Source organism: Pseudomonas petroselini (assembly GCF_045037875.1).
GTDB lineage: Bacteria > Pseudomonadota > Gammaproteobacteria > Pseudomonadales > Pseudomonadaceae > Aquipseudomonas > Aquipseudomonas petroselini.
The window spans coordinates 173,015-229,739 of the sequence record NZ_CP173614.1; the positions used below are offsets into that span (position 1 = coordinate 173,015).

The window sequence follows — 56,725 nt, forward strand, 5'->3', positions numbered from 1 at the left end:
GCACGCTGGCAGCACATTTGATCAAGGACACCCGCGCGGCTTAGCCCGCTATCGGGAGCAAGCCCCCTCCCACATTCGACCGCCTTCCCAATGGATGTCCGCGGTTAAATGTGGGAGCGGCTTGCTCGCGAAGAGGCTCTGAAGAGCACTACATCCCGTGCTGCTTCATCAACCGCGCGTAACTGCCATCAGCCTTCATCTTGACAATCTCTCGGTCAAAGGCAGCGACGATCTGCTCATGCTCCGGGTGTTTCAGGCTGACCAGGATATGCAGGCTGTTTTCGCTCAACGGCTGGGGTAAAAACTCCACCGCATTGCGCACCCGCGCCGATTCACGGGACAGGTAATAGCGCGCCACATATTCATCCTCCAACGTCAGCCGCACCCGCTGCGCCGCGAGCATGCGCACCGCCATGGCGAAGTTATGCACAGGGACTTTCTGTAGCTGAGGGTCCCCATCGAACGCCGCCGAATAGGCATACCCGCGCACCACGGCGATGGGGTAGTCGTGCAGTTGCGCGAGGTTCTGGAATTCGATGGGATCGTCGCGGCGCTTGATGAAGCGCACGCGGTTGAGCAGGTATTCGCCGGAGAACTGCCCCAGCTGTGTGCGGGCATCGTCATACCAGGCGTTGACCAGCACGTCATAGCGCCCATCGCCCACGCCCATCAGCGCACGGGCCCACGGCACCTGTTCAAAATCACTCGCATAGCCCGCACGGGCCAGGGCGGTGCTGACGATGTCCGTGGCCAGCCCGCCGTTGATCAGGGTGGAATCGGTAAACGGTGGCCAGGCATCCGCCACAAGGCGCAGGCGCTGTGCGAACGCAGGTGTCGCCAGCAACAACACTCCAATCAAAGCAACGGCACGAGAGAATCGCGGCATGCTCAAAATCCTTGACAGGCAGGCGGTGGCCTTAGCCCAGGCGGGGCCCGAGGTTCTAACAGTAGCTCAGATTACACAAAGAAGCCGACGGCAAACGCACTCAATGATGGCAATTTGATTTCACTCACAAAAATAGCTCACTTAGACAGCATTGCCGGCTGCGCTTACTATCCGGAACAGACATTGATAAGAGAACACGCCATGACAGTTGAATGGGTCTGCAAGCATCACGACGACTTGGGCAAGGAGCAGCTTTACGCCATCTTGCGCTTGCGCAACGAGGTCTTTGTCGTGGAGCAAAAATGCCTTTACCAGGATCTTGACGGGCAGGACTTGTCGGGCGACACCCACCACCTGATGGCCTGGCAGGATGATCAACTCGTGGCGTACCTGCGCCTGCTGGACCCGGAGTCCCAGGGCGGCGATGTGGTGATCGGCCGAGTGATTGTGGCGCCCGTGGCGCGCGGCACCGGGCTGGGGCATCGGATGATGGAAGAGACGCTAGAGCGGATTGCCGATATATGGCCGCAGACGCCGATGTTTCTGTCAGCCCAGGCGCATTTGCAGGGGTATTACGGGCGGTATGGGTTTGTGGTGGCGGGTGAGGAATACCTTGAGGATGATATTCCCCATATAGGGATGCGCCGCGCCTGAGGGCCTCTTCGCAGGCAAGCCAGCGCCCACATTCGAGAGTATTCACCGATCAAAGGTGGGAGTGGGCTTGCCCGCGATAGCGCCAGTTCACACACCGCCGAACTTCAGGGATACCCCAGCACCTGCTTCACCGAAGCCAGATTCGCCTCGATCCACCGCCGATCAATCGCTCCCCAGCTGCGAATCCGATAGTGCCCGGCGTGGTTGCGGGCGCCGTCCTCCTGTTCGAACTCACACACGATATCCAAGTCGGCCAATGCCGCAATCGTATCCTGGGCCGTACGCCGAGGCATGCCCGTGGCGTCGGTCAGCGCCGGGACGCTGCTCGCCTGGCCGCTGTCGATCAGGTACGCCACATACAGGCGACGGTAGAAGCTGCTCTTGGTCTTGCTCACATCCATGGTCGGTCGCCTTGTGTGGTCAGGGTTTGCCCTGCAGGTCGCGGTACGTGAGGTAGACCCGCAGGTCGAATTCCACCTGATGGTAGCCCGGCATCATGTACTCACAGAGTTTGTAGAACGCCTTGTTGTGGTCCGACTCCTTGAAGTGCGCCAGTTCGTGCACCACGATCATGCGCAGGAACTCGGGCGCGGCCTCCTTGAACAGCGCCGCAATGCGGATCTCTTTCTTGGATTTAAGATTGCCGCCCTGCACCCGCGAAATCGTCGTGTGCAGGCCGAGGGCGCGGTGGGTCAGGTCCAGGCGGTTATCAAACAGCACTTTGTCGATGGCCGGCGCGTTGCGCAGGTGCTCCTGCTTCAAGGCCAGGGCGTAGGCGTACAGGGCCTTGTCGCTCTGTACCGCGTGGCGCTCGGGGTAACGCTGTTCCAGGTAAGCGCCCAACTGATCCTTGGCGATCATCTGGCGCACTTGTTCTTGGAGGGCTGCGGGATAAGCCTGGAGGTATTTCAGCGCGGTCATGGGGCTCGGCAACAGGGTTCGGAGGGTCGCCAGTGTAACGAATTCAACGCACGCGGGCGCGTGACCAGTCCAGCACGTCCTCGGCCACCATCGGCTGCGCGGCCCACGGGCCCTGGATATACGCGCAACCATTGGCCTTGAGCCATTGGGCTTGCTCCGAGGTTTCCACACCTTCGGCGACCACGAGCACATCAAAATGCCCGCACAGCTCGATGATGCTGCGCGCCATCACCGCATCCCGTGCGGAGCCCGGCAGGCGGGCGATCAACTGCGGGTCGAGCTTGAGGGTGTCGAAGGCCAGGTCGCGCAGATGGGCCAGGGAACAGTTGCCCGAACCGAAGTCATCCAGGGCAATCCGCACACCGATCTGGCGCAATAACTTCAGCTGCTTGCCGGACTCTTCCAGGTTACTCGTCAGGCTGTCTTCGCTGATTTCCACCTCCAACTGGCGCCCATGCAACCCATGGCGCTCAAGCACCTGCTGCAGTTGGGCCGCCAGGTTGGGCATATTGAACTGATGGCTGCTCAAGCTCACGCTCAGCACCAGTTCCTGATCGAAGGTGGCTTGCCACGCCAGGCGCTGGGCGGCGACCTGTTGGTAAATCCAGCTACTCAGCTGGCTGATCAAGCGCGCCTCTTCCAGCAATGGCAAGAACAGCCCTGGCGGCACATCGCCGACACTCGGATGCTGCCAGCGCAACAGCGCCTCTACACCGCGCAAACGCCCGTCCGCCAGGGAAACCTGGGGCTGGTAGACCAGGGTGAAATCCTTGTTTTGAATCGCCGTGCGCACGCTGTCTTCCAGCATCAGGCGCGAACGGGCGCGGCCGTTCATTTCCTGGTCGTAATAGCGATATTGCTGACGGCCCGCACGCTTGGCTTCGTACATGGCGATGTCAGCCGCGCGCAGCAGGCCGTTCAAGTCCGAGCCGCAATCCGGGAACGTGGCGATGCCGATGCTGACGCCGAGCATCACATCCAGGCCATCCACCTGTTGGCAGATCGACACGCGTTCGATCAGTTTTTCCGCGATCTTCGCCGCTTGCTCGGGGAACTCCAGCTCTAAAAGCGCGGTGAATTCGTCACCGCCCATGCGCCCCAGAATGTCATAGGAGCGCAGGCAACTCTGTAACTGCTCCGAGACCCAGCGCAATACCCGGTCGCCGGCGTCATGGCCCAGGGAATCATTGACCCGTTTGAAGCCGTCAAGGTCCAGGTAGAGCAATACCAGCGATTGCTCTACCCGCTCGCTGCGCAGCAGGGTGTTCTCCACCGCCTGATAAAAACCACGCCGATTGAGCAGCCCGGTCAGCGGGTCAGTGACGGCCTGGAACTCCAGTTGTTGGTGCAGGTGGCGCACCTCGGACATGTCCAGCACCGTCACCACCATGGCCTTCTGTTCGGCCGGCAACGGTGCACAGGACAAGGCCACGGGCACCTGCTGGCCTCGGCCGGTGCGCAAAATCGCATCGTGCAGGCGCCAGGTTTTGCCGTCGCGGTAACCGGCATACATCTGCGACTCCAGCCACGCGGGCACATGGGGTTTCTGCAGGAAGCTCAAGAACTCTTGCCCCTGCAACTCATCCATCGTGGCATTGAGCAGGCGTGAAATCGCCGGGTTGGCGTACTCGATCACGCCCTCCTCACTCACCACCAGAATGCCTTCGGCGGCGTTGTCCAACACCGATGCATTAAAGGCGCGGGCAGACTCCAAATCATGACTCAGGCGCTGCAAGGCACGGCGATTGCGCTGGTGCTCCAGCAACGCCTGGACCTTGGGCTTGAGGATATGCGGGTCGAAGGGCTTGAACAGGTAATCGATGGCACCGCTGGCGTAGCCCTCCAGCACAGCGGCCGGGGATTGCGCATTGGCACTGAGGAAGATGATCGGCGTCATGCGGGTGCGCTGGTTGCCACGCATCAGGCGGGCCACCTCGAAGCCGTCCATGCCGGGCATTTTCACGTCCAGTAACACCAGGTCGACGTCATGCTTGAGCAGTAACTCCAGGGCTTCCACACCGGAACCGGCGGTGACCACTTGCCAGTCTTCGCGCTGTAAAAGTGCACGCATGCTGACCAGGTTTTCCGGATAGTCATCGACTACCAGTAAAACCGATCCGCCATCGCCTAGGTGTGGAGCGCAATCCATGCTACGTCTCTTCCTTGAAGGAGCTGCTCCGGTCACTTCTGGTATAAAACCCGGACAAATACTGAGGCCTCACTCTAGCCTCGGTTCCGGAAAATCAGAAGTGACCGCGGTGCCATCATCGCGCCAAAGTTCAGGAAGCCGACTAACGGTCAGGGTCTGGAGGCCACGGCGCATGGGAAACATGGCTTTTTGGCATTCCTTTGGCGCCAATAATTTGCCAGGGATTAATTAACAAGCGCAGGACTACCGCCTATAAAGAACCTGTCTGGCCCAAGGGCCATAGCCTATACCCCTCTGTAAAAAGGCCTACGCCATGATTGATCTTTCCACCTGGAACCTGAGCATTCCGGTCGGCTCCCCGCCCGCCACCATCGAGACCCCAAAGCTGATGAGCGGCTTCAAGGACCAGTATTTCCAGGCCGAAGGCAGCAACGTGCAATTCTGGACCCCCGTCACCGGCACCCGCACCGAAAATGCCGTGTACCCGCGCAGCGAATTGCGCGAGACCTACGCCGATGGGCGCCTGCGCAACTGGACCTACCCGGATGCGGACAACTTCCTGCGCGCCACCCTGACCGTCAATCAAGTGCCCTCTACCGGCAAAATCGTGATTGGGCAGATTCATGCGTACGACAGCCAGAAGCCGTTGATCAAGCTGGAATACCAATTCAAGGAAAAAACCCAGACCGGCAATATCGTCGCCAAGGTGCGCATGCGCCCGGATGACGGCGAAGGGCGGGTGATCACCGTGGCGTCGAATGTGCCGCTGGAGAAGAGCTTCACCTACGTGATCAACCTCAATAAGGCGGGGTTACTGAGTGTGTACGCCGCGGACGGTGAGTGGAATGAGCGCATTGGTGCGGCGTGGGGCGCCAAGCCGCTGTACTTCAAGGCGGGGGCGTATGTGCAGGACAACAGTGGGGACAGCAAGGAAGGCGCGCGGGTGACGTTTGCCAAGTTGGATATTGATCACGACTGAGCATCGCCTCGTCTCGTGTAGGCCATGTCCTAACACGCCCAGAGATCATTCGCATTTTTGAGCGCGCCAACGAACCCTGTGGGAGCCGGGCTTGCCCGCGATGACGGTGTATCAGCCGAACTATTCGCTGACTGGCACACCGCCATCGCGGGCAAGCCCGGCTCCCACAGGGGTTCTGTGTCCTACAGGGCCGTTGCGGCGAATCAGGTCGGCGCTTATAGTTCGCCCCGTCGCCGGCATTGAATGGCGATAGGGTTTCGCAGCCCTACCGAGTTAAAACCACAACCGTCAAAGCAGCCCCGGTATTCTTGCCGATGGCCGTCTTTGTTATGGCGGTTGTGCGTGGGAGACCTTCGGGTCTGCCGGGTCTTAACTCCTCGGTCTGCGAACCCGCGCACAGCTGCCACCCTATTTGTTTCGCAGCAAACGGTGGCCATTCTTCACTTGAGTTAAGGATTTGCCATGAAGAACCAACTACCGCCCCGCCGCTTCTACCCCTGCGCCGAAAACGCTACCGATAACCCCGTCCTCTTGATCGACAGCACCGCCCCATTGCTGGACCTCCACGCCTGCCTGCGAGAACGCCTTAACGCCGCCCTCGAACACCTCAACCTGATGGCCTGCTCCAGCCTGCCGGACTTCGCCGAGCGTGACCTGAACAATGTGGCCAATACGGCGCGCATTCTGGTGCAGGACGTCAGCGATGTGTTCCGCGTCATCGAACACCGTGGTTTCGATACCCTCAACGCCGCCTGACACAATCGCAGCCATAAAAAAGCCCGCATCGCTGCGGGCTTCTTTTAAACGTCCTAGGCTCAGTTCACCTTGGCGTTCAACTCACCTTTCAGGTAACGCTGGTACATCGCTTCCAACGAGATCGGCTTGATCTTCGAAGCGTTACCCGCAGTGCCGAACGCTTCGTAGCGTGCGATACACACATCGCGCATCGCGGTCACGGTAGCGCCGAAGAATTTACGCGGGTCGAACTCGCTCGGGTTGGTCGCCATCAAACGGCGCATCGCACCCGTGGACGCCAAACGCAAGTCGGTGTCGATGTTGACCTTGCGCACGCCGTACTTGATGCCTTCGACGATTTCTTCAACCGGTACGCCGTAGGTTTCTTTGATGTCGCCGCCGTACTGGTTGATGATCGCCAGCCACTCTTGCGGGACCGAGGAAGAACCGTGCATCACCAGGTGGGTGTTAGGGATGCGCTTGTGGATTTCCTTGATGCGGTCGATGGCCAGCACGTCGCCGGTAGGCGGCTTGGTGAACTTGTAGGCGCCGTGGCTGGTGCCGATGGCAATAGCCAGGGCATCAACTTGGGTCTTCTTCACGAAGTCAGCGGCTTCTTCCGGGTCGGTCAGCATCTGGCTGTGATCCAGCACGCCTTCGGCGCCGATGCCGTCTTCTTCGCCGGCCATGCCGGTTTCCAGGGAACCCAGGCAGCCCAGCTCACCTTCAACCGATACGCCGCAGGCGTGAGCCATGGCCACGGTTTGTTGGGTGACGCGGACGTTGTATTCGTAGTCGGTCGGGGTCTTGCCGTCTTCGCCGAGGGAGCCGTCCATCATGACCGAGCTGAAGCCCAGTTGGATGGAGCGCTGGCACACGTCAGGGCTGGTGCCGTGGTCCTGGTGCATGCACACCGGGATGTGTGGGAACTCTTCGATCGCAGCAAGGATCAGGTGACGCAGGAAGGGCGCGCCGGCGTATTTGCGCGCACCGGCCGAAGCCTGGACGATCACGGGGGAGTCGGTCTTGTCAGCGGCTTCCATGATGGCGCGCATCTGCTCAAGGTTGTTGACGTTAAAGGCTGGGACGCCGTAGCCGAACTCGGCTGCGTGGTCCAGCATTTGACGCATGCTGATAAGTGCCATTGTGTTGTCTCTCCCGGTCGAGGGTCGTTAATCGTGCAAGCCTGCCGTAGCGGCGGCTGCTATTCAAGTTATTGCGGGTCAGGGTTTGCATGCCTGGCCTGCTGAATCGTTATTGCTGATGAGGCTGACCCTAATTCCAGTCTGGAATCGAATCAATGTGGGAGGGGGCTTGCCCCCGATGGCTGCGGTTCACCCAACGAAGTCGGTGCCTGACACACCGCTATCGGGGGCAAGCCCCCTCCCACATTTGGATCTCATTAATTTCAAGACCCTGGTGTCTCTATTGGGCTTTACAGCCCCGCCCGATCAAATCATCGGTGGCGACCCAGTAAACCAGGCCTTCCTCACCTTTTGTGTGAAACGCCAGCTGATCGTTGGCATACAGCACACCCGAGGCGGCAACCTCCTGCTTGAGGCGATAAACCTGGTCGGAACCGCCGAGGCGTACATCCACCTCGCTACGAGCCTGGTTGGCAAAGCGCCAGTTGACCTCGGCCTTGCTGTCGCAGGTCCAGGTGGTCCATTTATCGGCAGGCTCTGCCTTGTTGAACATGTTCATGCTGCTGCAGCCGGCCAACAGGGCCAGGGCTGCCAGGGCGAAAACGCCTTTCATTGCCAATCCTCACAGGGCGACCAGGGGGCCGCCGCTGCTGTCGGTTAGTTGATCAGACCCATCAAGGGCAACCCTGTTCCTGACCGTTGGGCGCGGAGTCGTATTTCTCCAGCCGTTCGTTGCCGATGCGCTTGTTGATCACCGGCATGGTCTCGGCTTGCCAGTCCGCCTGGTAGCAGCTTTTTTTCTGCTGCGCCGCAGGCTTTCCAGCTTCCGGCTCTGCGTTTGGCGTGCTGCCGCAGCCCGCCAACAGGCCCGCTGCGGTCAACACTGCCAACGACTTGATCATGGGAATACTCCTTTTCCGGATCACGCGCCTTAACCTTTGGCCCGGGTTTCCAGCACTTCAACGGCCGGCAGGACTTTGCCTTCGACGAATTCAAGGAATGCGCCGCCACCGGTAGAAATGTAGGAGATCTGGTCAGCAACGCCATATTTATCGATGGCCGCGAGGGTGTCGCCGCCGCCGGCGATGGAGAATGCCGAGCTTTCGGCGATGGCCTTGGCCAGCACTTTGGTGCCGTTGCCGAACTGGTCGAACTCAAACACGCCGACCGGACCGTTCCACAGGATGGTCTGGGAAGCTTTCAGCAGTTCGGCGAAGTTGGCCGCGGTTTGCGGGCCGATATCCAGGATCATGTCGTCGTCAGCCACGTCAGCGATCAGCTTGACGGTGGCTTCGGCGCTTTCGGCAAATTCCTTGGCGACGACCACGTCCACCGGCAGCGGCACGCTGACTTTGGCGGCGATGGCACGAGCGGTGTCGAGCAGGTCCGGCTCGTACAGGGACTTACCCACCGGGTGACCGGCAGCGGCCAGGAAGGTGTTGGCAATGCCGCCGCCGACGATCAGCTGATTACAGATCTGGCTGAGGCTGTTGAGCACGTCCAGCTTGGTGGACACCTTGGAGCCAGCGACGATGGCGGCCATCGGTTGCGCCGGAGCGCCCAGAGCCTTGCCCAGTGCATCCAGTTCAGCGGCCAGCAGCGGGCCAGCAGCGGCAACCTTGGCGAACTTGGCCACGCCGTGGGTCGAACCCTCGGCGCGGTGAGCGGTGCCGAACGCGTCCATCACGAACACGTCGCACAGCGCAGCGTATTGCTGGGCCAGCTCGTCGTTGTTCTTTTTCTCGCCTTTGTTGAAGCGCACGTTTTCGAACAGCACGATGTCGCCGGCCTTCACGTCAACGCCACCCAGGTAGTCAGCCACCAGCGGCACGTCGCGGCCCAGGGCTTTGCTGAGGTACTCGGCTACCGGCTTGAGGCTGTTTTCGGCGGAGAACTCACCTTCGGTCGGACGACCCAGGTGGGAGCAGACCATCACGGCCGCGCCTTTTTCCAGGGCCAGCTTGATGGTCGGCAGCGAGGCCAGGATTCGCGCATCGCTGGTGACAACACCGTCCTTGACTGGGACGTTGAGGTCTTCGCGAATCAGTACGCGCTTACCTTGCAGATCGAGGTCGGTCATCTTCAACACGGTCATGGGTGGCAGTTCCTGAATTACTGTTGAGGTTGTTTAGAGGCGATATGCAGATAATGTTCCGCAACGTCGAGCATTCGGTTGGCAAAACCCCATTCGTTGTCGAACCAGGCCAGGATGTTCACCAGCCTCGGGCCGGAAACGCGGGTCTGGCTGGCATCGACAATGGCCGAATGCGGGTCATGGTTGAAATCACAACTGGCGTGGGGCAACTCGGTGTAGGCCAGCAAGCCTTTGAGCGGCCCGCTGGTGGCGGCGTCGCGCAGGATCCGGTTGACCTCCGTCGCATCGGTGTCGCTGACGGTTTGCATGGTGATGTCCAGGCAGGACACGTTCACCGTCGGCACCCGTACGGCTTTGGCCTGGATTCGCCCGGCAAGTTCCGGCAACAGTCGCTCGATACCGCGTGCCAGCCCGGTGGACACCGGAATCACTGACTGGAACGCCGAGCGCGTGCGGCGCAGGTCTTCGTGATGGTAGGCGTCGATCACCGGCTGGTCGTTCATCGCCGAGTGAATCGTGGTGATCGACACGTAGTCCAGCCCGATCGCCTGATCCAACAGGCGCAACAATGGCACGCTGCAGTTGGTGGTACAGGAGGCGTTGGACACCAGCAGCTCGTTGCCGGTCAGGCAATCCTGGTTGATGCCGTAGACGATGGTGGCGTCGACATCCGCCTCGCTTGCCATCGGCTGGGAAAACAGCACACGCGGTGCGCCAGCGTCGAGGAAACGCTGGCCATCGGCACGGGTGTGATAAGCACCGGAGCATTCCAACACCAGGTCGACGCCCAGCGCAGCCCAGTCGATGCCCTCGGGGGTGGCACTGCGCAGGACTTTCACGCAGTCGCCATTGATATGCAGACAATCGCCCTCGACCCGCACTTCGCCGGGGAACCGGCCGTGTGTGGAGTCAAAGCGTGTCAGGTATTCGATGCTGGCCATGTCGGCCAAATCGTTGATCGCGACAATTTCAAACCCGGCAGCCGCCCCTCGCTCGAACAGAGCACGCAAGACGCAACGACCAATGCGGCCGTAGCCGTTGAGTGCAACTTTGTAGGGACGCGGTTGGGGCATGGGGTTCTCGATTACCTTGGGTAATGGGGTGAATGTGCCACCGCCTTCGCGAGCAAGCCCGCTCCCACAGTTGAAATGCATTCCAAATGTGGGAGCGGGCTTGCTCGCGAAGGCGTCAGTACAGCCACCCCAATCTACAGCCTTAGTCTTCCAGCAGCTCTTCAGCCTGACCCAGGATATTTTCCAGGGTGAAGCCGAACTCTTCGAACAACGCTGGCGCCGGCGCCGACTCACCGTAGGTGGTCATGCCGATCACGCGGCCTTCCAGGCCCACGTACTTGTACCAGTAGTCGGCATGCGCCGCTTCGATGGCGATACGCGCGCTGACCTGCAACGGCAGCACCGATTGCTTGTAGCCGGCGTCCTGGGCTTCGAACACGCTGGTGCACGGCATGGACACAACACGCACGTTGCGGCCTTGGGCGGTCAGCTTGTCGTAGGCCTGGACGGTCAGGCCCACTTCGGAACCGGTGGAGATCAGGATCAGCTCCGGCTCGCCGATGCAGTCCTTGAGCACGTAGCCGCCACGGCTGATGTCGGCGATCTGTGCGTCGGTACGCACTTGGTGCTGCAGGTTCTGGCGCGAGAAGATCAGCGCCGAAGGGCCGTCCTTGCGTTCGATGGCGTGCTTCCAGGCCACGGCGGATTCGACCGCGTCGGCTGGGCGCCAGCAATCCAGGTTCGGCGTGGTACGCAGGCTGGTCAGTTGCTCGACCGGCTGGTGCGTCGGACCGTCTTCGCCGAGGCCGATGGAGTCGTGGGTGTACACGTGGATGACGCGCTTCTTCATCAGCGCAGCCATGCGTACGGCGTTGCGGGCGTATTCCATGAACATCAGGAAGGTCGCGCCGTAAGGCACCAGGCCACCGTGCAGGGACACGCCGTTCATGATGGCGCTCATGCCGAACTCGCGTACGCCGTAGTACATGTAGTTGCCGCTGGCGTCTTCAGCCGAAACACCTTTGCAGCCTTTCCACAGGGTCAGGTTGGAACCGGCCAGGTCGGCGGAACCGCCGAGGAACTCAGGCAGCAGCGGGCCAAAAGCGTTCAGGGTGTTCTGGCTGGCTTTACGGCTGGCGATGGTCTCGCCCTTGGCCGCGACTTCGGCGATGTAGGCCGAGGCTTTTTCCGAGAAATCGGCAGGCAGGTCACCGGCCAGGCGGCGTACCAGTTCGTTGGCAAGCTCCGGGAATTCGGCGGAGTAGGCCGCAAAACGCTGGTCCCACTCGGCTTCGGCGGCCAGGCCTTTTTCCTTGGCATCCCACTCGGCATAGATGTCGGCCGGGATTTCGAACGGGCCGTGGTTCCACTTCAGCGCTTCACGGGTCAGGGCGATTTCCGCGTCACCCAGCGGGGCGCCGTGGCAGTCTTCTTTGCCCTGCTTGTTCGGCGAACCGAAACCGATGGTGGTCTTGCAGCAGATCAGGGTCGGCTGAGCGCTCTTGCGGGCGGTGTCGATGGCAATCTTGATTTCTTCCGGATCGTGGCCGTCGACGTTGCGGATCACCTGCCAGTTGTAGGCTTCGAAACGCTTAGGGGTGTCATCGGTGAACCAGCCTTCGACTTCGCCGTCGATGGAGATGCCGTTGTCATCGTAGAACGCGATCAGCTTGCCCAGGCCCAGGGTACCGGCCAGGGAAGCGACTTCGTGGGAAATGCCTTCCATCATGCAGCCATCACCCAGGAACACGTAGGTGTGGTGGTCGACGATGTCGTGGCCGGGGCGGTTGAACTGCGCGCCCAGGACTTTTTCCGCCAGCGCGAAGCCCACGGCGTTGGCCAGGCCTTGGCCCAGGGGACCGGTGGTGGTCTCGACGCCTGGGGTGTAGCCGAATTCAGGGTGGCCGGGGGTGCGGCTGTGCAACTGGCGGAAGCTCTTGAGGTCATCGATGGTGACGTCGTAGCCGGTCAGGTGCAGCAGCGAATAAATCAGCATCGAGCCGTGGCCGTTGGACAGCACGAAGCGGTCACGGTCGGCGAACGATGGGTTGCTCGGGTTGTGTTTCAGGTAGTCACGCCAAAGTACCTCGGCGATATCCGCCATGCCCATCGGGGCACCGGGATGGCCGCTGTTGGCTTTTTGCACGGCATCCATGCTGAGGGCACGAATGGCGTTGGCACGCTCACGACGGCTGGGCATCGCTGATCTCCTGGGGTTTGCTGAAAAGAAACGGAAAAAAGGACCGGCATTTTCCCTCAGCCACCGCCTGCGGGCAATGACAGATAGTCACTTGTGGGTGTTTTTCCTGTGCTTTGGGCGGCATTCGCTTGCAGAAACCGTTAACCGGTTCGTCTAAAGGTTATAGCGGCTGCTTATAACCCCCACTTATCGATCAATATCAAAACTTTTTGATATTGGCCTTGCGAGGACTCCCACCCGTCTCTAGACTGCTGGCCTTATGAACCTACCCATGCCCTCCCTGCGTCCTGACGACGGCGATGAACTGGCAGCCTTATGCAAGGCCGCTGGCGACCCGTTGCGTTTGAACGTATTGCGCGCACTGGCCAACGATTCCTTCGGCGTATTGGAACTGGCGCAGATCTTCGCCATCGGCCAATCCGGCATGAGTCATCACTTGAAGGTGCTGGCCCAGGCCGACCTGGTGGCTACCCGCCGCGAAGGCAATGCGATTTTCTACCGTCGCGCCCTGCCCCACACCGAGTTGCTTGGCGGCAAGCTGCACGCCGCGCTGCTCGAAGAGGTGGACAACCTGGGTCTGCCGGGCGATGTGCAGTCGCGCATCGGCCAAGTCCATGGGCAACGCGCCGCCGCGAGCCAGGACTTTTTCGCACGGGTCGCCGAGAAATTTCGCGCCCAACAGGACTTGATCGCCGGTTTGCCGCAATACCGCGACAGCGTACTGGCGCTGCTCGACAAGCTGAGCTTCAGTGAGGAGGCCACCGCGCTGGAGGTCGGCCCAGGCGACGGCGGTTTCTTACCGGACCTGGCGCGGCGCTTCCAGCAGGTCACCGCCCTGGACAACAGCCCGGCGATGCTCGAACTGGCGCGCCAGCTGTGCGAACGCGAAGCGCTGGGCAATGTCAGCCTGCAGCTGGCGGACGCATTGAATAGCACGGCGTTAAAGGCCGACTGCGTGGTGTTGAATATGGTCTTGCACCATTTCGCCGCCCCCGCCGACGCCCTCAAGCAAATGGCCGGGCTGCTGCACCCCGGCGGTAGCCTGCTGGTGACAGATTTATGCAGCCACAACCAGAATTGGGCCAGGGAGGCCTGCGGTGATCTATGGTTGGGTTTTGAACAGGACGATCTGGCCCGTTGGGCCACCGCTGCGGGACTCGTTCCCGGGGAAAGCCTCTATGTAGGTTTACGTAATGGTTTCCAGATCCAGGTCCGCCATTTTCAGCGGCCGGCTGGCGACACTCACCATCGGTAAATATCAGGAAAACATCGAGATGAGCGAATACTCCCTTTTCACCTCCGAGTCCGTGTCTGAAGGGCATCCGGACAAAATCGCCGACCAGATTTCTGACGCGGTGCTGGACGCCATCATTGCTGAAGACAAGTTCGCCCGTGTGGCGTGCGAGACTCTGGTGAAAACCGGTGTAGCGATCATCGCTGGCGAAGTGACCACCACCGCCTGGGTCGACCTGGAGCAGATCGTCCGTGACGTGATCACCGACATCGGCTACACCAGCTCCGACGTCGGTTTCGACGGCGCGACCTGCGGCGTGATGAACATCATCGGCAAGCAGTCCCCAGACATCAACCAAGGCGTCGACCGTGCCAAGCCGGAAGACCAGGGCGCCGGCGACCAGGGCCTGATGTTCGGCTACGCCAGCAACGAAACCGACGTGCTGATGCCTGCACCGATCACCTTCTCGCACCAACTGGTGCAACGTCAGGCCGAAGCGCGTAAGTCCGGCCTGCTGCCGTGGTTGCGCCCGGACGCCAAGTCCCAGGTCACCTGCCGTTACGAAGGCGGCAAAGTCGTGGGTATCGACGCCGTTGTATTGTCGACCCAGCACAACCCGGACGTGTCCTACGCCGACCTGCGTGAAGGCGTGATGGAGCTGATCGTCAAGCACGTGCTGCCGGCCGAGCTGCTGAGCAAGGACACCCAGTTCCACATCAACCCGACTGGCCAGTTCATCATCGGTGGCCCGGTAGGCGATTGCGGCCTGACCGGTCGCAAGATCATCGTCGACAGCTACGGCGGCATGGCCCGTCACGGCGGTGGCGCGTTCTCGGGTAAAGATCCTTCCAAGGTTGACCGTTCCGCCGCTTACGCCGGTCGTTACGTGGCCAAGAACATCGTCGCCGCCGGCCTGGCCGAGCGTTGCGAGATCCAGGTGTCCTACGCTATCGGTGTGGCCCAGCCTACGTCGATCTCGCTGAATACCTTCGGCACCGGCAAGATCAGCGATGACAAGATCGTCAAGCTGGTGCGTGAGATCTTCGACCTGCGCCCTTACGCGATCACCACCATGCTCGACCTGCTGCACCCGATGTACCAGGAAACCGCAGCCTACGGCCACTTCGGTCGTACCCCTGCGCAGAAGACGGTCGGCGACGACACCTTCACCACCTTCACCTGGGAAAAAACCGACCGCGCCAACGACCTGCGGATTGCCGCCGGCCTGTAATCGCTCTCGGTACACAAAAGCCCCGCCGGGTTCGCCCGGCGGGGCTTTTTATTGCGCCGTCATTTGCGCGATGGCCTTCACGTTTTTTGGATCCAAACCTTGCAGGCTCAATGATGGCCCTCTAGAATCCGCGCCCTCTCGGGCCCGTCACCTTATTTGGATATTGCCCTGCGCCAGCCCGGGACTCATCAGCGCGCAGGCAATCGAACATTGAGGTTTTCCATGCGCATCTCCACGCTCGCCCCTGCCGCCCTCCTGCTCAGCCTGTTTGCCTTGCCGGCAAACGCCGCCGACCTGAGCGCACTGAGTGGTGCCCTGAGTTCCCAACTGGGCGGCGGCAACTCCGGCGACTGCCAGAAGCAAGCCAACGACCTGCAAGCCAAGATCGATGCAGCCGAGGCCCAGAAGGACAGCTTGAAAGTGAAAGCCTTCAAAGCGGCGCAGGACCAGATCAACAAAGGTTGTAACAAACTCACTGAGGCCCAGGCCAAAGCCGACGCCAAGCAGCAAACCCAAGAGGCCAAGGCCGATAAGCCCGACGCGGTAAAAGCCCTGGGCGGCCTGTTCAAGTAAATAGAAACACCCCGTAAAGAGCCCCGCACTGCCGGGGCTTTTTTGTGGCCGCGTGGATCATTTAGGCTGGGCACCCTTTCCGAGCAAGGATGCTCATGATGCACTTACTGTTTGCCCTTTTACTCAGCGCCCTACCCTGCTGGGTGTGGGCCCAAGCGTGCTCCGATGAAGCCCGAGCACACGTCAGTACCCTGGCCGAACAGATACGCCAATGGGATGACAGTTACCACCGGCTTGGCCAGTCCCCGGTGAGCGACGAACTCTACGACCAGGCGCGCCAGCGCCTGGCTCAGTGGCATCAGTGCTTCCCCGCCCCCACCGCCACACCCAACAACCCACTGGCGAGTTCACGTGGCGCCCAGCCTCACCCCGTTGCGCATACAGGCCTGGAGAAACTGCTGGACGAACACGCAGTCGACGCCTGGCTGGGCACACGAAAGGATGTCTGGATTCAACCCAAGGTGGACGGTGTTGCGGTGACCCTGGTGTATCAACAGGGTCGCCTGCGCCAAGTCATCAGTCGAGGCGATGGCGTCATGGGCCATGACTGGTCTGCCTCCGCGCGCAAAATCCCCGGCATTGTCCAGCAGTTGCCCGACCCCATCGACCTGGTACTGCAAGGCGAACTCTATTGGCGCCTCGACGACCATGTGCAATCGGCCAGCGGCGGGCTCAATGCCCGCAGCAAGGTGGCCGGATTGATGAACCGCAAACACTTGGGCGACACCGATGCCGCCGGTATTGGCCTGTTCGTCTGGGCTTGGCCACAAGGGCCGGCAGCCTTTACCGAGCGCCTTTCCACACTGAAACGTTGGGGGTTCACTGACACCCAGCGCTTCAGCCAGCCCATCCGGAACATCAGCGAAGCCGCGCACTGGCGCGCCTATTGGTATGGCCATCCACTGCCGTTCGCCAGCGATGGGGTGGTGTTGCACCAGGCGCAGCACGCCCCTGCCGAGCGTTGGCAGGTCAGTACACCCTACTGGGCGGCCGCCTGGAAGTACCCGACGACCAAGGCCCTGGCGCTGGTGCGCGACGTGCAATTCAAGATCGGCCGTACCGGGCGCATCACACCCATGCTGGAATTGGAACCGGTGCGCTTGGATGACCGGCAGATCAGCCGGGTGAGCGCCGGCTCATTGAAGCGCTGGCAATCGCTGGATATCCGCCCTGGCGACCACGTCTCCATCAGCCTGGCGGGCCAGGTGATCCCTCGGCTGGATGAGGTCATCCTGCGCAGCAGCACAAGGGCGGACTTGCCCGTGCCCAATCCGGGGAAATTCCATGCCTTGAGTTGCTGGCAACTGGACCCCGGTTGCGAGGAGCAGTTGCTGGCGCGCCTTTCCTGGCTGAGCGGCAACCAGGGCCTCGCCTTGCCACACATTGGCCGCGAGACCTGGAACGTATTGATCCAGGCCGGTCTAATCGCAGGCTTTCTCGATTGGTTAACCCTGGATACGGCAGAGCTTGCTAACATTGATGGCTTCGGTGATCGCACCCGTGCGCGCGTGGTCGACAGCTTCCACAGCGCGCGGCAACGGCCCTTCGCACAATGGCTCAAGGCCTTGGGTGTACCGCCTGCGGCACGTAATAACCTGGAAGGCGACTGGCAGACGCTGGTCGCCAGAGACACCCAGGCCTGGCTGGCCATCGATGGCATCGGCCCGGGCCGCGCAGCGCAACTGAGCGCTTTTTTTCGCGACCCGCACGTACGGGGCTTGGCTGAAACATTACGCGTGGCGGGGATAGACGGTTTTTGAACCTGCTGTCCGCGCCATCAGATTGCGACTTTGGAGCCCCACATGAAATTTCTAGCCCCCTTTGCCTTGCTGACCGTCGCAAGCTTCATGGCCACGCCGCTGCTGGCCGCCGAAGAAGCCCCTCAGCTCACCGGCTGCGCGGCCAAGCGCCAAGCCATCAGCACCCAGATCGAACAGGCCAAGGTCCACGGCAACAGCGAACAACAAGCCGGCCTGGAAAAAGCCCTGAGCGAAGTCACTGCCAACTGCACCGACGCCTCCCTGAGGAAAGAGCGGGAAAACAAGGTGCTCGACGCCAAGCATGAAGTCAGCCGCCGTCAGGCCGACCTCGACAAGGCCATGAAAAAAGGCGACGCGGACAAGATCAACAAGCGTAAGGACAAACTCGCCGAGTCCCGCAAGGAACTGCAGGACGCGGTGGAAGAACTCGACCAGTAAAACCGGTCAGTGGTCCCGGAACTGTTTATGGCAGGCGCTGCAGGCATCTTCGACTTTCTGCACCGCAGGCCCCAGGTTGCTGGCCTTGTAAGGCTGCACTTGGCTGGCGGTCACCAATTCACCGGTGGCCGTTTCAAGGTTGCGGGCCAGTTGCTGGAATTGCGCCTGTTTCTGCCAGACATCGTCCTTGGCGCTGGTGTGATCCTCTTCACGCACGCTCGGAAAATGTTTCCATGGTTCATGGGACAACGCGTCCAGCTTGACTGCACCGTCGGCGAATTTCGCGCCGTCGAACGGGATGCGCCCGCGCAGCATGCCGCCCAGGTCTTCGCCGGTCTTGAGCATCTGCTTGAAGATCGCCTTGCGCTGGCCCAGCGGCGAATTCGGATCAACGCCGCCACAGGCGGACAACGTCAGGCAGGCCAGCAGTACAACGGTCAGTCGTTTAAAAGTCATGGTGGCTTCGAGGTCACGGAAAACGGCGGCCAGTATCCTCGCCCCGCCCGCAAAGACCAATAGCCCTATTATTAATAAGGGTTGCCCAACAGCGCTGCGACGCGGGCAATCGCTTCAGGAAGTGTTTGTATGAATGTCAGCTTGAAACCCTGGAGCCGCCGCCTGGCGTGGGCTCTGCCGATGATCGCACTGCTGGCCGGCTGCGACGCGGGTAAAGAAACAGCCAAAGATGAAACTTCCAAACCCCACGCCGTCGCCACCTATGTGAGCGCACCGTGGGAAGCCTTGCCGACGGTGTCCGACAGCGATCTGCTGGCCGGTTTTGAATCCTGGCGCAGCGCCTGCCAACGGCTCAAGGCCGACCCGGTGTGGGGCGCGACCTGTGCGGCAGCCGCCACAGTGCCGAGCAATGCCTTGGCCGTGCGCGGGTTCCTCAAGGAGCGCCTGGATGTGTTCGGCCTGCGCTCGGCCGACAACACCCCGAACGGCTTGATCACCGGCTACTACGAACCGGTCTACCCCGGTAGCCTGACCAAGACCGCCAAGGCCAACGTGCCGGTGTACGGCGTGCCGGACGACCTGATCATCGTCAACCTGGAAAGCATCTACCCCGAGCTCAAGGGCAAGCGCCTGCGCGGTCGCCTGGAAGGTCGCGTGCTCAAGCCCTACGACGACGCCAGCGCCATCAACGGCCAGGGCTCCACGGCCAAGCCGATTGCCTGGCTGACGAACCCGATGGACCTGCAATTCCTGCAAATCCAGGGCTCGGGCCGCATTCAACTGGCCGGTGGGCGCCAACTGCGGGTCGGTTATGGCGACCAGAACGGCTACCCCTACCGCCCGATCGGTCGCTGGCTGGTGGAACAAGGCGAGCTGAAGAAGGAAGACGTGACCATGGGCGCCATCAGCGCTTGGGCCAAGGCGCATCCGCAGCGTATTCCGGAGCTGCTGGCGAGCAACCCAAGCTATGTGTTTTTCAGCGCACGGCCCGACAGCAATGAAGGCCCGCGCGGTTCCTTGAACGTACCGTTGACCGCCGGCTACAGCGTCGCGGTGGATCGCAAGGTGATTCCGTTGGGCAGTCTGCTGTGGCTTTCGACCACCAAGCCGGATGGTTCGCCCATCGTCCGCCCGGTAGCGGCACAGGACACCGGCGGTGCAATCACGGGTGAAGTGCGCGCGGACTTGTTCTGGGGCACTGGCGATGCGGCGGGTGAACTGGCGGGGAACATGAAGCAGCAGGGGCAAATCTGGATGTTGTGGCCCAAGGGCGCAGCATTGCCGCAAGTGCCGGATGCACCTGTCGGGAGCTGAAAACCGCTCCGCCACACTCGGTTTACCGTAGTGAGCGGGCTTGCCCCGCGCTGGGCTGCGCAGCAGCCCCCATCAGCCTCACGCAATTTATTCAGGCACACCGAGGCGTATGGTTCCGGGGCGGCTTCGCCACCCAGCGCGGGGCAAGCCCGCTCACTACAAACACCGCGCCAACAGTGGCTCTGCTTCAGCCTTCAGATCGAGACGAAGAAGAAACTCGCAATCAGCGCCATACCCACGAACCACACCAGTGAGCGAGCGATCGCCCAGTCGGCCAGGTAGCAGATGATGTACAGCAGGCGACTGGTGATAAACAGCACGGCCAGCACATTGATGGTGACCAACTCAGCCGTACCGGCCAAGTGCGCGATAATCACTGCCGCCGCAAATGCCGGCGTCACTTCAAAGCTGTTGAGTTGAGCACTGTGGGCACGCTTGGCAACCCCTTCGAGGGTGTCCAGGAACGCGCGAGGGTCGTGGTTCTGCCGCGGCCCGAACTTGCCACCGCTGAACTTGGCCACCCCTGTGCACAGATAAGGCAGAAAGATTGCGATCAACACACACCAGAAGGCCACCGTCATCACTGATTCCTTTTTTTAGTTTGCTTTTTAGTTTGAAGCAGAATTTAGAGTTTTAGCACTCAACATGAAACGCCGCACCCATCGCTATGAGCCGCCAGCCCCGCAAAAGGTTCTATCGGTGATTTGCCCCCAGCCCTGCAACATCGTGCAGGGGTTGCGGTCCATCCCCCATTAACGCTCTTCCACCCAACTTCCAAGGACCCCGGATGCTTGAACTTGTCGCCGCCTTCATTTGCCTCACCACCCTGCTTACCTATGTGAACTTCCGCTTCATCGGCCTGCCGCCCACCATCGGCGTGATGGTCACGGCCCTGCTGTTTTCGCTGATCCTGCAAGGCTTGAGTTTTCTCGGCTATCCAGGCCTGGAAGAGCGCATCCAGCAACTGATTGGCCAGATCGACTTCGGCGATCTGCTGATGAACTGGATGCTCTCATTCTTGCTGTTCGCCGGTGCCTTGCACGTAAACCTCAACGACCTGCGCAGCTACCGCTGGCCCATCGGCCTGCTGGCGACCTTCGGCGTATTGATCGCGACCGTGGTGATCGGCAGCCTGGCGTATTACATCTTTGCCCTGTTCGGCTGGCACGTCAGCTTCCTCTACTGCCTGCTGTTCGGTGCGCTGATTTCCCCCACCGACCCGATCGCGGTATTGGGCGTGCTGCGTACCGCCAACGCCTCCAAGCCATTGAAGACCACCATTGTCGGCGAGTCGCTGTTCAACGATGGCACGGCTGTCGTGGTGTTCACCGTTTTACTGGGCATTGCACAGTTAGGCGAAACGCCGACCGTGGGCGCCACCGCCATGCTGTTTGCCCACGAGGCGATTGGCGGCGTGGTGTTCGGTGGCCTGATCGGCTACCTGGTGTACCTGATGATCAAGAGCATCGAGCAGCACCAGATCGAGGTGATGCTGACCCTCGCCCTGGTCATCGGCGGCTCGGCGATGGCCACCGAACTGCACGTTTCGGCACCGATTGCGATGGTGGTCGCCGGGCTGATCATCGGCAACCTGGGGCGCAAACTGGCAATGAACGACATGACCCGGCGCTACCTGGACGGCTTCTGGGAATTGCTCGACGACATGCTCAATGCGCTGCTGTTCGCACTGATCGGCATGGAGCTGCTGCTGTTGCCGTTTAACTGGCTGCACGTGTTCGCCGCCAGCTTGCTGGCCGTGGCGATCCTGCTGTCGCGTCTGTTGACGGTTGCACCGGCCATCCTGCTGCTGCGGCGCTGGCGCACAGTGCCACGCGGGACCATCCGCATCCTGACGTGGGGTGGCCTGCGTGGCGGGGTGTCCGTGGCACTGGCATTGGCCCTGCCGCTGGGCCCGGAGCGCGACTTGCTGCTGAGCATCACCTACATCGTGGTGCTGTCGTCGATCCTGCTGCAGGGGTTGAGCATCGGTAAGCTGGTCAAGCGCGTGACCCGGGACGATCCCCAGGCCGCGCCGGACGCTCACTGAGCCTTGTCGATCTGCTGCGGATGCCTCGGGTCCGCAGCTTTCTTGCCCGGCAGACTGCTTTCACTGCGAATCTGCGCATGGCTGATCAGCGCAAATATAAAGCTGCCGCCAATGATATTGCCCGCCAGGGTCGGCCCGGCGAACACCAGCCAGAAATCCTTCCACGGCAACTCGCCAGCGAATACCAGGTACGACACCTCGGCGGAGCCGACGACGATATGGGTGAAGTCGCCCAGAGCCATCAGGTAGGTGATCAGAATAATGATCCACATCTTGGCGCTTTCCATGGAGGGGATCATCCATACCATGGTGGCGATCATCCAGCCGGAGACGATGCCCTTGGCAAACATCTGGCCGGCGTCGTTTTCCATGATCTTGCGGCCGATTTCCAGGAAGGCCAGGTCGGTCTTGGTGTCGAAGATCGGCAGGTGCAACATCACATAAGCCACCAGCAAGGTGCCGCACAGGTTGCCCACCAGCACCACTGTCCATAGCCGTAACAATCGCCCGGCATTGCCTAGCGTGGGTTTGCTCATCACCGGCAAAACAGCCGTCAGGGTGTTCTCGGTGAACAGTTGCTGGCGCGCCAGGATCACTGCCAGGAACCCTGCGCAGTAGCCGAAGCTGGCGATAACCTTAAAACTTTCGCCATCCGGCAGCCGAGAGTTGAGCAGCCCCATGGCCATCAGCGAAAGGCCCATGGTCAACCCGGCCGCCAATGCCGACCACCACAAGGCAGCAACACTGCGCTCCAGTTCCTGGTCACCCTGTGTACGGATGATTTCATGCAACACCGCCGCACGGGGTGGTTGGTTCTCGTCCACGTCCTGTTGCTCTTCCTGCGACAGGTTTGGGGTCTTGCCGTCTGCTTGAGTGGCCATGATGTTCCAGAGTCCTAGGGGTGCCTGTAGCTACGACACGCCGCCACAGTAGCTGTTCAGTGGCCACACAACTAAACCTGCACCCTCCAGGCCTTTGCCATCTCCACGGTGGTTGAGCGGCGCGCCTTGTCCCAGGGCTTGTTACGCGCTTTGTAGTGACCACTGATGGTGTCGAGTACCTGGTTGAATTCGCTGGGGGTAGTAGCCCGAGCCAGGTCCTGAGCCGCACGGTGCAACAGTTCAACGTTAGACATGGGCTGGCCTGGCCGAAACAACGAGGGGTAGATCACTTCCCGTGTGAAGTTTTCAGCTTTCATCGAAATATCGCGCACTTTCATTTCGGTCACTGCACCGCCGATGACTTTGGACAGAGGCATTGCATCACTTTCGATCTGTTTGGCCGCCACTTGCAGCAATTGCTGAAAGTTGCGCTGACTTGCAACATTGAGGCTGCGCCCCAACCAGTCGATGTGCTCTGGCCGTCGGGCAAGGGCATCCAAGTTACGCAGGGCCGATGAAATGTTCGGCGTGAACACCAGGGAGCCCTGTGACTGATTGGCCTGGGTGATCGCACCATCCAGGTTTCGCAACGCCTGTTGCGCGTTTTTCCGAAACATCAGCACATCCGCGACCGCCGGGTCGCTTTGCAGCGTGGGTTGCACGCTGGCGAGCATTTCATCATCCATGGCCAGCACGGCTTCATTCAGTGATTGGAACGAATGATGCTCAAGTGCCTTGGTCCGTCGCTCCAAATGCGTCTCCACCGTTTGTCGCGCTTTCGTCTGCAGAAGTTGCTTCTGCTCATCCTGCATAGTGAAGTTGACCGTGCCATTGAGCAGACCCGTAAAGTCGCCTTTTTCGGTCTTCAGGGGCAGTGTCACAATCTGATCGGCGAACGCTTCGAGCCTTTTATCCTGAAACGCTCCAGCGGCCGAATGCTCAACGCCCACGAGATGGTCGGCCAGACTGCTGAAAAAACTGCCACTGCGAGCGGATGCATCAGAAGAGCTGGACTCAAATTTAACGATCAGCGATTCAAGCTTGTTCAGCGGACTATCGGAACATGGCCGCGCCACAACACCTGGCGCCGGAGTGTTGAGCAGCAGCCCACCATCCTTGAATGCGGTTTTTTCAGCTGATGCCTGAAAGGCATGACCTTGCTCCACCGGATTTTTGAACACCACCGGTAACGAACCCGAAATATGCGCGGCCCGGGCAATATCCATCGCTGGAGTCAGGCTGGCATTGAACATCACTAACTGCGGGCGGCCATCAAACATGCCGCTACCGGTGATACTGAATTGTTTGATCGCAGGAATATGCCGGCTCAACACCTCGAGATCACCAAACGTGGGTGCGCCACCCGCATTCAGCTTGTCAGCAATGCTCATGACTTCGGTCGGCCTGGTTTCTCGAGGGCTTTGCGCGATATGACCAAGAATCGACGCGCGCGACTCGTTGCGGATCAGTTCCTCAAGGGGAAGGGCTTCAGTCTGCAGGCGCGGCGCCAAGGTCATCAACAAACGGAAAATAGTGCCGACACCACCGGGCAAACGCCCCGCACATTTGCCAAGTGTCGTACAGGCATCCTGCATCCAGGCCGTCACGGCGTCCTGGCTGTTCAGTAGGCTTGGTAAATCGATGCTGTCCGACAACCGGTCAAATGCCGCAGCGCCCATTCCGCTGGCAATCAACGCCGCCGAAATCGCACCGGCGGATGAGCCGGATATCGACTGAATACCGTTCAGCTTCCGGGCGTCCTCAAGCGCCTGCACCACCCCCGAAAAAGCGACGCCCTTGGCCCCTCCACCGCTCAACACCAGGCTCGTGACGGGCGGCGCCGATAAAATCACCTCTACCCGCCCCTTACTATCGCGTAGAAGCGTCACATTGCGCTCGCCCACGCCCTCCACCAGCGCCGTCTTCACAGGGTGCTGGGTCGGGGAATGAGCCTTATCACTCAATGCGGGTTGATTCCGGGCGATCGAGTTAATCACTTTCATACGCAGGCTCTCTACAGGGTGTGGTCCTGAGTGATGAGAGAGCCTGGCAGAGATCCATGCGGAATGATTTGGTAAAGCAAATCACGCCGAGGGTTTGTTACTCAGGAAGACTGTCGTCCTTGAACTGGTCCTTCACGTACCGGATCTCGGTGCGGCCATGAGGCGCTGGCAGGCCATCTTCACCGAGGTTGACGAAGACCATTTTCTCTACCGTGAGGATGCTCTTACGCGTGATCTTGTTGCGTACTTCACAGGTCAGGGTGATGGAGGTGCGGCCGAACTCGGTGGCGGTGATGCCCAGCTCGATGATGTCGCCCTGGCGCGAGGCGCTGACGAAGTTGATTTCGGAGATGTACTTGGTGACCACCCGCTGGTTGCCCAGCTGGACGATGGCATAGATCGCCGCTTCTTCATCGATCCAGCGCAACAGGCTGCCGCCGAACAGGGTGCCGTTGGGGTTGAGGTCTTCGGGTTTTACCCATTTGCGGGTGTGGAAGTTCATGGTCACTCCAAAGCGTGTTGCGAAATGATGGGCAACATCATGGCAGAGCCCGGCCCCAAGCTCTATGAGCCATTGCCTATCACGCCCATGCGCGATCTTCATGTTGCCGACAGAAAGGCTTGGGAAGTCTGGCGCACACGGCTATAATCGCCCCCGCTTCAAAACGGTCATCTTCAGTTGATACCGTTCTCCCGCCACCTGTCCGAGGGGCGCTGCAGCAGGTTCAACCTGTCAGGCTCGGATGGGGCGTTGTCCGGCCTGGTCCACCTGGCCTGATACTAAACGCACAACGGCGCCCATTCGCACACTACGAATGGAGGCTCTTCATGAGCGCAGTAAACACGCCTGCAGATTTCAACGACTACAAAGTCGCCGACATGTCCCTCGCCGCCTGGGGCCGTCGTGAAACCTTTATCGCCGAATCCGAAATGCCTGCCCTGATGGGCCTGCGCCGCAAGTATGCCGCTGAGCAACCGCTCAAGGGTGCGAAGATCCTCGGCTGCATCCACATGACCATCCAGACCGCCGTGCTGATCGAAACCCTGGTTGCCCTGGGTGCCGAAGTACGCTGGTCGTCCTGCAACATTTTCTCGACTCAAGACCAGGCCGCTGCCGCCATCGCTGCTGCCGGTATCCCGGTATTCGCCTGGAAAGGCGAGACCGAAGAAGAGTACGAGTGGTGCCTGGAGCAAACCATCCTGAAAGATGGCGCGCCTTGGGATGCCAACATGATCCTCGACGACGGCGGCGACCTGACCGAGCTGCTGCACAAGAAGTACCCAGCAATCCTGGACCGCGTCCACGGCGTGACCGAAGAAACCACCACGGGCGTACACCGCCTGTTGGACATGCTGGCCAAGGGCGAGCTGAAAATCCCGGCCATCAACGTCAACGACTCCGTGACCAAGAGCAAGAACGACAACAAGTACGGCTGCCGTCATAGCCTGAACGATGCCATCAAGCGCGGCACCGACCACCTGCTGTCGGGCAAGCAAGCCCTGGTGATCGGCTACGGTGACGTGGGCAAGGGCTCGTCCCAGTCCCTGCGTCAGGAAGGCATGATCGTCAAGGTCTCCGAAGTCGACCCGATCTGCGCCATGCAAGCCTGCATGGACGGCTTCGAAGTGGTTTCGCCGTTCATCGATGGCGTCAATGACGGCACCGAAGCGAGCATCGACAAGGCCCTGCTGGGCAAGATCGACCTGATCGTGACCACCACCGGTAACGTGAATGTTTGCGACGCGAACATGCTTAAAGCCTTGAAGAAGCGTGCTGTTGTCTGCAACATCGGTCACTTCGACAACGAAATCGACACCGCTTTCATGCGCAAGAACTGGGCATGGGAAGAAGTGAAGCCACAGGTACACAAGGTTCACCGTACCGGTGCTGGCGCGTTCGACGCCCAGAACGACGACTACCTGATCCTGCTGGCTGAAGGCCGCCTGGTTAACCTGGGCAACGCCACCGGCCACCCAAGCCGCATCATGGACGGTTCGTTCGCCAACCAGGTCCTGGCCCAAATCTTCCTGTTCGGCCAGAAGTACGCCGACCTGTCGCCCGCCCAGAAAGCCGAGCGCCTGACCGTGGAAGTATTGCCGAAGAAACTCGACGAAGAAGTGGCCCTGGAAATGGTCCGCGGCTTCGGCGGCGTGGTGACTCAACTGACCAAGACCCAGGCCGACTACATCGGCGTGACCGTTGAAGGTCCGTTCAAGCCGCACGCTTACCGTTACTGAGTAACAGCCCCCTGCTTTGCTGGGGCGGGCTTGTTGTGGCGAGGGAGCTTGCTCCCTCGCCACATCAAGCTCGCTCCTACAGGGGGGCACCGTCGGCATTCTGAGTTTCAAAGGGTATTACCATGTCCCAAGACCGTCGCTACAGCTTCGAATTCTTCCCGACCAAGACCGATGCTGGGCATGAAAAACTGATGGCGACTGCCAAGCAGTTGGCCAGCTACAACCCCGACTTCTTCTCCTGCACCTACGGCGCCGGCGGTTCGACCCGTGATCGCACGATCAACACCGTGCTGCAGCTGGAAAGTGAAGTCAAAGTTCCCGCCGCTCCGCACTTGTCGTGCGTGGGCGACAGCAAAGCCGACCTGCGCAGCCTGCTGACCCAATACAAGGCAGCCGGCATCAAGCGCATCGTCGCCCTGCGCGGCGACCTGCCGTCCGGCATGGGCATGGCCAGCGGTGAGCTGCGCTACGCCAATGACCTGGTGAGCTTTATCCGTGAAGAAAGCGGCGACCACTTCCACATCGAAGTGGCGGCGTACCCGGAGATGCACCCCCAGGCCCGCAACTTCGAAAACGACCTGCAGAACTTCGTGCGCAAGGCCAACGCTGGCGCCGACAGCGCGATCACCCAATACTTCTTCAACGCCGACAGCTACTTCTACTTCGTCGAGCGTGTACGGGCCATGGGGGTGAACATCCCGATCGTGCCGGGCATCATGCCGATCACCAACTACAGCAAGCTGGCACGCTTTTCCGACGCCTGCGGGGCCGAAATCCCACGCTGGGTGCGCAAACAACTGGAAGCCTATGGCGACGACGTCAAGAGCATCCAGGCGTTCGGCGAACAGGTCATCAGCACAATGTGTGAAGAATTGTTGCAAGGTGGCGCGCCAGGCCTGCACTTCTATACCCTGAACCAGGCTGAACCCAGCCTTGCCATCTGGAACAACCTCAAGCTGCCACGCTGAAGCTTGTCCGGCTGTGCCAAGGCCCTCGTCTCGACGAGGGCCTTTGTCGTTTTACATGCCCACGGAACCCAGCAGTCCATGAATACAGTGTCCACGACTTCCCGCCCGCAACTGGTCTACCTGGTCTTCGGCTCCGAGACCTACCACCAGGAAGCGGTGTTCAGCATCGCCAGCGCGCTGGCCTTCCTGAACGACACCCCGGACGCCGCCGTGGATATCCAGGTATTCAGCGATAACCCCGAGCCCTATCGCCTTTTGCCGGTGCGCGTGCGCCCGCTGGACGAAGCCACTCGCAAACGCTGGAGCGAGCCCCACAGCTATCACTTCCGCACCAAACATGTGGTGCTGCGCCAAGTGCTGGCAGAGTCGCCGGTGGCCATGCTGATCGACACCGACACGTTCTTCCATCATTCACCGATGGACCTGTTCGAGCGCGTGCAACCCGGCACCCTGCTGTGCAACGCCTTCTACACCCGGTACGGCGACAACCCCGAAAGTATTCTGTACACCGCGCTGCGCCAGCGCCTGCTGGACATGGGCGTCGCCGACGATGACATGATGACCCTCAATTCCGGGGTCATGGGCCTGACGCAGCAGGACGCACACATCCTCGACCGCTCCATCGCGTTGATGGACGAACTGTTTCCCTATGCCGAGGGAGCCTACACCCTCGAAGAGTTCTGCCTGTCGATTGCCGCTTATCGCAGTGTCAACGTGCGCGAGTGCCCCGACCTGATCCATCATTACTGGAGTCGCAAGCAACTGTTTCGCGCCAAGGTCAAGGCCTGGATCGCCAAGCATGCGGCCGCCCCTACCAGCGCATTGGCACTGGCCGACACCCGCCAGGTCTCCTCGCACCTGCCGCGCCCTCCCCGCCCGCAGCGCTTGCTCTACAAGCTGATCACACTGCTGTTACCCAAGCACCAGCAGCAGTTCATCCGCGAAATCCTCTACGGCTGCTACGAGCACGAGAACGAATTCGATCAGGCGTGTGGCCCGGTTTGGTGGGACAAAGCCCGACAGAACCAAGAGGAGCGTCAAAAGCGCCCGCTTGACGCGCATCAGTTGGAACACTGGTTCGCCAACCCCGTGGTACGCCTGATTCTCGGCGAGCGGCGCACCGCGATCTACGAACACTTGATGACCTCACCCGCCAAATAGCCCCGCCCGCGGATGCGCGTGCCAGAGCTTCTCTTTAAGGCAGGAGCGTCGTAACCTCAGGGCATGCCTGTCATTCTGAAGTTGCTGACTGCTGCCCTCTTTACTTGCCTGAGCCTGGCAGCTTATGGCGAGAAATTGCGCATTGTCACCGAGCCATGGGCGCCTTATGTGTACGACGACAACGGCACGATGCGCGGGCTGGACTACGAAACCACGGTGATCGTGTTCCAGCGCCTGGGTATTGAGGTGCAATGGCAATTCCTGCCTTGGAAGCGCTGCCTGGCCATGCTCGACCAAGGCCATGCCGACGGGGCGCTGGACATTTTCCACAGCCACGAGCGCGACGCCGTGCTTCTATACCCCAGCGAACCGCTGTCGGAAGTGAATTTCGTGCTCTTCTATGCCAATGATCGCCCCCACCCTGTCCAGGGCCTCGAAGACCTGCGCGACCTGACCGTTGGCACGTCGCCGGGTTACTTGTACGGCGCAGCATTCAGCGACTCCACCCTGTTCAACCGCGAAGCAGCCCCCAGCCATGAGGCCAACTTCGGCAAATTAATGTTGGGACGCATCGATTTGGTGATCACCGACCGCCGGGTAGGCCAACATGTGATCAAGGCACTGGGCCTGGAGGGCAAGGTCAGCCAGGCGCCGGCTGTGGTCAGCCACCAGCCGCAGTTCCTTGCGGTGCGCCGTGGCGCGGGCATGGATCTGCTGGTACAACGCTTTGCCGCCGAGCTCAAACGCTTCAAACAAGAACCTGCGTACACCGCTTTGAGCGTCAAATATGGTGGAATCCAAGCAATTACGGGGGTTGGACACACCGTTGAGCAGCAGGAAAGCAGCGTACCGTGATTGCTCTGTTATACTCCGGCCTTTCCGCCAGGCTCACGCCCGGCCGCTGAGGTCTTGAAAAAGGCACCCAACCCCGCTACAGCGCAGCTTTCAGCCCGCGCGAGCCGGTGGAGTGCCCGCCAGACGCAGCAGGACCGGACGGGGTTGCGCTCCCCTAAGCGCCATTCACGCCCGGCAAGATTATCCCTTTGGGCCAAGCCCTAACTAAAACAGGATTACTCATGTCCTTTGCTTCCCTCGGTCTCTCCGAGGCTTTAGTCCGCGCCATCGAGGCAGCGGGCTATACCGAGCCTACTCCGGTGCAACAGCGGGCCATTCCCGCCGTGTTGCAAGGTCGCGACCTGATGGTTGCGGCTCAGACAGGTACTGGTAAAACCGGCGGTTTCGCCCTCCCGATTCTGGAGCGGTTGTTTCCCAACGGTCACCCGGACAAATCCCAGCGTCACGGCCCGCGCCAACCGCGCGTATTGGTCCTGACCCCAACCCGCGAACTCGCCGCCCAGGTGCACGACAGCTTCAAGCTGTATGCCCGCGACCTGAAGTTCGTCAGTGCCTGCATCTTCGGCGGCGTCGGCATGAACCCACAGGTTCAGGCCATGTCCCGTGGTGTGGACGTGCTGGTGGCGTGCCCCGGTCGTTTGCTCGACCTGTGCGGCCAAGGCAGCGTCGATTTGTCCCACGTGGAAATCCTCGTGCTGGACGAAGCCGACCGCATGCTCGACATGGGCTTTGTCCATGACGTGAAAAAGGTCCTCGCCCGCCTGCCGGCCAAACGTCAGAATCTGCTGTTCTCGGCAACGTTCTCCCAGGACATCACTGCCCTGGCCGGCAAGCTGCTGCACAACCCTGAGCGCATTGAAGTCACGCCGCCGAACACCACGGTCGAGCGTATCGAGCAACGCGTCTTCCGCCTGGCCGCCAGCCACAAGCGTTCGCTGCTGGCCCACCTGATCACCGCCGGCGCGTGGGAACAGGTGTTGGTGTTCACCCGTACCAAGCACGGCGCCAACCGTCTGGCCGAGTACCTGGACAAGCACGGCCTCACCGCTGTCGCCATCCACGGTAACAAAAGCCAGAACGCGCGCACCAAAGCCCTGGCCGACTTCAAGGCCGGTTCCGTGCGCATCCTGGTGGCCACCGATATCGCCGCCCGCGGCCTGGATATCGACCAACTGCCACACGTGGTCAACTTCGAGCTGCCAAACGTCGATGAAGACTACGTGCACCGTATCGGCCGTACCGGCCGTGCCGGTCGTTCGGGTGAAGCCATTTCCCTGGTTGCACCGGACGAAGAAAAACTGCTGAAAAGCATCGAGCGCATGACCAAGCAGAAAATCGCCGACGGCGACCTGATGGGCTTCGATGCCAGCGCCGTAGAGGCTGAGAAGCCTGAAGTGCGCGAGCGTCCGGACGTGCGCAACCCACGCAACCCACGCGGTCCGAAGGGTGATGGCCCGAACGGCGGCGGTGGCGGCGGTGGTCGTCGCGACAAGGGCAAGGACAAGGGCGGCAAGGAAAAAGCGCCTACCAACGGCCGTGGCGAACGCCCCGCCCGCGAGCAGAAGCCCCGCGAAGGCACCCCGGCCCGCGAACAGCGCCAGCCGAGCCAGCCGCCACGTGCCGCCGCTGACCGTGCCCCGGACGAGTTCCTCGACGACGACGTGGATAACTTCGGCAACCGCGTTGACTACGTGCCTCAGGCCAAGCCGGCCCAAGGCCGTGGCCGTCGTCCCGGCGCGCCTGCACAAGGTGCGGGCGCAGGCGCTCCACGTGGCGGTCAGCCACAAGGCGCTCGCCAGAACGGCCCACGCAACAGCAGCGGCGGCACCACCGGCACTCCACCGGCCAAGCGCAGCGGCCCGCGTAATGGCGCACCGCGTGACGGCCAAGCCCGTCGCGAAGACTCGCGCAGCAACAACCGCCGCCCAGCCCGTGACGACCAGCCTCGCTTGTCCGAACCGGCCGTGCAGAACCCGCGCGGTGGCCCAGCGCCAAAGATCATCCACAAGGAGTCGAAAGCGGATCGCTTCCCGACACCCGAGCAACTGGATCAGTTGCCAGGCCGTCCTCGTGGTGAAAAGCCAGCATTGCTGACTCGCAACCGCTGAGTTTTTAGCCCCATAAAAAATGCCCCGTATCTTTCGATGCGGGGCATTTTTTTTGGACTCAATAACGATCCGATGTGGAAGGGGCGGTACGACGATTCGACTTGCCCCCGATAGCTGAGTGTCAGCTGACCTACTTTTAACTGACACACCGCTATCGAGGGCAAGCCCTCTCCCACAAGGACCGCATTGCCAAGCCAGACATTACTTCTGCTTGACGCCTTCCAGCGAGATGTCCAGGTCCACGGTCTGCGAGGACGGGCCTGGGCCTTTGATGCCGAAGTCGTTCAGGTTGACGGTGGTCTTGGCGTTGAAGCCAGCACGTTCGCCGCCCCATGGATCCTTGCCTTCACCATTGAAGGTCGCCTTGAAGGTCACAGGCTTGGTCACGCCGTGAAAGGTCAGGTCGCCCGTTACGTCAGCGGTTTTCTCGCCGGTAGATTTAACGGCGGTGGACACGAACTTGGCGTCGGCGAACTTGGCAACGTCCAGGAAGTCTTTGCTGGCGATGTGCTTGTCACGCTCTGCGTGATTGGACCACAGGCTGGCGGTTTTCACGTCGACCGCGATTTTGCTGGCTTCCGGCTTAGCGGCATCCCAGCTGAACGTACCATCCCAGTCCTTGAAGGTACCGTGGATGTAGCTGTAGCCCAGGTGGCTGATTTTCCAGTCGATGAAGGCGTGCTGGCCTTCTTTGTCGATCTTGTAGTCAGCCGCCATCACCTGACCTGCAGACAGCAGGGCAGTACCGATGGCCAGAGCAGCGAGAGTCTTTTTCAACATGCTTTCTATTCCTTGTGAGTCGAGGTTGAACATCAGGCTTTGCGCCCCAGCATTCGCGTAAGGGTCACATCACGATCAATAAAGTGGTGTTTCAACGCAGCCACGCCGTGCAAGCCGGCAAAGACCACCAACACCCAAGCGAGGTACAAGTGCACCACGCCCGCAGTGTCTGCCTGGTCCGGTAGACCGGAAACCACGGCAGGAATTTCAAACAAGCCAAACACCGGGATACCGACACCGTCTGCGGTGGAAATCAGGTAACCGGCGATCATCACGGCGAACAGCCCCAGATACAGGAACGCGTGGCCGAACGCCGCACCGATACGGGTCAGGCGGCTGTAGCTGGCCAGCGGTGGTGGCGGCGGGCTTACCAGGCGCCAGACGATACGCACCAGCATGATGGCGAACAGCGTGATGCCAATGCTCTTGTGCAGGTCCGGCGCGTCTTTGCGCCAGGCGCTGTAGTAGTCGAGGCCGACCATCCACAAGCCCAGGGCGAACAAGCTGAACACCACCAGGGCCACGCCCCAATGCAAAACAATACTGACCCAACCATAGCGGGCCGAAGAATTACGTAGCTGCATGTCCCAAATCCCGTAAGAGCTGCGCCCAAGACTAGCGATTTACCTATCGAATTAAAGCGGAAAATTTCGCTTTGAAATATCGAGAAATACGATCAAGAGCCTATGCACAATAAGTTAACCAAGGATTAAGGACTATTCCTAAGAAACGTGACAGACCGTCCTGTGTTTACCGCGAATTCCCTCACAATAGGTTGTGACACGCGCCACCATTGCATAGGCTTGCGCGATTGTTTTACCTGCGCTCGCCGCAGGACCGCTTCGAGGAGAGAACCGATGGGCTTGAACAACCAGTGGATGCAACGCGACCTCGCGGTGCTGTGGCATCCCTGCACCCAGATGAAAGACCACCAGCAACTGCCGCTGATCCCGATCAAGCGCGGCGAAGGCGTGTGGCTGGAAGACTTCGAAGGCAAGCGCTACCTCGACGCCGTGAGTTCCTGGTGGGTCAACGTGTTTGGCCATGCCAACCCGCGCATCAACCAGCGCATCAAGGACCAGGTCGACCAACTGGAACATGTGATCCTCGCCGGTTTCAGCCATCAACCGGTGATCGAACTGTCCGAGCGCTTGGTGCAAATGACACCCGAAGGCCTGACCCGCTGCTTCTATGCCGATAACGGTTCGTCGTGCATCGAAGTCGCGCTGAAAATGAGCTTCCACTATTGGCTCAACCGCGGCCTGCCGAACAAAAAGCGTTTCGTCACCCTGACCAACAGCTACCACGGCGAAACCATCGCCGCGATGTCGGTGGGCGACGTGCCGCTGTTTACCGAGACCTACAAGGCGCTGCTGCTGGACACCATCAAAGTGCCAAGCCCGGACTGCTACCTGCGCCCCGAGGGCATGAGCTGGGAAGACCATTCGCGCACGATGTTCCTGGCCATGGAACAGACCCTGGCCGAAAACCACGACACCGTCGCCGCCGTGATCGTCGAACCGCTGATCCAGGGCGCCGGCGGCATGCGCATGTACCACCCGGTGTACCTCAAGCTGCTGCGCGAGGCCTGCGACCGCTACGGCGTGCACCTGATCCACGACGAAATCGCCGTAGGCTTCGGCCGCACCGGCAGCATGTTCGCCTGTGAACAGGCGGGTATCCGCCCGGACTTCCTGTGCCTGTCCAAGGCCCTGACCGGCGGCTACCTGCCACTGGCGGCCGTGGTCACCACCGATGACGTCTACGACGCCTTTTACGACGACTACCCGACCCTGCGTGCCTTCCTGCACTCCCACAGCTACACCGGCAACCCGCTGGCATGTGCGGCCGCGTTGGCGACCCTGGATATCTTCGAAGAAGACAACGTCATCGAAAACAACAAGGCCCTGGCCCAACGCATGGCCACGGCCACCGCGCACCTGGTGGACCACCCGCATGTGTCGGAAGTGCGCCAGACTGGCATGGTGCTGGCCATCGAGATGGTCCAGGACAAAGCCACCAAGACCGCCTACCCGTGGCAGGAACGTCGTGGCCTGAAGGTATTCGAGCACGCCCTGGAACGTGGTGCGCTGTTGCGGCCACTGGGCAGTGTGGTGTATTTCCTGCCGCCGTATGTGATCACGCCGGAGCAGATCGACTTCCTCGCCGAAGTCGCCAGCGAGGGCATTGATATCGCCACCAACAGCAAGGTCAGTGTGGCGGTGCCGAAGGACTTCCACCCAGGTTTCCGCGATCCGGGCTAATACCAGCCCCTGTAGAGCTCGCGCTTGAAAAACCTTTTCAGAGAACAGAAATGAGACTGTCCCGCTTTTTTACCGACACCCCGCTGAGCCTCGGAGACCACGAACTGCCTGAAGCCCAGGCACATTACATCAGCCGCGTGCTGCGCATGGGCGAAGGCGATGCCGTGCAATTGTTTGACGGCTCTGGCCAGGAGTTCCTGGGCAGCTTGCTCGAAGTCGGTAAAAAGCGCGTCACTGTGCAACTCACCGAAAGCGTTGCGGGCCAGGCCGAATCGCCGCTGCATATCCATCTCGGCCAGGGCCTGTCCCGTGGCGAGCGCATGGATTGGGCGATTCAGAAAGCCACTGAACTGGGCGTCAACGCGATCACGCCGATTTTCAGCGACCGCTGCGAAGTGCGCCTCAAGGATGAACGCGCCGACAAACGCCTGCTGCACTGGCGCCAGGTGGCCATCAGCGCCTGCGAGCAATGCGGGCGTTCGACGGTGCCGCTGATTCACCCACCGCTGTTGCTGGCGGACTGGTTGAAGCAGACCGAGGCAGATTTGAAGCTGGTGCTGCACCCGGTGGCCGAGCCGCTGGTCAGCCATGCCAAGCCCTCGAGCCTGGCCTTCTTGATCGGGCCTGAGGGTGGGTTGACCGACGCAGAAGTCCAAGCGGCCCAAGGTGCCGGCTACCACGCCGCCCGCCTCGGCCCGCGCGTCTTGCGTACCGAGACGGCGCCGGTGGTGGCGCTGGCCGTGGCCCAACAACTCTGGGGCGACTTCTAAGGCTCAGGCCATTTGACCTTCACGCAGCAAGGGGCGCCAGCCCCTGCATATCGATGGACGGCGTTTGCCGACCGATCAATTCGGCCAGCAACTGGCCGCTGCCACACGCCAGCGTAAAACCCAGCGCGCCGTGCCCCAGGTTCAGCCACAGGTTACGGTAGACGCTGGCGCCAATCATCGGCACTCCCGTCGGGGTCGCCGGGCGCAGGCCGGCCCACTCGCGCGCGTGGGCATAATCGCCGGCCAGTGGAAACGTCTCCAAGGCATAGCGCTTCATCAGCGCCAGGCGCTTGGGTTCAAGGCTGGCGTCGAAGCCGACGATATCCACCATGGCCGCCACCCGCAGTTGTTCGCCGATGCGCGCATAGACGATCTTGCGGTCGTAGTCGGTGATGCTCACGTTCGGCGCCTGGTGCTGCGCGTCAATCGGCACACTGAGGCTGTAACCCTTGAGCGGGTACAGCGGCAGCGGCACACCCAACGCCGCGCTGCGATACCCGGCCGCCAGTACCAGATGCTCGACCGGCATCACCTCTGCGCCCAGTTCGATCGCCTGCACCACACCGTCAGCGTGGCGAATGCCGGTGACCTTGCGCCCCAGCAAAAAGCGGCAGCGGCCGGACGCTTCAAGCCGCGCCGCCAAGCGCTGGCAGAAGGCATGACAATCCGCCACCTCCTCATTCGGCGTGTAGATCCCGCCGACAAAACCACCGCCCGCCAGCGCCGGCTCCAGGCGTGCGCAATCGGCGGCCGACAGCACCTGCTGCTGAAGGATATCGGTGACCTTGCTGCGGGCATGCGCAAAGGAACTGGCGTTGCGGAAAGTGACCAGTTTGCCGTTGCGCCGCCAGTCGAAGCCGTCCAGGTGATCATCCTCGCGCCATTGCTGCAAAGTGTCCTGGCTCAGGGAGGCAAGTCGCAGCAGGTGGGCGGTATTGCGTGTGTTCACCGAGCTACGGCAGGCGCCGAGGAACGCGGTCATCCAGCGCCATTGCTGCGGGTCGAAGCGGGGGCGCAGCTTCAACGGCGAGTCACCGCGCAACAGCCAACCGATGGCCTGAAGCGGCACGCCGGCATCGGCCAGCGGCGCCACATAGCGATAGGACAATTGCCCGCCATTGGCAAAACTGGTTTCACTGCCCAGGGTCTCGCACGCGTCGATCACCGTCACCTCATGGCCCGCACGCACCAGCGCATACGCGCTGGCCAGACCAACCACCCCACCCCCAATGATGTGCACCATTCCCGCCGCCCGCCGTTGAATCAAGAGGCCTCAAGCCTAGGGGCAGGTGACAGGCCGCCGACAATGAATAAAGATGGGTCACCTATAAACAAAGGTTATGGACTTGCCATGCGCTTGCGTCATATCGAAATTTTCCAGGCCATTCGCCAGACCGGCTCCGTCAGCGCCGCCGCACAACTGCTGCATGTGTCGCAACCAGCGGTGACCAAGGTGTTGCAGCACGCCGAATTGCAGCTGGGCTTCCCGCTGTTTCTGCGCGTGCGCGGCAAGTTGCAGCCCACGCCGGAAGCCCTGGCGCTGGAAGGCGAAGTGGAGAAAGTCACCGAGAGCCTGCAAGGCGTACGCCGCCTGGCCAAGAGCCTGCGCCGTGCACCGGGCCACAGTGTGCGCATCGGCGCGATCCCGGCGCTGGCCCTGTCGCTGCTGCCGCCCGCTATTCTTGAGTGGAAGCGCGATTACCCGGACATGGCCTGTGAGTTGTCCAGCGACCACAGCCGCGAGCTGGTACAGAAGCTGCTGATGCGTGAGATTGACCTGGCGCTGACGCTCAACTTCTCTGGTCATCCAGGGCTGACCACGCAAGTGCTGGCCAACGGCGTGTTGGTGGCATTGGCGTCCAAAGGCTATTGGCCTGATGCCGAGTTGAGCAGCCCACTGCCCCTGGCTGACCTGGCGGGTACGCCGCTGATAGGTCTTTCCAGCGCCGACCCGCTGGCGGCTAAACTCGACAGTTACCTGGAACACGTCGACCCGCCGCCAAGGGTGACGATCTCGGTGCAAACCTACTCGCTGGCCCGTGCGATGGTGGAATCCGGCGCCGGCCTGACGGTGATCGACCCCTTCACCGCCCTGGGTGCTTCGACCGCCACCACCTGCATCCGCACGCTCACCCCGCCGCTGCCGATCACGCTGTACGCCCTGACCCGCGCCGATGAACCGCCGCCGCATATGCTGGCTAATCTGCTGAAAATCTTCGGCCACCGTGCCCGGGCGTTATTGGAGCGGCTCTAACAGAATACCGATGATCTACAGGGTCACAGCACGTAATGCATGATCGCCACAAAGTGCAGCAGGCTCCCGCCAATCACAAACAAATGCCAGATCCCATGGGAATGCCGCAGGCGGTCCTCCAGGGCAAAAAAGATGATGCCGACGGTGTACAACACCCCACCCGATGCGAGCCATACAAACCCCGCCATGCCCAGTGCGGCGATCAGCGGCTTGACCGCCACCAGCACGATCCAACCCATCACCGCGTAGATCACGATCGACAGGATGCGCGCCTCGGAGCGCGGCTTGATCTCCTGCAGGATGCCGATCACCGCCAGCCCCCACACAATCCCGAACAACGTCCAGCCCCATGGCCCGCGTAACGTCACCAGGCAAAACGGCGTGTAACTGCCGGCGATCAACAGGTAGATCGAAAAGTGATCGACCTTCTGCATGATCTCTTTTCGCCGCCCCTGCACGCTGTGGTAAACCGTCGACGCGCTGTACAGCACCATCAGCGTAAAGCCATAAATCGCCACACTGACGATCTTCCAGGGGCTGCCATCCAGGCTCGCCACCACCAACATCCACACGGCGCCAATACACGCCGCGACTGCACCGAGCAAATGGCTCCAGGCGTTGAACCGTTCCCCGTGATACATCTGTCACTGACCTCCTGTAACCGTTAAACACTGGCTGGCAAGCGTCCAGCCTTGCGCATAAGAGTGCAAGCAGGTTATGACGTTCCGAGGACGCCAGACGGTTTTGCGGGCACAATCGACCGCATTCGAACAAGAGCCCATGGCCATGCTGATCGACGAAGAATTCACCCTCAAGAAACTGGAAATCTTCCTGGCGTTCATGCGCACCGGCAACCTGGCCCGCGCCGCCGCCGAGCTGCAGACCAGCAACGTCAGTGTGCACCGCGCCATCCACTCCCTGGAAAACGCCCTGCGCTGCCCGCTGTTCAAGCACGAGGGGCGCAACCTCACGCCGCTGGAAAGCGCTTACGTATTGGAAGAGCGCGCGCAGAAACTGGTGGCCGACGTGGTCGACAGCGTACGCCTCACCCGTGAAGCCGCCGGGTTCTCCGCCGAGCGCTTCAAACTGGGCTCACTGTATTCGCTGACCGTGAAGACCGTGCCGCAACTGATCATGGGCCTGAAGATCCGCCGCAGCGAACTCAATATCGACCTGATCCTGGGCTCCAACTTCGACCTGCTCTACAAGCTCAAGAACATGGAAGTGGACGCGATCCTCATCTCCCTGGACGAACACGCCAACGACCCCGATTGCGAGCAGATCGCGCTGTTTTCCGACGACATCTTCCTCGCCACCCCGGCCGACTCGCCCTTCGACCGCGAACACGAAATCGACCTCGCCGACGTACGCGACGCGACCTTCATCACCCTCACCCAAGGCTTCGCCACGCACCAGGATGGCAATCGCGTGTTCAAGCAAGCGGGGTTCGAGCCTAAGGTGGCGATGCAGGTGAATGACATCTTTACGCTGCTGAGCATGGTCAGTTCGGGGGTGGGTTACGCGCTGTTGCCGGGGAGGATTGCGGCGGTGTATGAGAACCGGGTGAAGTTGATACCGCTGCAACCCAGGTATCGGTTGCAGCAGCATATTGGGGTGGTGTTTTTGAAGGCCAAAGAGCGCGATCCGAACTTGCTCGCGTTGCTGGCCGAGTGTCGGATGTACGCGAACCGCAGCGGCTAGCCGACCAGGCCGCGCATGAGCAGAAACAGCAGCGAAGGCCCCAGCAAACAACCCAACGCCGTATAAAACGCTGCGGTCAGGCAGCCATACGGCACCAGTTTCGGATCGGTGGCCGCCAGCCCGCCGGCCACGCCGCTGGAGGTGCCCATCAAGCCGCCGAAGATCACCGCACTGCGCGGGTTGTTCAGGCCGATCAGGGGCGCAACGAAAGGTGTCATCACCATCACCAGGATCGCCTTGATCAACCCGGCCGCGATGGACAACGCCATCACTTCGGAGCTGGCGCCGATCGCCGCTCCGGTGACCGGGCCAACGATATAGGTCACGGCACCCGCACCAATGGTGGTGAGGCTCACGGCATCGGTGTAGCCGAACGCCATGGCCACGCCGACGCCAGCAACAAAGGACGAGCCCACGCCGACAAACAACGCGAGTACCCCGACATAGCCCGCGCGCTTGAGCTCATCGACACTCACGCCAAAGGCCGTCGCGACAATGGCAAAGTCCCGCAACATCGCCCCGCCCAGCAGGCCAATACCCGACAACAACGGAATATCCACCACACCTTTTGAACCACCGGTAAACGCACCGCCGACGTAAGACAGTACCAGCCCCAACAGGATGGCAATCGCCGAACCGTGCAGGCGGCCCTTGGTGAAGGTGTCGGAAATCCAATAGGAGACCCACATGGTCAGGCCGATTACGGCGAAACCGCTGATCAGGCCATAGCCGGTGATCACTTTCATCATCGATTCGTACATGGCGATCACCCGGCTTCTTTAGTGGTAACAACAGCACTTGGTTCACGGTTGCCGATACGCACCAGCACCGGTACCAACGCAAAACCCAACACCACCGCCAGGGTGCCCGCCAGAATTGCCATCGGCCCACCCTTGATCGCGCCATAGACGTTTTGCTGCGCCGCCATCGCCACCACAATCGGAATATAAATCGCCGCCCAGAACGTCAGGCCCTGCTCGGACTTGCCCACAAACAAGCCGCGTTTTTGCAAGTAGCTGCCCAGGCCGATCAGCAGCAACATGGCGATCCCCACCCCGCCGACGTTGGCCGGAATGCCCAGCCACTTACCGAGCAACTCGCCCACAAACAGCCCTACAAGCGTACAAAACGCCAGAAACGCCACACCGTAAATAATCATTGTTGTTGTCCTCAAAGTGCTCGATCGAAATTGTTGTTTTTGTGCTTCGAAAGCCTTGGGTGGTGCTTTATCGGTGGCGGCGTTCCTCCTCTTGCAGCAGGGCCTGCAAGGTGTCCAGGCGTGCGCCTTCGCAGGCGATCACCGTGCCCTGTTCAAACACCCGGCGTGACAGGCCGGTGAGCACCGCGCCCGGAGGCAGTTCGATTTGCAGGCGCACACCGCGCTCATAGGCGCTTTGCACGGTGCCGCGCCAGTCGACGACGCGGCACATGTTGAAGGCCAGGTCATCGCGCAATTGCTCGGGGTGATGGATCGGCCGCGCGCGGGTGCTGCTCAGGTAGGTGATGCGCGGCGCCTTGAGCGGCACGAAGGCGCGCGCCAGGGCCTGGGCAGGCGCTTCCAGCAACGCGCAATGGGACGGCACGCTGACGGCCAGGCGCTTGGCGATGCCGTTGCCTTTGATGCGGTCGGCGACACGCTGCATGGCCGCGTTGCTGCCGGCGATGACGGTCTGGTTGTCGGCATTGATATTGGCCAGGTACACCGGGGTTTCAGCACTGTGTATGTCGGCCAGCACGCTTTCGACGGTGGATAACTCAGGGCCAATCAGCGCGGTCATGCCGTAGCCCTGTGGATAAGCGTTCTGCATCAGCTCACCGCGCAGGCTGACGAGTTTGATAGCATCGTTGAAGTCCAAAGCGCCGGCGACCACCGCCGCCGGGTAGGCACCGATGGACAGGCCCGCGACGTAATCCGGGGCGTGTTGCAGCAGGCGGGCGTGGGCCACGCCGACGATCAACAGGCAGAGTTGTACCGCGCGGGTATTCGCCAGAGCCTCAGCCGAATCCAATGCACGAACATCTTCACCCAGCGCATCGCTGGCCTGCTCCAACACCTCGGCCGGCAACGCCTGGAGCATGCCCGGCCGTTGGGCGCCCTGCCCCGGGAACACCAGAAGGCTGCTCATGCCACGGCCTGCCAAGGATCAAGCACCAAGTGCGCACCGCTGGCGGTTTTAAGCAGCACGCGGCGTGAGCCACTCGCCCATTCGCGCAAGGCAACGGCGCCAAATGGAGTCTGCAGTTGCAGGTCCACGGCGCACGCCGCCGTCTCCAGGATCGCCAGCAGGTCGTGTGCATCACCTCGAGCCAAAGGCTCGGGTGTGCGCAGAATTAAATCCAGGTCACTCTGTGCATGCAGCGCTTCGATCCCGCTGGCCAATTCGAAGCCCGCGCTGCCCGTGACGCCCCAGGTCTCCTGCGTCAGCACCCGCCGCAGGGCTGCGAGCGCTCGCAACGCCGGCAAATCCCGTGGCGAGATCACACCGCGCAACGCTTCGGGTATCACGCGCCGCTGCACCGCTGCCATGGGCATCTCGGCGGCGAAACGCTGCTCCCGCAGGCGCCCGCGCACGCCGACCGCCACGTAGCCCGGTGCGGCGATGGCGCGACGCACCACCACCGGGTGTCCGGCGCTGATCGCTTCCACCGCCCAGGCCGGAGCCTCGGCAGGCAGATGCGCCGGGGTCATGCCCCAGAGCAAATCGTGGGCGTTCACCATTGCTCCCGCAGCAACTGGCGTACGTGGCTGGAGGCTGCGCGATGGGTTGCACCGAGGCGCCCGCTCAAGTCGGTGCTGCCGATATCCTTGATTGCATGCACCAGGCAATCGCTGACCCGCGCCACGTCGTCCGCCGTGGGCTGTTCGATCTGGCTGACCGACAAGGTCTCCCAGAGCAAACCGAGGCTGGCATAACTGTCGATGTCATAGGCCATGGGCGGCACGCTGGCGGCCAGGGCTTCCAGTTCTTCAACACTGCGCAACGTCACCCGCGCGGCCGAAGCCTTGCCCATGGCGTGCACCATCACGCCGGGGTCGCGCAAGGCGATCAGGCGGTTGGCCTGGTAGCCGTGGGCGAGGAAGGCGCCGGACATGGCCTTGCCCACCAACAGCGCAATCACCGGGTGCCCGGCGAGTCGAGCGCGGGCGTAACTGTCGGCGGCGGCGGCCAGGGCCTGGTGGATGCCGAGGGCTTCTTCGCGCCGGCCATAGGCTTGGCTGGGCACGTCGACGATGGCGATGATCGGGCGTTTGTCGCCTCGGGCGATGGCTTCATCCACCGCGTTGGCCAAGCCCCAGCCTTCGAGCAAGCCGACTTCGCCATTACGCGCACGCGGGAAGCGGTTTTGCGCGTCAGTGACCACGGCAATAAAGCGCACGGCGTGCTCGCCCAACAGGCCGTCGGCCACTTTCAGGGAGTTCGGCAACCCCTCGACAGACGTCGCACCCGCGCTCAGCGCGTCGAACCACTGCAAACCTCTCATGAGCGTTCTCCTTGATACAGCTCGCGCACCGTCGCCGGGTCGATCTGCGCCGTGGCATCCAGTTCGGCCAGGCGCGCCAGGTAGTACGCGGGCTGGCGGCTGCGTTGTTGGGTGGGCAGGCCTTGTTGCAGCAATGCGCTGACGGTCTGTTGAATCTCGGCCACATCGTCCGCCACATAACGGTCGGCCAGGCCACTGTTGAACCGTTGCTCACCGCCCGTGAGGCTCCAGATGAAAGGCCGGTCGCGGGAGTCGTACTCCTCCAGGCCGGCCTCCTGTTCGATGACTTGCGGGCCATTCAGGCCCAGGCGGGCTTCGCGCGTGACCACCAGGTAACTGCACAACCCGGCGGCGATGGACATGCCGCCAAAACAACCGACGCTGCCGGCCACCACGCCGATCACCGGCTGGTACTGGCGCAGGTCGACAATCGCCGCGTGGATATCCGCGATGGCGGCCAGGCCGAGGTTGGCTTCCTGCAGGCGCACGCCACCGGTTTCCAGCAGCAACACCGCGCGAGTCGGGATGCCTTTGCGGTTATCTTCGGCTGCCAGCTCCAAGGCGCCGGCGATTTTCGCGCCGCCCACTTCGCCAAGGCTGCCGCCCTGAAAGTTACCTTCGATGGCGGCAATGACCACAGGTTTTCCGTCGATACTGCCCTTGGCAATCACCACGCCGTCATCGGCCTGCGGCACCACGCCTTGGCGGCTGAGCCACGGTGACATGACGCGCTGGAACGGGTCGATCAATTCGCGGTAAGAGCCCGCGTCCAGCAAGGCCTTGGCGCGCTGCCGAGCGCCCAGTTCAACGAAGCTGTGTTTGGCGAGTAAGTCAGTCATGGCCGATCTCCTCGAAACCCTGCTCCAGGCGCAAGCGCACCACGCCGGGGGTGGCGCCGAAGTCGTGGATATCAATGTTCAAGGCCGGTGGGGTTTGCTCTTGGAAGATGCGTTCGAACAGATGCTGCCAGCGCTGTTCGGCGCCATTCACCGAAGTCTGTACCTGAATGGTCAGGGTGCCAGGCGTGCCCGGTTCCAGCAGCACTTCCAGGTCGCCCGAGCCGACGCAACCCACCAACGCACGGCCTTTTGGCGGCTGCCCGGCGGGGAATTCAAAGGATAAGGTTTCCATCACAACGCTCCGTCGAGGCGGTCGATAAACAGGCAGGCGGCCAACAGGTCGGCGGCGCCACCCGGGGAGGCATTCAGGGCCAGCAGTTGGAGGTCCAGCGCGTGCAACTGGCGGCGACCGGCCAGGGTTGCGCTGCCGCCGGCATCCAGCACGGCCTGGGCGCCGTGTTGCATGGCTTGAAGGCCTTCGGTGCCGGCGCGGTAGAGCACGCAGGTGTCGGCCAGGTCCGTCATGATCGCGAGCAAGGCGTCCAGGCGGGCGTTCTGTTCGCCGGCGTTTTGCTGGCGGCTTCTGTGCAGTTGCGGCAAGCCGCGTTGCACCACGGACGGGAAGCCCAGTTGCGCTTCTTCACGGGCGCCGCGTGCGCCATAACGTTGGGCGACCTGGGCACCGTGGCTCATGGGCTGCGGGGCGTAGCGGTCGTTGAGCAAGGCCAGTTTGGCTGCCGTCAGCGTGACGGCGCGTGGTTCCAACGCGGCAGCCGCCGTCAACAAGCCAAGGGCCCAGATCGCACCGCGATGGGTGTTCACGCCGTGGGTGGTGATGAGCATCGCTTGCTCACCTTCACGACCAATACGCCCGAGCGCTTCACGCAGGGGCAAGCCGACTTCACCGTGTTCAATCGCGGCCTCGGCCATTTCCTTGAACATCGGCCACAGCGACAACGCCGAGGCGTGCATCAGGCCCAGGTGCAAATCGCTGTGGGCGCCGTTGCCACGCCGGTCCACCAAGGCGGGTTTGGGCGACAGGTCCGCTTCATCGATCAGCGCATCGACGGCCCTATCCGCCAGGCGATCCGCGAGGCTGAGTTCATGCAGTTTGAGGGCGCGCATTTACCAGCTCCTGAATTTGGCGGGCGGGTTGTACAGGCCACCGGACCACTCCACCAAGTCGGCCACGCTTTTGGCGGCCAACAGCTCGCGGGTGGCGTCGGTGCGGCGGATGCCCAAGTCTTCGGGCAAAGCGATCAGGCCTTCGCGGCGCATGCGCGCGGTGTCTTTAGGGTTGTGGCGCATGCCGATGGCCGTGACGCCTGCGACAGCGGCGATCATCGCCTGGCGCTCTTCGAGGGAGCGCGCCTTGTACAGGTAGGCGATGCCCTCTTCGGTGAGCAAGTGGGTGACGTCATCGCCGTAGATCATGATCGGTGCCAGCGGCATGCCGCTTTTGCGCGCGACTTCGACGGCGTCGAGGGTGTCGACAAAGGTGGGTTTGCCGCCTTCCTGAAAGGTCTCGACCATTTGCACCACGAGTTTTTTACCGCGTTCCAACAAGGCTTCGGGCGCATCGTCGTGGCGCATATCCAGCCAGGCCGGCGTGCCGTGACGGCGACCGCGTGGGTCATGCCCCATGTTCGGTGCGCCGCCAAAACCGGCGAGTCGGCCACGGGTCACGGTGGAGGAATGGCCGTCGCCGTCGACCTGCAGGGTGGCACCGATAAACAGGTCCACCGCGTATTGGCCGGCGAGCTGGCAGAACATCCGGTTGGAGCGCATCGAGCCGTCGCGACCGGTGAAGAACACATCCGGCCTCGCGGCGATGTAGTTCTCCATGCCCAGTTCGGTGCCGAAGCAGTGCACGCTTTGCACCCAGCCGCTTTCAATCGCGGGGATCAACGTGGGGTGCGGGTTGAGGGTCCAGTTGCGGCAAATTTTGCCCTTGAGACCGAGGGATTCGCCGTAGGTGGGCAGGATCAGCTCGATGGCGGCGGTGTTGAAGCCGATGCCATGGTTGAGCGACTGCACATTGTGTTTTTCGTAGATGCCACGGATCGCCATCATCGCCATCAGCACATGCACCGGCTTGATGTGACGTGGGTCGCGGGTGAACAACGGCTCGATGTAGAACGGCTTGTCGGCCACCACCACGAAATCCACCCAACTGGCGGGGATGTCGACACGGGGCAAATCGGTGACGTCGTCCACCAACTGGTTGACCTGCACGATCACGATGCCATCGCTGAAAGCGGCAGGCTCGATCAGCGCCGGCGTGTCTTCGGTGCTGGCGCCGGTGTAGATATTGCCGGCGCGGTCGGCCATGAAGCCGGCCGAGAGCACCACGTTGGGAATCAGGTCCACCACCAGCCGCGCGTAGAGCTCGATGTAGGTGTGGATCGCGCCGATTTCCAGCAGGCCGTCTTCGAGCAACTGGCTGATGCGCAGGGATTGGGTGCCGGCGAAGGAGAAGTCCAGCTTGCGCGCGATGCCTTTTTCAAACAGGTCCAGGTGCTCGGAACGGCCAACACTGGGCATGATCATGTGCAAATCGTGGAGCTTGGCCGGGTCGGCTTTGGCAAGGGAACGCGAGAGAAAATCTGCCTGTTTCTGGTTATTGCCCTCCAGCACCACACGGTCGCCGGGCAGGATCAGCGCCTCAAGCGCCTCGACGATCCTGTCACTGGGCAACACCACCCCGTCTGCGTATTTCTTGACCAGCCCGAGCCGCCGCTGCTTCTCGTCGCGCCGCCGCGTCCAGCGCGAGTCGGGGGTAATTGTTGTTGTCATGGTCGCTCCACGAGGTTTGCTGTCGTGGGACTACCTTAGGGATGACCAACCGGGCGATCAATCACGCTGGTTGAGCAACAGTTACGGTGAGAGTAACGATGCTTACTTTCTTAAACTTCAACGGGAACCCGACAGCCTCAAATATTCACCCATCTAACGGCATGCGAAGAAAGTAGTTATTACTGCACAATCACCTTGCGAGATGTCTTTATGACCCAAACTGCTCGATTGATGGAAACCCGCCCCCCCGAATCGCCTCCGCCCCCCTCACAGCCCGTTACCCCGTCTGCGGCACAGACTATTACCCAACAGCAGCCTGCCCTCGCTTCACCCACGTCAACCTATTTACCCAACGGCTATCACTTGCCCACATCACCGGGCATACCGCCGGTCACGGTGGATCGTCCCAATCTAGCAATACGCCACAATATCAGCGACGAGGAACTTCTCATCCGTCAACATGAAAGTCTGAGTGCCCAGATTCAACGCCTACACAGCCAGCAACCCAGCCTCAAAGCTTTTGTGCAGACGCAACGTGAGCAAGCCTTTCCAGACGTCAGGCCGCTCAATGCCGAAACGACGCAGCACGCCATCACCAAGAACATCGCCACCCAATACCCCAAGAGCCTGCAGGCGTTCTGGACCACGCCCCGTCCGAAGGAGAGAGAACCGCGCACGCTGGAGGCGCCGCAAAACCAGCTACTGACCCTGCACAAGCAACAACTGTCGGTCCTGGCGGCGCTGCGCGTGAGCGACGGCACATTGACCCCGGCCAGCAAACAGCTGATTGATGCCGCGCTGCAACACCCCACGCTGGCCGAACGCGAGCATGCCTTCGCCAACGGTGCCCGACCTGGGGTTTACCCGATCACCGTCGATGACGGCACCGAACGCGGTGCGCTGCTGGCCGGCGCTTTTCTCATCACCAAGACCGATAATTCCTGGGCCACAGAACCCACATGGCCGAACGGCCGCGCGCTCCCGCTCAACGATGCCAATGGCCCCGTGGTGTTGTATACACCCGGTGAAGGTTTCGAGGAGTTCACCACTCCCGCCCAGGCACGCCAGGCATTGGCCGATCGCCTTGAACAAGGGGGTGCCACTGCCGACCTGCTGTTGCAACAGATGCCACTGGCCATGCAAAACCGTGACGATCCCCCCACCGGGGATGACCTGATGCTCAGCGCTGAACCGCTGACCGGGGATGTGCTGGCCGAAGGGATACCCTGGATGCTCAAGCGTCAGCAAGAGGAAATCCAGGCAAAAGCTGCCCAGGCATTCACGCAATCCGGTGGCAACCTGCTGACAGAGCAGACTGCGTTGGAGGCTCTCGAGGAATCCGCCGACTGGTCGTACTTGCTCGACGGTAGCAATGCGCTGTCAGCACGCGACGCCAAGCTGGCCGATAAGCTGCAACCCCAGTGGCTGAAAAACCTGAGCCCGAAACAAATAGCACTGTTCGACCACCTGGAGCATGCCGAAAAACAAAGCACGCGCACGCTGGCGTCCCTGCTGGAAAAGATCCCTGACCTGGCATCCTTCGCCCGGGACAGGATCACGGCGGCCATCCAAAGGCTATCTCCGCCTGGGCGGTTGGATGCAGACCAGTTAAAGGTAACGGTTACAACGAAGACCCGGATTCATCTCAGTCGACCCAGCAGCAATGAAACGCCGTTTATCAAAACCCACAACGTGTCGCTGACAGATCTGGCGCTGAAAAACCCCACCGAGTTCCCAACCGCTGAAAGCAGTCACTTCACCGAAACTACCTTTACGTTGCCGCTCACCGATTCCCAAGGCAAACCTATCCTGGACGTTAGCGGCAAGCAGGTCATCTGGACCACCGAGCAGCTTAAGACGCTGGTCAATACCGCAGATGTCGGTGGCGAATACACCAAGCTGCTCAAGGAAACGCTGGCCACGGATACCGAGTCAGGGCCCGCGAGCGAGATTCGCAAAGCATGGAAAGCCAACCTGAGCGATAGCCTGGAAAAGGATGCGCTTCTGGCAGAACTCAACCCGGATGTTTACAAGGCAAAAGCAACGCTCGACACCACCACCCAGCGAGGCGCGCAATGGGTTGCCGCCGTGCTGGGCAATCCCGACCCGGCCGACCGGCCTCAGGTCGATGGAAAAACCATCACCGCCAATGCCCTTATCCAGCGAGGGATACCGGTACAGGGGGTGATGGTGATTGGCAATCAGACGGATGACTCGCTGGTCCTGTACACACCGGGTGCGCCCGACGGCATGTCGTTTCGTGAAGTAGCAGACCAGAATGCGCTGAATACCTTGCTGGAGAAAAACGAATGGCGGGTCTACACCGCAAGCAGGAAATCACCCGTCAATAAAGATGACGTGGCCAAAGCCTATGATGCGCTCAAGGAGCAAGCAACCGGCCAGCTGACGAACCCTTTCAAGGCCATTGATTTGCTCGTCAAGGTGCTCAAGCTGACGGGCGCCGGCACGACACTCCAGCCCATAGAAGGTAACGTTCAGGATGAGCTGTACAAACAGCACGTGCAGTTGCTCATCGACAAAGCGGACCACCAATCTGTGAGCAGCGCGGAAGTCGCGGCTCAATCGAGAATCAACAAAGTCCTGTTCGGAGTTGAAGTGGGCTTTGCACTGCTTGATCTGTTGCCAGTGGTTGGCAAAGGCCTTTCGGCGGGAGCCCGATTGGCAAAGACTGGCCTGAGGGCCCTGCGTGCCAACGGGAAAACGCTGCCGCGGCTGGTCAAGGGGCCCGGCCTGGGGCCTGCGGTGTATGCCGATGGTACCGGGGCACCGACACGTCTCTCGAGTGTTCGCACAGCGCCTTTACGCCCAGCATCCAGCCACACGCCGCCACCCACACCGCTACGCCCTTCCGTGGTTGACACGCCAGCCCCAAAGCGGGACCTGAGCGCTTTCAGCGTTCCGGACGACGTCATCAAAGGCGTCCCGATGAAGGCGAATGGCACCTATCAGGTTGGCGAAAATTGCTACGTGCGTTATACCGACGCGACTGAGGTCAGCAAGGTGTACCTGATCGATTCAAGCTTTCATGCACGGTCCGGAAGGGTTTCCATCCTGGACCCCAATGAGCCTGCGACGAGATCAACGTTCTTTCGACGAAGGGAGAACCTGGTGCGTGCCACCAACGGTGAATGGCGAGCGAGCAGATTGCCAGCAGGCACCCCAATAAAACGCCCGCTGGAGCCCGCTGTTTCGACTTCAGGACATACGCCAAACGGTCAACCACTCACTAAACGCCCCCGAGTGCCAGAGGCCTTCCCCGGTGAAAAAGCGCAGCTGGAACCGCCTGTCAAAGGCAAAACCGTTTTCTACAAATATGTAGCGAAAGATCGCCATGCCAAGTTCAACGCCGACCGCGCTTTCAGCCCTTCAGATACCAATTTGAAGGGTGACCCCCTTCCCCGAGGAAAAGGCCGGCACTACTTTACGGACCTGGCGCCAGACGATATGCCCAGCAAGCAGCTGTCCGAGACCATCTTCGGGCGGCGTAAATTCGGCAATTGGCAGGATAAAATGACGTATCACTACGAAGTGAATACATCGGGACTGAACCTCATCCAAAGCCCTGACAACCCTCATATCTTTTACCTGGAAACACCGTTTTCCATTCCAACGACCTATCGAAGCGGACCGAACGCTGATTTGACCCAGCGCATTATTTCGCATGGGAGAACACCTTTGACAACCTGACCCCGCCTTGCAGGCAGACGCATGGCGGCGGCCAATGAGTCCCAGAGAGGGAACGATAGGTTAATGCCAGTCAGTTAAGACGTAGAAAGGGTAAAAAATAACCTGTGGCGAGGGAGCTTGCTCCCGCTGGGCCGCGAAGCGACCCCAGCTCTTTGTTTCAAAAGACTGGGACTGCTGCGCAGTCCAACGGGAGCAAGCTCCCTCGCCACAGGTAAAGTGTTTGCCCTTAACTGACTGGCATTAATCGATAGGTCCCTTTTTTGGGAACGATAAAGTTTTATGCCGCCATGGACGGGGAAATTTGTTCCAGTGCTTGATCCACCAACAGTTGCCCCAACGCTGCCATTTGCTGAATCCCAAGCATGATGGCGCGCTGGGTAGTGTCCAGGTCGAAGGCTAGATTGCAGGTGAGTGCGTTGAGGGAGGACAGGGTTTCGCTGGCGTTGACCAGCAAGGTTTCGGTGTCTTGGTGAGGGTTTACGGTGAAGAGGGGCGGATTGGGGGTAGGTTTGATCATGATTTACAGCTCCGATATGGGATGGAGACTGCCATCTGCCGCTTGCACGCGAACTAAGGTGGCAGCTGTGCGCAGGTGTGCAAGACCGGGCATATCGGACCCCGGCAGACCCCGAGGGATCTCCCACGCACAGCCGCCATAACAAATACAGCAGGCATAAAAACGCCCGTTGAATGGCTATGGGCGCCGGTGCGCCGACATGTAACCGGACTTGCACGTCCGTGTCACCGTTTTTTGCGATGACGGGACGAAGGCTAGGCGCGCTGGCTGCACGCGACAAGTTCATGCACGGCCCAAAATCTTGCAGGAAAAATCCGAAGGCCAGTCCATCACAACCCCATCACCACCTTGATCGGGCCAAGACCTTCGAGGGCATAGCTGTTGTACTCATACACTCGCCCCTGAATATCCAATAGAAGCACGCCCTCATGCTCACTCACTTGAACATTAGGTTCCTTGGTTTTCAGAAAAGGATGCGCCGACACCAATGTGGTGAGTATTTCCCGATCGTTACTCAAGTTCCTATGCACGTAGTAGCGGTATGAAAAGCCCACCGTCGCACCGCCTTGGCCATCCCGCGCGCCGTAGATCGAGGAGCCGTTGCCCAAGGAATGCTTCAACACCACTTCGTCCAAATCCGGTGTTCCGGGCGATATTAACCAACTGCCTGCGATATAAATCAGGCAGCCCACCAGCAGGCAGTTACGCAGGATCGGTATGAGGCCTTCAGTAGCCTTGTGAAATCGCATACTCGATACCTCTCCTTATCCAATATTGATCTCGCGGGTCATCACCAAAAGGGTCACCTCCCCACCATGAGCCAAAGTCCGGCAGAGTGGTTTTGGCGATGGTTTGAGCAACTCCTGCAGCCCGCAGTAACACATGATCGGGAATGCCTAACACCGGGAGGCATTAACGGCACAGCCATTTGCGTGTCCTTACTGGCATAGGGAAGCGCCGAACCTAGCATCCCACTCAGGCCAGAAAACCGGCCCAATCCAGTTAAAGAAATTACTTACACAAATAACATTCAGTTCCGACATTTTTGGACGGCTAGGGTCGCGACGGCCGGTCAAACACAGAGGATCAAATGTAAGACAGGGCTTGCCCCCGATTGCGGTGGTTCAGGTATAGAAGTATTCAAATGACAGTCAGCCATCGGGGGCAAGCCCCCTCCCACATTTTGATATTCACTGGGATTGAGAATGAGGGGTCAGGCCAAGCCGGACTCGACCAATAGCGCTTCCAACCCCATCAAGTCCGGCACCTTCGCCACATGCTCCCCTACCTGCACCGCCGCCAACTCCAGCGGGCACAGCGGCACGTCCACATAACTCAACTCGCTGTCGAGCTTGTACGAGCGAGGGATGCCCTGAATCACCAGCGCGATAAACTTCAACGTCGGTCGCCCGCCCAACGCGTTCAACACTACGATTCGCGAGCGTTCGCCGGTCATGCTGGCTTCACCGCACACCGCTTCAAAGCTGATCAGCGGTATCTGCCGATCGCGCCAGGTCACTTGCCGCAAATACCACGGCGGCGCATCACTGGCGGGCTCACCGCGCTGGAAGTCGATCAGCTCGGCAATGGCAACGTTGGGCAGCACCAGGTGGCGGTCGGCCAGCGGCAGCAGCAGGCCGGTGAGTTGGCTGGTGCGGTGGTCAAGCATGGGACTTGCTCCAGTAGGCGATGCTTTCGAGCAGCACCGATTCCTGGTACGGCTTGCCGAGGTAGTCGTTGACGCCGATGGCCATGGCGCGGTCGCGGTGTTTCTGGCCGGTGCGCGAGGTGATCATGATGATCGGCAGGCGCATCAGCCGTGGGTCGTTGCGCACCTGGGTGGCGACTTCAAAGCCGTCCATGCGCGGCATCTCGATGTCGAGCAGCATCAGGTCCGGGGTGTGTTCTTCGAGCACAGCGAGGGCGTCGATGCCGTCTTTGGCGGTGAGCACGTTCATGCCGTTGCGCTCCAGCAGGCGGCTGGTGACTTTGCGCACGGTGACGGAGTCGTCCACCACCAGCACCAGCAACGGGCGTTTTTTCAAGGGGTCGTTGAGGATCAGCGGCGCATCGACCGACTGGGCCGGCAAGGCCGGCTGGCGGGCGCGGATATGCGCGAGCAAATCGATGATCAGCACTACGCGCCCGTCGCCCAGAATCGTCGCGCCCGACAGGCCCTGCACCCCGGCAAACTGCGGGCCCAGGCCCTTGACCACAATCTCCCGCGTACCGGCCATGGCGTCCACATGGATGGCCACACGCCGCTCGTTGCACTGCACCAATAGCACCGGCACCGGCTGGTACTGGCCCAGCAGTTTCGGGCGGCTGACGGTGTGCAGCAGGTCGCCCAGGTAGAACAGCTCATAGCGCTGGCCGGCGTATTCATAACACGGCGGGTCTTGCTGGTAATGGCCCGCCAGCTCATGGGGCAGCACCCGCACCAGACCTTCGATGGTGTTGAGCGGAATCGCGTACTGGTCGTCCGCACATTGCACCATAAGCGCACGGTTGACCGACACGGTAAACGGCAAGCGAATACGGAAATGCACACCCTCGCCCGGCGTCGAATCAATGACCATCGAGCCGCCAAGCTGACGCACTTCCTCATGCACCACGTCCATGCCCACGCCGCGTCCGGAAATCTGCGTGATCTTTTCGGCGGTGGAGAAGCCCGGCTGCAGGATGAACTGCAACACGTCGCGGTCGCTGATCTCTTGATGCGGGCCCAGCAAACCACGCTTGATCGCCTTGCGCCGCACGGCCTCCAGCGGTACACCTGCGCCGTCATCGCGCATGTCGAAAACGATGTCGCCGCCTTCGTGGGTCAGGTCCAGGGTGATGCGGCCTTTCTCGGGCTTACCGGCCAACAGCCGCACATCGCGGGACTCCAGGCCATGGTCGACGGCGTTGCGCAGCATGTGCTCCAGCGGTGCCGCCATGCGTTCCAGCACATTGCGGTCCATCTCGCCCTCGGCGTTGCCGACGATGAATTCCACGTCCTTGCCCAGCTCACCCGCCACTTGGCGCACGATACGCTTGAGGCGCGGCAGCATGCGTTCGAACGGCACCATGCGCGTGCGCATCAGGCCTTCCTGCAACTCGGTGTTGATGCGCGCCTGTTGCTGCAACAGGTCGTGCGCGTCCTCGTTGCGGCGCTCAAGGGTGTCCTTGAGGTCGAGCAGGTCGGAAGCGGACTCGGACAGCGCGCGGGACAATTGCTGCAACTGCGAGTGGCGGTCCATTTCCAGCGGGTCGAATTCTTCATAACCCAGGCGCTCGGCCTCGGCCTGCTGGCGACTGAGGATGCGGCCCTGGGTTTCGGTGTCGAGACGCCGCAGTTGGTCGCGCATGCGCTCGATCGTGGTTTCCACTTCGGTCAGGGCAATGCGGGCGTCGTTGACTTGCTGCTCGATACGGCCACGGAAGATCGAGGTTTCACCGGCCAGGTTGACCAAGTCGTCGAGCAGCTCGGCAGAGATCTTCACCATGTCGGCGGCCGGGTCTACCACGGCCTCCGCCTTGCCCGTCGGCAACGCCACCGGTGTCACCGGTTCGTCGCTGGGGTGCACCAGGCTTTTGATTCGCTCGATGAGCTTGTCCACCGAGCCGACCGGCAAACCGTCGGCCACCGCGTCGATCATCTGCGCCAGACGGTCGTGGCAGCCTTGCAGCAACGCAAACAGCTCGGCGGACGGCGCCAGCAGGCCTGCGGACAGCCCTTCGTAGAGAAACTCCAGTTCATGGGCCAGATCGCCGATAGGCCCGATCTCGACCATGCGCGCGCCGCCCTTGAGGGTGTGCAGGTCGCGCAGCAGGGTTTCGACTTCCTGGCGGCTGCCGGGCTCGGCCTGCCAACGCAGCAAAGCGCTGCCTGAGCTGTCGAGAATGTCGGCGGCTTCTTCGAGGAAGATATCCAGCAATTCAGGATCAGCTCCCGAGGCTTGCGCAGCCTCGGTCGGTGCCGTCGGTGTGCTGCCCTGGCGGAATCCACGCAATTGGGCGATCAACTCGCCGGCATCGCTCAGGGGCCGTTGCTGTTGCAATTCATCAAGCTGCAAGGCCAGCCGCTCATGGCTGGCCATCAGTAACAGCGACAGCTCGGGAGAGTAGCTGTAGCGACGGTCCACCAGCCCTTCATACAAACATTCCAGCTCGTGGGCAAGGTCACCCACCGGCCCGATTTCGGCCATGCGCGCGCCGCCCTTGAGGGTGTGCAGGTCACGTTGCAACGAGGACAACGGTCCCGCGTTATCCGGCTCCAGCAACCAGCGTTTGAGCGACTGCCCGGCGCTGTCGAGGATGTCCACGGCCTCTTCCAGGAAGATCTCGACGATCTCATCGTCCATCGTCGTTGGCTGATCCAATTGCGCCGTGGCCGCCCCCAGCTCGGAGATGCTCAAGGCGCGGCTGCCGTCGCTTTTGATCAGGCCGGTGGCCGACGGGTCGAGGGCCTCATCCAGCAACTCGCGCAACGCCTGTACCCGTGCCGGCGCCGGGCTGATTTCCTGCCCGGCCGCCAATTGGTCGAGCATGTTGATCAAGGCTTCATGGGCCTGCTCGGCCTCGTGGAAAAACCGCTCGCTCACCGCCAGGCTGCTCTCCTCCACCGCGCCATAGAGGTCGAGCAGCGCTTCGCAGAGTGCGTCGATGGCGTGCAGGTCGGCGACGTGCGCGCCCTCCCCCAGGGTGGTCAGTTCGTCCAGCAGCGCGGTGAGTTCCTGGCGTTCGCCGGGATGCTGTTGCCAGCGGCGCAGCAGGCTTTCGGCGTCGAGCAGAATGTCCATGCCCTGGGCCAGGAAGTTGGCGATCAGTTGCGGGTCGCGCTTGATACGCAGGCCGGTATTCGGGGCGTCGAGCAATGCTTCAAGCTGCTGGTCCAGCAGGCTTTGGGTGCGGTTGATCAGGTCCTCTGCGCCTTTGATCGGCGCCAACGGGTCGCTGTCCAGATCACGCAGCCCGCGTTGGAACAAGCTCTCGGCTTCGAGCAGCAACTCCACTTCGTCCAGGTCCAGCGGCAGGCGGTGTGCCTTGTATTCGCGGGTGAGGTGGTCCAGCGGGCGCGCCAGTTCGGCGATGGGCAGCACGCCGGCCATGTAGGCGCTGCCTTTGAGCGTGTGCAGGGCGCGTTGCAGTTCATCGCTGACGTGCAGCGGTACATGCTCGGCGGCCTGTTGCAGGAAGTGATTGAGGCTGTCCAGATGGCTTTGGACTTCGTTGCGGAAGATCTCCAGCAGCATCGGGTCATGGGGTTCGGCAGACGGCTGCGGCGTACCGCTGGCCAAGGCGTGAGCGCGGGCGGCCAGGGCGTCGACTTCATCGCGCTGGCGCTGGTCGTCGGTGGCGAAGTCGGCGATCAACTCCGGCAGCAAGGCCACCGCTTCATCCAGCACCTGTTGCACCTCGGGGCTCAGGGCTACGCTGCGTTCCAGTACGCGATTGAGCAGGTTTTCCACAGCCCAGGCCAACTCGGCCAGGACCAGTGCGCGGACCATGCGGCCGCTGCCCTTGAGGGTGTGGAAAGCACGGCGCATTTCGCCCTGGGCGGTTTTGTCCGCGCTGTTGGGCAGGT

General features: G+C 61.2%; 54 protein-coding genes and 1 riboswitch (2 of these 55 cut by a window edge). Of the genes, 21 read left to right on the plus strand and 33 right to left on the minus strand.

What is annotated here, in order from left to right; all coding sequences use genetic code 11:
- Positions 1-44, plus strand: partial view of a YccS family putative transporter gene (gene yccS, locus ACI512_RS00865; RefSeq protein WP_015886283.1) — the 3' end only. The gene continues 2,140 nt to the left of window position 1, outside the view; 44 of the gene's 2,184 nt are visible here — the last part of the coding sequence; its start codon lies beyond the left edge, outside the window; its stop codon occupies positions 42-44.
- 104 nt (positions 45-148) lie between these two features.
- On the opposite strand, the gene ACI512_RS00870 is transcribed toward yccS, so the two are convergent.
- Positions 149-886, minus strand: a complete 738-nt coding sequence (locus ACI512_RS00870) for an ABC transporter substrate-binding protein (protein WP_093542493.1) — start codon at positions 884-886, stop codon at positions 149-151.
- Between the two features lie 201 nt (positions 887-1,087).
- Here ACI512_RS00870 and ACI512_RS00875 point away from each other — a divergent pair, with 201 nt between their 5' ends.
- Positions 1,088-1,540 (plus strand): GNAT family N-acetyltransferase, encoded by a 453-nt coding sequence (locus ACI512_RS00875; RefSeq protein ID WP_231809641.1) that lies wholly within the window; start codon positions 1,088-1,090, stop codon positions 1,538-1,540.
- 104 nt (positions 1,541-1,644) lie between these two features.
- Here the strand turns inward: ACI512_RS00875 and ACI512_RS00880 are convergent, their stop codons facing one another.
- From ACI512_RS00880 to ACI512_RS00890, 3 genes are read right to left on the minus strand one after another with little or no spacing between them, the layout of a single operon-like run.
- Positions 1,645-1,941 carry a helix-turn-helix domain-containing protein gene (locus ACI512_RS00880; RefSeq protein ID WP_015886286.1) on the minus strand — a complete coding sequence of 99 codons (297 nt, stop codon included), beginning with the start codon at positions 1,939-1,941 and terminating at the stop codon, positions 1,645-1,647.
- A gap of 19 nt (positions 1,942-1,960) precedes the next feature.
- Entirely contained in the window at positions 1,961-2,461 is a 501-nt protein-coding gene (locus ACI512_RS00885; protein ID WP_015886287.1) for a M48 family metallopeptidase, read from the minus strand.
- Between the two features lie 43 nt (positions 2,462-2,504).
- On the minus strand, positions 2,505-4,610 hold the full coding sequence (locus tag ACI512_RS00890) for a bifunctional diguanylate cyclase/phosphodiesterase (RefSeq protein WP_236381531.1): 2,106 nt from the start codon (positions 4,608-4,610) through the stop codon (positions 2,505-2,507).
- Positions 4,611-4,923: 313 nt separating this feature from the next.
- Here ACI512_RS00890 and ACI512_RS00895 point away from each other — a divergent pair, with 313 nt between their 5' ends.
- A complete protein-coding gene (locus ACI512_RS00895) occupies positions 4,924-5,589 on the plus strand; it encodes a polysaccharide lyase family 7 protein (protein ID WP_043206023.1) in 666 nt (221 codons plus the stop codon).
- Between the two features lie 462 nt (positions 5,590-6,051).
- Positions 6,052-6,345: a fructose-bisphosphate aldolase gene (locus tag ACI512_RS00900; protein ID WP_236379648.1), complete on the plus strand. Its 294-nt coding sequence runs from the start codon at positions 6,052-6,054 to the stop codon at positions 6,343-6,345.
- Between the two features lie 59 nt (positions 6,346-6,404).
- On the opposite strand, the gene fba is transcribed toward ACI512_RS00900, so the two are convergent.
- The 6 genes from fba to tkt form a co-directional block, all read right to left on the minus strand.
- A complete protein-coding gene (gene fba / locus ACI512_RS00905; RefSeq protein WP_003177554.1) occupies positions 6,405-7,469 on the minus strand; it encodes a class II fructose-bisphosphate aldolase in 1,065 nt (354 codons plus the stop codon).
- A 280-nt stretch (positions 7,470-7,749) separates the two neighbouring features.
- Complete coding sequence (locus ACI512_RS00910) at positions 7,750-8,082, minus strand: MliC family protein (protein WP_015886291.1); 333 nt, start codon at positions 8,080-8,082, stop codon at positions 7,750-7,752.
- A gap of 61 nt (positions 8,083-8,143) precedes the next feature.
- Positions 8,144-8,371 (minus strand): hypothetical protein, encoded by a 228-nt coding sequence (locus ACI512_RS00915; protein WP_064054293.1) that lies wholly within the window; start codon positions 8,369-8,371, stop codon positions 8,144-8,146.
- A gap of 29 nt (positions 8,372-8,400) precedes the next feature.
- Positions 8,401-9,564, minus strand: a complete 1,164-nt coding sequence (locus tag ACI512_RS00920; protein WP_236379649.1) for a phosphoglycerate kinase — start codon at positions 9,562-9,564, stop codon at positions 8,401-8,403.
- A gap of 17 nt (positions 9,565-9,581) precedes the next feature.
- The gene (gene epd / locus ACI512_RS00925; RefSeq protein ID WP_058415149.1) at positions 9,582-10,637 is read right to left on the minus strand and encodes an erythrose-4-phosphate dehydrogenase; all 1,056 of its coding nucleotides are present in this window, start codon (positions 10,635-10,637) and stop codon (positions 9,582-9,584) included.
- 142 nt (positions 10,638-10,779) lie between these two features.
- The gene (gene tkt, locus ACI512_RS00930; protein ID WP_231809645.1) at positions 10,780-12,777 is read right to left on the minus strand and encodes a transketolase; all 1,998 of its coding nucleotides are present in this window, start codon (positions 12,775-12,777) and stop codon (positions 10,780-10,782) included.
- 259 nt (positions 12,778-13,036) lie between these two features.
- On the opposite strand from tkt, the gene ACI512_RS00935 reads away from it, so the two are divergent.
- The 5 genes from ACI512_RS00935 to ACI512_RS00955 all read left to right on the plus strand — a co-directional run bounded on the left by ACI512_RS00935 (position 13,037) and on the right by ACI512_RS00955 (position 18,013).
- Positions 13,037-14,032, plus strand: a complete 996-nt coding sequence (locus ACI512_RS00935; protein WP_015886296.1) for a metalloregulator ArsR/SmtB family transcription factor — start codon at positions 13,037-13,039, stop codon at positions 14,030-14,032.
- Between the two features lie 19 nt (positions 14,033-14,051).
- Positions 14,052-15,242, plus strand: coding sequence for a methionine adenosyltransferase (gene metK, locus ACI512_RS00940; protein ID WP_015886297.1), 1,191 nt, complete (start codon positions 14,052-14,054; stop codon positions 15,240-15,242).
- A gap of 222 nt (positions 15,243-15,464) precedes the next feature.
- On the plus strand, positions 15,465-15,815 hold the full coding sequence (locus ACI512_RS00945) for a hypothetical protein (protein WP_043206029.1): 351 nt from the start codon (positions 15,465-15,467) through the stop codon (positions 15,813-15,815).
- 95 nt (positions 15,816-15,910) lie between these two features.
- Positions 15,911-17,575 (plus strand): NAD-dependent DNA ligase LigB, encoded by a 1,665-nt coding sequence (ligB, locus tag ACI512_RS00950; protein ID WP_236379650.1) that lies wholly within the window; start codon positions 15,911-15,913, stop codon positions 17,573-17,575.
- Between the two features lie 42 nt (positions 17,576-17,617).
- Positions 17,618-18,013, plus strand: a complete 396-nt coding sequence (locus ACI512_RS00955; protein WP_015886300.1) for a DUF1090 domain-containing protein — start codon at positions 17,618-17,620, stop codon at positions 18,011-18,013.
- 6 nt (positions 18,014-18,019) lie between these two features.
- Here the strand turns inward: ACI512_RS00955 and ACI512_RS00960 are convergent, their stop codons facing one another.
- A complete protein-coding gene (locus tag ACI512_RS00960; protein WP_231809648.1) occupies positions 18,020-18,469 on the minus strand; it encodes a cytochrome c in 450 nt (149 codons plus the stop codon).
- 129 nt (positions 18,470-18,598) lie between these two features.
- Between ACI512_RS00960 and ACI512_RS00965 the strand changes: the two genes are divergently transcribed.
- The gene (locus tag ACI512_RS00965) at positions 18,599-19,783 is read left to right on the plus strand and encodes a murein transglycosylase A (protein ID WP_236379651.1); all 1,185 of its coding nucleotides are present in this window, start codon (positions 18,599-18,601) and stop codon (positions 19,781-19,783) included.
- Positions 19,784-19,977: 194 nt separating this feature from the next.
- Here the strand turns inward: ACI512_RS00965 and ACI512_RS00970 are convergent, their stop codons facing one another.
- A complete protein-coding gene (locus ACI512_RS00970) occupies positions 19,978-20,364 on the minus strand; it encodes an MAPEG family protein (protein WP_043206031.1) in 387 nt (128 codons plus the stop codon).
- A gap of 206 nt (positions 20,365-20,570) precedes the next feature.
- On the opposite strand from ACI512_RS00970, the gene ACI512_RS00975 reads away from it, so the two are divergent.
- Entirely contained in the window at positions 20,571-21,830 is a 1,260-nt protein-coding gene (locus ACI512_RS00975; RefSeq protein ID WP_064054298.1) for a sodium:proton antiporter, read from the plus strand.
- Here ACI512_RS00975 and ACI512_RS00980 read toward each other — a convergent pair.
- From ACI512_RS00980 to ACI512_RS00990, 3 genes are all read right to left on the minus strand, one after another.
- Positions 21,824-22,711 (minus strand): formate/nitrite transporter family protein, encoded by an 888-nt coding sequence (locus ACI512_RS00980; RefSeq protein WP_064054299.1) that lies wholly within the window; start codon positions 22,709-22,711, stop codon positions 21,824-21,826. The genes ACI512_RS00975 and ACI512_RS00980 overlap by 7 nt on opposite strands.
- Before the next feature lie 71 nt (positions 22,712-22,782).
- Complete coding sequence (locus ACI512_RS00985) at positions 22,783-24,714, minus strand: patatin-like phospholipase family protein (protein WP_236379652.1); 1,932 nt, start codon at positions 24,712-24,714, stop codon at positions 22,783-22,785.
- A gap of 97 nt (positions 24,715-24,811) precedes the next feature.
- Positions 24,812-25,216: an acyl-CoA thioesterase gene (locus ACI512_RS00990; protein WP_010207175.1), complete on the minus strand. Its 405-nt coding sequence runs from the start codon at positions 25,214-25,216 to the stop codon at positions 24,812-24,814.
- Between the two features lie 198 nt (positions 25,217-25,414).
- Positions 25,415-25,521, plus strand: a riboswitch (S-adenosyl-L-homocysteine riboswitch).
- A 21-nt stretch (positions 25,522-25,542) separates the two neighbouring features.
- On the opposite strand from ACI512_RS00990, the gene ahcY reads away from it, so the two are divergent.
- From ahcY to ACI512_RS01015, 5 genes are all read left to right on the plus strand, one after another.
- Positions 25,543-26,952 (plus strand): adenosylhomocysteinase, encoded by a 1,410-nt coding sequence (gene ahcY / locus ACI512_RS00995; RefSeq protein ID WP_015886307.1) that lies wholly within the window; start codon positions 25,543-25,545, stop codon positions 26,950-26,952.
- Between the two features lie 122 nt (positions 26,953-27,074).
- Positions 27,075-27,920 carry a methylenetetrahydrofolate reductase [NAD(P)H] gene (gene metF / locus ACI512_RS01000; RefSeq protein ID WP_015886308.1) on the plus strand — a complete coding sequence of 282 codons (846 nt, stop codon included), beginning with the start codon at positions 27,075-27,077 and terminating at the stop codon, positions 27,918-27,920.
- 78 nt (positions 27,921-27,998) lie between these two features.
- Entirely contained in the window at positions 27,999-29,081 is a 1,083-nt protein-coding gene (locus ACI512_RS01005) for a hypothetical protein (RefSeq protein ID WP_236379653.1), read from the plus strand.
- Between the two features lie 63 nt (positions 29,082-29,144).
- Positions 29,145-29,936, plus strand: a complete 792-nt coding sequence (locus tag ACI512_RS01010) for an ABC transporter substrate-binding protein (protein WP_236379654.1) — start codon at positions 29,145-29,147, stop codon at positions 29,934-29,936.
- Between the two features lie 221 nt (positions 29,937-30,157).
- Positions 30,158-32,044 carry a DEAD/DEAH box helicase gene (locus tag ACI512_RS01015; RefSeq protein WP_250947479.1) on the plus strand — a complete coding sequence of 629 codons (1,887 nt, stop codon included), beginning with the start codon at positions 30,158-30,160 and terminating at the stop codon, positions 32,042-32,044.
- A gap of 201 nt (positions 32,045-32,245) precedes the next feature.
- On the opposite strand, the gene ACI512_RS01020 is transcribed toward ACI512_RS01015, so the two are convergent.
- Both ACI512_RS01020 and ACI512_RS01025 read right to left on the minus strand, forming a co-directional pair.
- Entirely contained in the window at positions 32,246-32,824 is a 579-nt protein-coding gene (locus ACI512_RS01020) for a YceI family protein (protein ID WP_046034960.1), read from the minus strand.
- Positions 32,825-32,856: 32 nt separating this feature from the next.
- Entirely contained in the window at positions 32,857-33,408 is a 552-nt protein-coding gene (locus tag ACI512_RS01025) for a cytochrome b (RefSeq protein ID WP_015886313.1), read from the minus strand.
- A gap of 273 nt (positions 33,409-33,681) precedes the next feature.
- Here ACI512_RS01025 and ACI512_RS01030 point away from each other — a divergent pair, with 273 nt between their 5' ends.
- Together ACI512_RS01030 and ACI512_RS01035 are read left to right on the plus strand one after the other, a co-directional pair.
- Complete coding sequence (locus tag ACI512_RS01030; RefSeq protein WP_015886314.1) at positions 33,682-35,088, plus strand: adenosylmethionine--8-amino-7-oxononanoate transaminase; 1,407 nt, start codon at positions 33,682-33,684, stop codon at positions 35,086-35,088.
- A gap of 50 nt (positions 35,089-35,138) precedes the next feature.
- Positions 35,139-35,858, plus strand: a complete 720-nt coding sequence (locus tag ACI512_RS01035) for a 16S rRNA (uracil(1498)-N(3))-methyltransferase (protein ID WP_231809839.1) — start codon at positions 35,139-35,141, stop codon at positions 35,856-35,858.
- 19 nt (positions 35,859-35,877) lie between these two features.
- On the opposite strand, the gene ACI512_RS01040 is transcribed toward ACI512_RS01035, so the two are convergent.
- A complete protein-coding gene (locus tag ACI512_RS01040; protein ID WP_405121580.1) occupies positions 35,878-37,101 on the minus strand; it encodes a D-amino acid dehydrogenase in 1,224 nt (407 codons plus the stop codon).
- A 108-nt stretch (positions 37,102-37,209) separates the two neighbouring features.
- On the opposite strand from ACI512_RS01040, the gene ACI512_RS01045 reads away from it, so the two are divergent.
- Entirely contained in the window at positions 37,210-38,112 is a 903-nt protein-coding gene (locus ACI512_RS01045; RefSeq protein ID WP_405121581.1) for a LysR family transcriptional regulator, read from the plus strand.
- Positions 38,113-38,135: 23 nt separating this feature from the next.
- On the opposite strand, the gene ACI512_RS01050 is transcribed toward ACI512_RS01045, so the two are convergent.
- On the minus strand, positions 38,136-38,753 hold the full coding sequence (locus ACI512_RS01050; RefSeq protein WP_015886320.1) for a hemolysin III family protein: 618 nt from the start codon (positions 38,751-38,753) through the stop codon (positions 38,136-38,138).
- A 145-nt stretch (positions 38,754-38,898) separates the two neighbouring features.
- Between ACI512_RS01050 and ACI512_RS01055 the strand changes: the two genes are divergently transcribed.
- Positions 38,899-39,813 carry a LysR substrate-binding domain-containing protein gene (locus ACI512_RS01055; RefSeq protein WP_064054308.1) on the plus strand — a complete coding sequence of 305 codons (915 nt, stop codon included), beginning with the start codon at positions 38,899-38,901 and terminating at the stop codon, positions 39,811-39,813.
- Here ACI512_RS01055 and madM read toward each other — a convergent pair.
- The 9 genes from madM to mdcA form a co-directional block, all read right to left on the minus strand.
- Positions 39,810-40,574 (minus strand): malonate transporter subunit MadM, encoded by a 765-nt coding sequence (gene madM, locus ACI512_RS01060; protein ID WP_026067508.1) that lies wholly within the window; start codon positions 40,572-40,574, stop codon positions 39,810-39,812. The genes ACI512_RS01055 and madM overlap by 4 nt on opposite strands.
- 5 nt (positions 40,575-40,579) lie before the next feature.
- A complete protein-coding gene (gene madL, locus ACI512_RS01065; protein WP_064054309.1) occupies positions 40,580-40,972 on the minus strand; it encodes a malonate transporter subunit MadL in 393 nt (130 codons plus the stop codon).
- A gap of 67 nt (positions 40,973-41,039) precedes the next feature.
- Entirely contained in the window at positions 41,040-41,939 is a 900-nt protein-coding gene (gene mdcH / locus ACI512_RS01070) for a malonate decarboxylase subunit epsilon (protein WP_064054310.1), read from the minus strand.
- Positions 41,936-42,532: a malonate decarboxylase holo-ACP synthase gene (locus tag ACI512_RS01075; protein WP_043206034.1), complete on the minus strand. Its 597-nt coding sequence runs from the start codon at positions 42,530-42,532 to the stop codon at positions 41,936-41,938. Before ACI512_RS01075 ends, mdcH begins: the two co-directional genes overlap by 4 nt.
- Positions 42,526-43,296, minus strand: a complete 771-nt coding sequence (gene mdcE / locus ACI512_RS01080) for a biotin-independent malonate decarboxylase subunit gamma (protein WP_231809851.1) — start codon at positions 43,294-43,296, stop codon at positions 42,526-42,528. The genes ACI512_RS01075 and mdcE overlap by 7 nt, the downstream gene beginning before the upstream one ends.
- Positions 43,293-44,135 (minus strand): biotin-independent malonate decarboxylase subunit beta, encoded by an 843-nt coding sequence (locus tag ACI512_RS01085; protein ID WP_046034952.1) that lies wholly within the window; start codon positions 44,133-44,135, stop codon positions 43,293-43,295. The genes mdcE and ACI512_RS01085 overlap by 4 nt, the downstream gene beginning before the upstream one ends.
- The gene (locus ACI512_RS01090) at positions 44,128-44,427 is read right to left on the minus strand and encodes a malonate decarboxylase subunit delta (protein WP_015886328.1); all 300 of its coding nucleotides are present in this window, start codon (positions 44,425-44,427) and stop codon (positions 44,128-44,130) included. Before ACI512_RS01090 ends, ACI512_RS01085 begins: the two co-directional genes overlap by 8 nt.
- Positions 44,427-45,260, minus strand: a complete 834-nt coding sequence (locus tag ACI512_RS01095; protein ID WP_015886329.1) for a triphosphoribosyl-dephospho-CoA synthase — start codon at positions 45,258-45,260, stop codon at positions 44,427-44,429. The genes ACI512_RS01090 and ACI512_RS01095 overlap by 1 nt, the downstream gene beginning before the upstream one ends.
- A complete protein-coding gene (gene mdcA, locus ACI512_RS01100) occupies positions 45,261-46,931 on the minus strand; it encodes a malonate decarboxylase subunit alpha (protein ID WP_064054313.1) in 1,671 nt (556 codons plus the stop codon).
- A 363-nt stretch (positions 46,932-47,294) separates the two neighbouring features.
- Here mdcA and ACI512_RS01105 point away from each other — a divergent pair, with 363 nt between their 5' ends.
- Positions 47,295-50,639, plus strand: a complete 3,345-nt coding sequence (locus ACI512_RS01105; RefSeq protein ID WP_405121582.1) for a dermonecrotic toxin domain-containing protein — start codon at positions 47,295-47,297, stop codon at positions 50,637-50,639.
- Positions 50,640-50,916: 277 nt separating this feature from the next.
- Here ACI512_RS01105 and ACI512_RS01110 read toward each other — a convergent pair whose 3' ends face one another.
- The 5 genes from ACI512_RS01110 to ACI512_RS01130 form a co-directional block, all read right to left on the minus strand.
- The gene (locus tag ACI512_RS01110) at positions 50,917-51,156 is read right to left on the minus strand and encodes a DUF6124 family protein (RefSeq protein ID WP_043206036.1); all 240 of its coding nucleotides are present in this window, start codon (positions 51,154-51,156) and stop codon (positions 50,917-50,919) included.
- 329 nt (positions 51,157-51,485) lie between these two features.
- The gene (locus tag ACI512_RS01115) at positions 51,486-51,905 is read right to left on the minus strand and encodes a hypothetical protein (RefSeq protein WP_064054315.1); all 420 of its coding nucleotides are present in this window, start codon (positions 51,903-51,905) and stop codon (positions 51,486-51,488) included.
- Positions 51,883-52,059, minus strand: coding sequence for a polymorphic toxin type 44 domain-containing protein (locus ACI512_RS01120; RefSeq protein ID WP_405121583.1), 177 nt, complete (start codon positions 52,057-52,059; stop codon positions 51,883-51,885). Before ACI512_RS01120 ends, ACI512_RS01115 begins: the two co-directional genes overlap by 23 nt.
- Before the next feature lie 310 nt (positions 52,060-52,369).
- Positions 52,370-52,825 (minus strand): chemotaxis protein CheW, encoded by a 456-nt coding sequence (locus tag ACI512_RS01125; RefSeq protein WP_015886332.1) that lies wholly within the window; start codon positions 52,823-52,825, stop codon positions 52,370-52,372.
- Positions 52,818-56,725 carry the 3' portion of an Hpt domain-containing protein gene (locus ACI512_RS01130; protein ID WP_236379809.1) on the minus strand. It continues 1,912 nt past the right edge of the window, so 3,908 of the gene's 5,820 nt are visible here — the last part of the coding sequence; its start codon lies beyond the right edge, outside the window — the gene reads right to left on this strand; the stop codon is at positions 52,818-52,820. The genes ACI512_RS01125 and ACI512_RS01130 overlap by 8 nt, the downstream gene beginning before the upstream one ends.

Bases quoted from the DNA above. Each gene is read 5' to 3' on its own strand.
- ahcY (WP_015886307.1), top strand. From the start codon at position 25,543: ATGAGCGCAGTAAACACGCCTGCAGATTTCAACGACTACAAAGTCGCC.
- madM (WP_026067508.1), bottom strand. From the start codon at position 40,574: ATGTACGAATCGATGATGAAAGTGATCACCGGCTATGGCCTGATCAGC.
- ACI512_RS00885 (WP_015886287.1), bottom strand. From the start codon at position 2,461: ATGACCGCGCTGAAATACCTCCAGGCTTATCCCGCAGCCCTCCAAGAA.
- ACI512_RS00900 (WP_236379648.1), top strand. From the start codon at position 6,052: ATGAAGAACCAACTACCGCCCCGCCGCTTCTACCCCTGCGCCGAAAAC.
- ACI512_RS01050 (WP_015886320.1), bottom strand. From the start codon at position 38,753: ATGTATCACGGGGAACGGTTCAACGCCTGGAGCCATTTGCTCGGTGCA.
- ACI512_RS00875 (WP_231809641.1), top strand. From the start codon at position 1,088: ATGACAGTTGAATGGGTCTGCAAGCATCACGACGACTTGGGCAAGGAG.
- ACI512_RS01090 (WP_015886328.1), bottom strand. From the start codon at position 44,427: ATGGAAACCTTATCCTTTGAATTCCCCGCCGGGCAGCCGCCAAAAGGC.
- ACI512_RS00985 (WP_236379652.1), bottom strand. From the start codon at position 24,714: ATGAAAGTGATTAACTCGATCGCCCGGAATCAACCCGCATTGAGTGAT.
- ACI512_RS01020 (WP_046034960.1), bottom strand. From the start codon at position 32,824: ATGTTGAAAAAGACTCTCGCTGCTCTGGCCATCGGTACTGCCCTGCTG.
- metK (WP_015886297.1), top strand. From the start codon at position 14,052: ATGAGCGAATACTCCCTTTTCACCTCCGAGTCCGTGTCTGAAGGGCAT.
- ACI512_RS00915 (WP_064054293.1), bottom strand. From the start codon at position 8,371: ATGATCAAGTCGTTGGCAGTGTTGACCGCAGCGGGCCTGTTGGCGGGC.
- ACI512_RS00975 (WP_064054298.1), top strand. From the start codon at position 20,571: ATGCTTGAACTTGTCGCCGCCTTCATTTGCCTCACCACCCTGCTTACC.
- ACI512_RS01030 (WP_015886314.1), top strand. From the start codon at position 33,682: ATGGGCTTGAACAACCAGTGGATGCAACGCGACCTCGCGGTGCTGTGG.
- mdcE (WP_231809851.1), bottom strand. From the start codon at position 43,296: ATGAGAGGTTTGCAGTGGTTCGACGCGCTGAGCGCGGGTGCGACGTCT.
- ACI512_RS00895 (WP_043206023.1), top strand. From the start codon at position 4,924: ATGATTGATCTTTCCACCTGGAACCTGAGCATTCCGGTCGGCTCCCCG.
- ACI512_RS00980 (WP_064054299.1), bottom strand. From the start codon at position 22,711: ATGGCCACTCAAGCAGACGGCAAGACCCCAAACCTGTCGCAGGAAGAG.
- ACI512_RS01085 (WP_046034952.1), bottom strand. From the start codon at position 44,135: ATGACTGACTTACTCGCCAAACACAGCTTCGTTGAACTGGGCGCTCGG.
- madL (WP_064054309.1), bottom strand. From the start codon at position 40,972: ATGATTATTTACGGTGTGGCGTTTCTGGCGTTTTGTACGCTTGTAGGG.
- ACI512_RS01110 (WP_043206036.1), bottom strand. From the start codon at position 51,156: ATGATCAAACCTACCCCCAATCCGCCCCTCTTCACCGTAAACCCTCAC.
- epd (WP_058415149.1), bottom strand. From the start codon at position 10,637: ATGCCCCAACCGCGTCCCTACAAAGTTGCACTCAACGGCTACGGCCGC.
- ACI512_RS00965 (WP_236379651.1), top strand. From the start codon at position 18,599: ATGAATGTCAGCTTGAAACCCTGGAGCCGCCGCCTGGCGTGGGCTCTG.
- ACI512_RS01025 (WP_015886313.1), bottom strand. From the start codon at position 33,408: ATGCAGCTACGTAATTCTTCGGCCCGCTATGGTTGGGTCAGTATTGTT.
- ACI512_RS00970 (WP_043206031.1), bottom strand. From the start codon at position 20,364: ATGACGGTGGCCTTCTGGTGTGTGTTGATCGCAATCTTTCTGCCTTAT.
- ligB (WP_236379650.1), top strand. From the start codon at position 15,911: ATGATGCACTTACTGTTTGCCCTTTTACTCAGCGCCCTACCCTGCTGG.
- ACI512_RS00990 (WP_010207175.1), bottom strand. From the start codon at position 25,216: ATGAACTTCCACACCCGCAAATGGGTAAAACCCGAAGACCTCAACCCC.
- ACI512_RS00955 (WP_015886300.1), top strand. From the start codon at position 17,618: ATGAAATTTCTAGCCCCCTTTGCCTTGCTGACCGTCGCAAGCTTCATG.
- ACI512_RS01055 (WP_064054308.1), top strand. From the start codon at position 38,899: ATGCTGATCGACGAAGAATTCACCCTCAAGAAACTGGAAATCTTCCTG.
- tkt (WP_231809645.1), bottom strand. From the start codon at position 12,777: ATGCCCAGCCGTCGTGAGCGTGCCAACGCCATTCGTGCCCTCAGCATG.
- ACI512_RS00890 (WP_236381531.1), bottom strand. From the start codon at position 4,610: ATGGATTGCGCTCCACACCTAGGCGATGGCGGATCGGTTTTACTGGTA.
- ACI512_RS01005 (WP_236379653.1), top strand. From the start codon at position 27,999: ATGAATACAGTGTCCACGACTTCCCGCCCGCAACTGGTCTACCTGGTC.
- ACI512_RS00935 (WP_015886296.1), top strand. From the start codon at position 13,037: ATGAACCTACCCATGCCCTCCCTGCGTCCTGACGACGGCGATGAACTG.
- mdcH (WP_064054310.1), bottom strand. From the start codon at position 41,939: ATGAGCAGCCTTCTGGTGTTCCCGGGGCAGGGCGCCCAACGGCCGGGC.
- metF (WP_015886308.1), top strand. From the start codon at position 27,075: ATGTCCCAAGACCGTCGCTACAGCTTCGAATTCTTCCCGACCAAGACC.
- ACI512_RS00920 (WP_236379649.1), bottom strand. From the start codon at position 9,564: ATGACCGTGTTGAAGATGACCGACCTCGATCTGCAAGGTAAGCGCGTA.
- ACI512_RS01075 (WP_043206034.1), bottom strand. From the start codon at position 42,532: ATGGTGAACGCCCACGATTTGCTCTGGGGCATGACCCCGGCGCATCTG.
- ACI512_RS01010 (WP_236379654.1), top strand. From the start codon at position 29,145: ATGCCTGTCATTCTGAAGTTGCTGACTGCTGCCCTCTTTACTTGCCTG.
- mdcA (WP_064054313.1), bottom strand. From the start codon at position 46,931: ATGACAACAACAATTACCCCCGACTCGCGCTGGACGCGGCGGCGCGAC.
- ACI512_RS00870 (WP_093542493.1), bottom strand. From the start codon at position 886: ATGCCGCGATTCTCTCGTGCCGTTGCTTTGATTGGAGTGTTGTTGCTG.
- ACI512_RS01035 (WP_231809839.1), top strand. From the start codon at position 35,139: ATGAGACTGTCCCGCTTTTTTACCGACACCCCGCTGAGCCTCGGAGAC.
- fba (WP_003177554.1), bottom strand. From the start codon at position 7,469: ATGGCACTTATCAGCATGCGTCAAATGCTGGACCACGCAGCCGAGTTC.
- ACI512_RS01040 (WP_405121580.1), bottom strand. From the start codon at position 37,101: ATGGTGCACATCATTGGGGGTGGGGTGGTTGGTCTGGCCAGCGCGTAT.
- ACI512_RS00960 (WP_231809648.1), bottom strand. From the start codon at position 18,469: ATGACTTTTAAACGACTGACCGTTGTACTGCTGGCCTGCCTGACGTTG.
- ACI512_RS00880 (WP_015886286.1), bottom strand. From the start codon at position 1,941: ATGGATGTGAGCAAGACCAAGAGCAGCTTCTACCGTCGCCTGTATGTG.
- ACI512_RS01015 (WP_250947479.1), top strand. From the start codon at position 30,158: ATGTCCTTTGCTTCCCTCGGTCTCTCCGAGGCTTTAGTCCGCGCCATC.
- ACI512_RS01115 (WP_064054315.1), bottom strand. From the start codon at position 51,905: ATGCGATTTCACAAGGCTACTGAAGGCCTCATACCGATCCTGCGTAAC.
- ACI512_RS00910 (WP_015886291.1), bottom strand. From the start codon at position 8,082: ATGAAAGGCGTTTTCGCCCTGGCAGCCCTGGCCCTGTTGGCCGGCTGC.
- ACI512_RS01095 (WP_015886329.1), bottom strand. From the start codon at position 45,260: ATGCGCGCCCTCAAACTGCATGAACTCAGCCTCGCGGATCGCCTGGCG.
- ACI512_RS01125 (WP_015886332.1), bottom strand. From the start codon at position 52,825: ATGCTTGACCACCGCACCAGCCAACTCACCGGCCTGCTGCTGCCGCTG.
- ACI512_RS00945 (WP_043206029.1), top strand. From the start codon at position 15,465: ATGCGCATCTCCACGCTCGCCCCTGCCGCCCTCCTGCTCAGCCTGTTT.
- ACI512_RS01045 (WP_405121581.1), top strand. From the start codon at position 37,210: ATGCGCTTGCGTCATATCGAAATTTTCCAGGCCATTCGCCAGACCGGC.